We start from the raw sequence: 57,671 nt of genomic DNA on the forward strand, positions 1-57,671 counted from the left end.
CGTTCGGTGGTCTATATTGATGCCTCAGAGACCGTGCGGGTTGAACCCGACATCTTTGACGAGATGATGGGCGTTGAGCCGCAGGTGGAGCAGAGCCATTGGGAAGGTTCCGGGGTGATCATCACGCCGGATGGCTACATTTTGACCAATGAACATGTGGTAGGTCGTAGCGACAGCGGGCGCACAATTACGGTGACTTTGGCCGATGGAAGGCGATTCAAGGGGCATTTGGTAGGGGCGGACTATACCACCGATGTGGCGTTAGTAAAGATTGATGGGCATAACCTGCCGGCCGCCAAATTGGGAACGGTAAGGGGCTTGGTGCCAGGGCAGATCTGTGTGGCCATCGGAAATCCACTTGGCTTACGGTTCACCGTTACCAACGGGGTGATCAGCGCGCTCGATCGCCCTATCGCAACCGATGATGGACGCATCTACTCCCACCTCATTCAGCACAGTGCTGCCATTAACCCGGGCAATTCGGGCGGCCCCCTTGTGGATATCGAGGGGCGTGTTATCGGCATCAACACGCTAGTTCGCCAACATGCTGAGGGCATCGGCTTTGCCATCCCCATTGATACTGCCCTGCAAGTTGCCGAAGAGCTTAAGGCCTACGGCAAAGTTCCACGACCTTGGCTTGGTGTGGTAGTGCAGACCAATACGCCTTCTTTAGCAACACGTTTTGGGCTGCCACCGGTGAAAGGTGTTGTCGTTACCGGCGTGTACCGTGATGGGCCGGCGGCCCAAGCCGGCATCGAGCCGGGCGATGTTATTACCCGCATCAATGGCCGACCGATAACGGATAGCGACCAGTTCCGTGCGGTTACGCAGGGTTTGAAGGTGGGGAGCACGGTGACTCTGGAGGTGCATCGAGGCGACCAGTACGCCCAGGTTCAGGTTCAGGTGGCTCAACAGCCCTAACCCTGTAAAAGATTCGCGGTTCTGCCACAATTCTGGAATGGGAGGGCGGAGATTCTGAAGGGAGCGAGCATAAAAAATACAGAAAAGCACACATGTTCATTCAAGCGCGATTTAAGGGTACTATATCATCCGTACCGGTTCAAAAAGCATAGTGCACATTCGTGCCCGCGAGCAGGCAAATAAAAAACATCATCCATCAGGGGCGGTTTCCCTAACGGAGTATCGGTCATTGTCCGCGGGTTGCTGCCGTGCCTTCGGCAGCGGCTTCAGGAAGGGATAAGGAGTCACTCGCTATGGAGACAGGATTACAACGATGGAAGCGGTCGCTTTCGCTTACCAATGATCTAGCGACGGCCACCCCGGAGCAGCGCGAGGAGCTGTACTGGCTGCAGCGCTGTGCGGAGGGAGATGAGCGCGCCGTGCGCTGGATACTGCAAAAGTATCGTGATCGGGTTGTACGCTTGGCCGCTCAGGTATTGCGCAGTTCACGTGAAGCGGAGGATATAGCGCAGGAAGCGTTTGTAAAAGCGTTTCGCCAGATCGGACAGTTTCGTGGTGAGGTCAGTTTTTACGCATGGCTCTATCGCATCGTTGTGAACCTGTGTTTAGATAGGATGCGGCGTAAAAGCACCAAGCTTGAGACCTCTCTTGATGCGGAGGCTCTTTCAACGCTCGTTGCTCCGAGCGTTGATACCGATCAGCGGCTTGCTATCGAACAGATCATCAACTCGCTATCGCCGCCCATTCGTGCCGCACTCATTCTGCGAGAGGTGGAGGGTCTCGAGTATGCAGAGATAGCTGAAGTATTGGACATTCCTGTAGGCACGGTGCGCTCACGTTTAAGCGCCGCAAGAGAGCAGTTTCGCCAGAAGTGGCTCGCGTTGCAGGAGGAGATAGAGAATGTCTGATCCATGCCGGCGATGGCGCCGACTGCTTTCTTTGGAGATGGATGGGGCTTTGCCGTTTGCGAAGCGTCAGGAGTTGTTTGCGCATCTTCAGACATGTGCCTCTTGTCGCAACGCCTACGAGGCCTACCAGCAGATGCGGGCGTACCTGCAACAAGAGAATGGGTGTGGGGTTTCCCCCTCGTTAGATGACCGCGTTCTGCAGGCTCTAGCGCAACCGCAGCCTCTTACTTGGTGGGAACAGAGAAAGGCGGTGATCGTCTTTTTGGCTCAGGCTGCAGCTGGTGCAGTAGCCGCAGCAGCAGTTACCTGGATTTTGCTGCTATCTTCGCTTCATCTGTCGCGGCCCTCTCGGGGAGTGCCTGGAGATATACAGCTCACGAAGAGCCATCGTTTTGTGCCGGGCACCCTGGCGTTACCTTTAAACACCTCTTCACCGCGAGCAGCCCTCATGTGGCACTCGACTTCAGCGCCCGAAGTTCGTACGTATACCCCTCAATAGCCACGATGCCAGCTACGCATTCGCAGCCATGGGAGCCTCATCAGCCTAAGCCGCTTTTTACCGCTCCCAAAGGGTGGGGATCGGTAAAAGGCTGGTATTTCGGCATCGTTATCGGGGTTTTGGGCGGGCTGGCACTTCTGCCTTTCACTCGGAACATACTTGTCGCCCAGTGGGAGACTTCCTTAACCTCCGGATATAGCGGGTTGGTTGCGCCCATGCATCTATCGGCGAGTGACGCCGCCCGCCTAGAGTGGGTGGCGAATGCAGAGCCATCGGATGTTCTCGTGCAGATGGGGTTCATTTCGGCAAGCCTAGATCATCCTCTTTCTGCTTCCAACTTCTCAGCGAACACTCTCTCACGGCTTTTAGGGCTTATACAAAAACATCCGAATAGGGCGGGGTTGTACGCCCTTTTGGTGCGTGTAGCGCTTCAGCAAGAGAGCAGCGACGTGGTTGCTGCCGATCTTTCGATGAACCCTGTGCCCGCCTCCAGACCCAACACGCTTTCTCCTGTAGCACCACAAAGGGCAGCGATACTCGAAGCGGCCTTGAAGAGAGGCGAACAGCTAGAGCCGAACAACGCCTTTTGGCCGGCCATGCGCGCTTGGCTTTACTTTTCCGATCACCAGGAGTCACAAGGCGAGCGGGCGTTGGAACGTGTTATCTCTACTTCTCAGTGGGACTCGCATCTTTATGAACAGGTGTTAGGGGAATGGCGGCTCTATGCACAGGTTTTCGGCGATCAGGGGGCTTTACAGAAGCTTGAGCCGCTTACGCTACTCTCTTTCCCGCATTTGCAGGCCTTGCGGGCCATGGCTTTTCATGTGCATGATGAGGCCGAGCAGGATATAGCGGTGGGGCACCTATCTCAGGCGTTCCGGCTGCATCATGCGCTAGCTCGTTTGGGCGAGATACTGCGCGACACGGCCCCGTGGGCCTACGAGGCCCTTTTGGGAACCGATTTAGTGCTCATTGCGAGCACGGGAGATAAGACACCCTTGCAAGGAGAGGGGATGATCGACTCGTTAACTACATGGGAGCCTTACGGTCGGCGCTATCTAGCCCTGTTACGTCGTAGCGGAGAGGAGGCAGAGGCCCGTTGGCTAGAGCATGAGGTTATCAAAAGTTTGAAACTGCGTCAGACGCTGGGGCTTGCGCGTTCCGTGGCGCCCTATGATGGGGTACCGCCCGGTATTCCTCTTAAGGCTCTGCTGTCCGATTGGATGTTGGGAGTGCTTACACTGCAGCAGATGATGGGACTTTTGGGCAGCTTTTTTATTCTCGGTGCCGGGTCGCTGCTGATAAAACGGTTTCCGCGTGCACCACTTTTGCTCTTTCTGGCGCTTGCGATACTTTTTATAGGTTTGCTCTATCTCTTTTCCCTTCTACCCTCGATGGGGTGGGCATTAGGGGTTCTTGTCTGTGGGGTGCTGTTATGGCTGGTGGGTTTGTCCTGGCTATCTGGTCGTCTTTTTGACAAGGAGGAACCGAGAACGGAGCCTTCTTGGAAAACGAGCGCCCTTTGTATTATTTTAGCCTTCGGGGTAACGGCAGCTTTGTGGGGTGGGCTTCATGTGCAGATAGGGCAGATGCACCCTTTGGCGCGCGTGTTGTCGGGATTGGATAGTGTTGGGCCTCATGAAGACCAGGCGCAGATGCTTCTACGTTGGTTTCTTGGCCTGTCGTTTGCGTTTGTGGTCTGCATGTCGGGGGGAACGAGAAGTCTGTTGTTGAGGCACAGGCCTTTAGAGGGGGCTTTTCAAGTGGTTCGCAACCTGCTGTGGCCTGCGCTAGCCCTTATGGTGATTGTCTACCTCGCTCTGCTGCAGATTACCATTAGGCAGGATGCCCGCACCGCAGCGGCCATTCAACAGGCTGCAATTAATGATAGAGAGTGGGTATTAACGCATACATTGTCTGAATAGAGCACTTTTGCGGAAATATTGCGATTTTGCGGGTGAGAGTGCTATAATCTGCACTTGGTTTTCTAAATGGCGGTAGGCCACATGAGGAGAGTATGGAGCGTACTTTTATTATGGTAAAGCCGGACGGTGTGGAGCGACGGCTTGTGGGTGAGATCGTTCGGCGATTTGAGCAGAAGGGGCTACGACTGGTCGGCATGAAGCTGCTGTTGCCCAGTCGCGAGCTTGCCGAGAATCACTACGCCGTGCATCGTGAGCGACCCTTCTTTCAAGACCTTGTGAATTTCATTACCAGCGGGCCGGTAGTCGCGATGGTATGGGAAGGGCCTAATGCGGTACGCCTTGCCCGATCTCTTATCGGTGCCACAAACCCGCTTGATGCCGCTCCGGGAACCATACGGGGTGATTTTGCTACAGAGATCACCACGAATCTCGTACACGGTTCCGATTCGGTGGAGACTGCGGAAAAGGAGATAGCACTCTGGTTTCGACCGGAGGAGCTGTTACGCTAAGCGCTTCGAAAAATCTTGCAATCGGCGTAAAAAAGATTTCCCGTATTCGCGCGAAATGCGGTATAATCTGAGAGGTAGGGTAGAAGGAACCTTCCCTACTTTGAAGAGATTCTGTGCTTCCACAAGAAGTTGAAATAGGCTAGATAGAGAGGAACCATCATGGCAAAAACCATTGCCGAACGCTCCGCGAGGGGCGAGCTAACACGCGATGAGCTTATTGACCTCTATCGTCTTATGCTCCGTATCCGGCGGATGGAAGAGTCGGTCTACCAGAAATTCCACGAGGGCAAGATCGGGGGCTATCTTCATCGCTACGATGGTCAAGAGGCCCTTGTAGCCGGTGTCATTCCCCAACTGCGTCTTCCTGGGGATTATGTGCTCTGCACCTATCGCGATCATGCCCATGCGTTGGCCTGTGGCACCGAGATGCGCTCCATCATGGCGGAGCTTTTGGGGCGCGCCACCGGCTGTGCCGGTGGAAAAGGAGGCTCGATGCACCTGATCAATCCAGATCGCGGCTTCCTGGGCGGCGACGGCATTGTTGGAGGGCCGGTGCCGATCTCTCTGGGGGTTGGCTACGCGTTGAAATATAGAGGGGGCGACAACATCTGCGTCTGCTATTTCGGCGACGGGGCCATGAACCAGGGGGGAGTGCATGAGGCTTTGAATATGGTGGGTCTCTACAAGCTCCCCATTCTTTATGTGCTGGAAAATAACCAGTACGCCATGGGAACTTCGGTGCAGCGCTCCACCGGGCAGCCCGACTTCGTGTTGAAGGCGAAGGCGCACGGCATTGAGGGAGAGCGGGTAGATGGCATGAACGTGCTGACCATGCATGAGGTCGCTCGCCGAGCCATTGAACGCATCCGCCAAACGGGAGAGGCCTACTTTTTGCAGGCCGACTGCTATCGCTTCGTGGGGCACGGCATTGGAGATGATAACACCAAAGGTTGGATGTTCTACCGAACCGAAGAAGAGGTTCAAAAGTGGCGTGAGCGCGATCCGATCCTGCAGCTTCAGAAGTATCTCCAAGAGCACAGCCTTATCTCCGCGGAAGAGCTAGATCAGATCGAACAAGAGGCCCGCGCCGAGGTCGCCGACGCCATTGCTTTTGCTGAAAACAGCCCCGAACCTCCTCTCGATAGCCTCTACGATCATGTCTATGTGTAGATGCCAACACCAAAAGGGAGGAGTTCTTTTTTAGACCATGGCTCGTATGCGCTATAATCAGGCCCTGCGACTCGCCCTTGCGGAGGAGATGGAGCGCGACCCCAATGTGTTTATCTGCGGCGAGGACGTGGGGCAGTATCAGGGAACCTATCGGGTAACCGAAGGGTTGTTTCAACGGTTTGGCCCCCGCCGTGTGCTCGATACACCCATCAGCGAAATCGGTATTGCCGGCCTCGCTACCGGAGCAGCCATGGTGGGGCTGCGGCCGGTAGCCGAGTTCATGACTTGGTCGTTTGCTTTAGAAGCGATGGACCAGCTGGTGAATCATGCCGCGAAGATCACCTATATGTCTAGCGGTCGAATCCACTGCCCCGTCGTCTTTCGTGGGCCGGCCGGGGTAGGAACGCAACTGTCTGCTCAACATTCGCAAAGCCTTGAATCGTGGTATGCCCACACTCCCGGCTTCAAAGTGGTGGTTCCCTCCACACCGGCCGACGCGAAAGGCCTTCTGAAAGCCGCAATTCGAGACGATAACCCGGTGATTTTTATGGAGCATGCCAGCCTGTATGGGCTTGCCGGTGAGGTGCCGGAGGACCCCGATTTCACCATTCCTTTGGGGGTCGCTTCGGTTGTGCGCGAAGGCTCCGATGTAACTCTGATCTCCTATCTGCGATGCCTTCATCTGTGCCTCAAAGCAGCAGAGATATTAGAGAAAGACAACATCTCTTGTGAGGTCATTGACCTCCGTACGCTCGTGCCGTTAGACATGGATACCTTGTTGCGTTCCATTAAAAAGACCCATCGTGCCGTGGTGGTTCACGATGAGTGGCGCAATGTGTCTATCAGCGCGGAGATCGCGGCTCGGCTCTACGAGCAGGGCTATGACGAGCTGGATGCGCCCATCGAGCGCGTGGCCGGGGCCGACGTGCCCATGCCTTACGCGCGCAATTTGGAGCGGGCCGCCATTCCCAATGAGAACGAGATTGTAGCCGCGGTGAGGCGCACACTCGCCTAGGTCTCTAGACAAAGTATTTTTATCATTCCAGAAAGGTCGAAAAGAGGCTACGCTTCCAAAGGCATGGCCTCCTTTCTATCTGTTGAGGTGAACTCATGGCAGAAGTTCGCATGCCTAAAATGGGCGATGGCATGGAAGAGGGGACGATCATCGCTTGGCTGAAGAAAGAGGGCGAGCCTGTCGCCAAAGGGGAGGCCATCGCCGAGATCGAAACGGATAAAGCAAGAGTCCCTCTGGAGTCGTATGAGGAGGGGGTCTTGACAAAGATTTTGGTGCAGCCAGGCGAGACCGTCCCTATTGGAACGGTCGTTGCCATTGTCGGGGAGCCGGCCGCCCAGAAAACCGATTCGCAACGCTCGAACGGCGCAACGGTTACCTCGTCCACCGAGGAATCCAAAAATCTGCTTTCCTCTGCCCAGACGCCGATAAATACCTCTACTCCGCTCTCGCAAGCGACGAGAACAACAAGCGCTTCGTCGGAGGAGCGCGTGCGTGCCTCAGGCCTCGCGCGCTCCATTGCAAAGCAGTACGGCATAGACTTGCATCAGATCAAAGGCACCGGGCCAAATGGGCGCATCGTTGAGCGCGATGTACGTGCCTTTCTGCAAACCCAAACAAAACCAACGGCTCCGGCAACCGCTCCCACTGTGGAGCGAGCGCCAGAAACTGTGCCCACAACCGTTCCGGGACAAGAGATACAGCCATCCCGTATGCGCCGCGCCATTGCCGAACGCACGCGCAAGAGCAAGCAGAACATCCCCCATTTCTATGTCACTATGGTCATCGAGATGGATCGGGCGCGGACGCTTTTGCAGGAGCTTAACGCGGACGCAAGCGATGGAAATAAGATCACCATTAATGACCTCATCGTTAAGGCCTGCGCTATAGCCCTTACTCGTGTGCCCGAAGTTAACGCTTCATGGACGGATAATAATACCATCGTTCGCCATGAGGCCATTCATATCGGGATCGCCGTGGGCATCGAGGAGGGACTGATCGTGCCGGTGGTGCGCGATTGTCAGGCAAAGACGTTAAGGCAGATATCCGCCGAAGCCAAGCAGCTAATCGCCAAAGCCCGCAGCGGCCAGCTGAAGCCGGAGGAGTATAGCGGCAGCACATTCAGTATTTCCAACCTCGGCATGATGGGCGTGGATGAGTTTACCGCCATTATCAACCCGCCCGACGCTGCGATATTGGCGGTGGGCGGCATTTTCCGTGAGCCGGTGGTGGTTGGCGATTCCGACGAGATCGCCATACGTGCCCGCATGAAGGTGACCCTCTCCGCCGACCATCGGGTGCTCGATGGAGTGGTGGCCGCCCGATTTTTGCAGGAGCTGAAGCGGGTGTTGGAAGCGCCTCTATCGTTGCTCTCCTAAAGATTCGCCAGCTGAAACGCACATCGGTAAGAGAATGGGAACCTCTTTGCAAGCAAAATCCGGTAAAATGCACAGGCAGTACGGCTTCGGTGCCGTGTAAAGGAACAGGATGCCGTTATGAAACCGGCGCGCTTCTTCTTCTCTGAGAAGCTTCTCGAATACGATATGGGGCCGGGGCATCCTCTCAAGCCAATTCGGCTGGAAATGACCTACGCTCTTCTGGAGAGTTATGGTCTTTTTGAGGAGGCCTTGGAAAAGGTTGAGCCGGAACTTGCAAGCGATGAAGAGGTCTGTCTGTCTCATAGTGCGGAGTATCTTGATGTGCTACAGCGTTTGGAGAGGGGCGAACCGGTGCCCGATGTGTACCGGTATGGGCTAAATACACCCGATAACCCTCTGTTCCCCCGCATCTATACCGCCTCTATGCGCTATACGGGGGCCTCCATAGGGGCAGCACAGGCCGTGATCGAGGCAAAATCACAAGATGGCCAGCCGGTGGCCTTCAATTTGTCGGGCGGGCTGCATCATGCACACTACGGTCGTGCCTCTGGCTTTTGTGTGTTAAACGACTGTGCGGTAGGAATACGACGCCTGCTTCGTGGGTTTTCGCGGGTGGCGTATGTAGACATTGATGTCCATCATGGAGATGGGGTGCAGGAATCGTTTTATCGTGATCCGAACGTTCTGACCCTCTCGATCCATGAGAGTGGAAGAACGCTCTTTCCCGGCACCGGTTTTCCGGAGGAGATAGGAGAAGGGGCCGGATTGGGCACAAGCGTTAATATTCCGTTGGCACCAAACACGCCCGATGAGGTGTGGCTTTGGGCATGGCGCGAGGTGGCGATTCCTATCCTAGAAGCCTACCATCCCGAAGCCATCTTTCTGCAGATGGGAACCGACGCCCACGCCTACGACCCGCTCGCGCATGTCTGTTTAAGCGCGCAAGGGTGGTTGGAGGCCGTTAAGGATGTAAAAGCTTTGGGCAAACCCATTGTCGCCGTGGGGGGAGGCGGCTATAATTTAACCACCGTTCCGCGCATGTGGACGTTGGCGGTGGCCACGCTGATCGGCAAGGAGATAGCGGACACAACCCCGCAGAGCTATGCCTATCACGAAAGCATACCGCAGCTTACCGACCCCATCAAGCCGGCAGTCTCCGACGCAGAGCGCCAGGCCGCATGGGCATTTGCTAAAAGAACCGTTCAACAAGTCAAAAGCCTTCTCTTTCCTTACTATGGGCTAGGCAAATCCAGCATCAATTAACAATGCTTGCGAAGGAGCATCTCAAATCAACATGATCAAAGCAAAGTGGGTGCTATTCCCTGCACTGGGAATAGCTTTAACGATGATGTGGCAAGGCGCTATGGCGGCGCCTCAAGCGCAGCCGAATGCCGGGGCATCCCAACAGGCCAACAGTTCGGCCCCTAGTGGGGGCGCGCCGCAAATTGTGGGTAGCGTTTTTGGTGAGAACCTGACCTGGGACGACTTTATTTCCCAGTTTCGGAAGGACTTTCCCCAACAGTTTGAGAGTACCGTCGCCCAGGTGATCGGCCCGTCGGTGGCCGATCAGCTCTTTGGTGACAGCCCTAAAACGTCGGTTACGTTGACACAGGATGAGGTGCTACAACAGTTGAAACAAAACCCACCGGCTAGTCTCTACAATGCGGTAAATGCCATTTTGCAACTCATGATGGTGGAGCATGAGGCTGCTGCCGAGGGGGTAACCGTTACCCCTACCGAGGTCGATCAGGCGCTGGATCAGCAGCTCAAACAGTTGCGAACGCAGGGGATCATTCCGGCCAATCTCACAGACGATCAGTTTCTTGCCCAGCGCCATATCAGCCGCGATCAACTACGCGTGTCGGAGCGTTTTCGCTTGTTGCTCGAGGGGTTGATGAAAAAAGACCTTGAGAAGAAGCTTGGACACCCCATAGGGCCAGGCGATTTTGTGGATGCGCGTCATATCCTCATCAAAGCGCCCGACATTCAACCGAACTCCTCGGCCGCCGATAAAAAGGCTGATGCCGATGCAAAGGCGAAAGCCGAACAGATTCGCGCGCAGATTCTGGCTAAAAAGATCAGTTTTGAGGATGCGGCCAAGAAATATAGCGACGACACCAACTCCAAAATCCGAGGGGGTGATTTAGGCGTCTTCATGCGTGGGCAGATGGTGGCTCCCTTCGATGCAGCGGTTTTTAGCCTAAAACCGGGGCAGATCAGCCAGCCGGTACATACGCAGTATGGCTACCACCTTATCGAAGTGATAAAGACCGGAGATCAGATTCCGGCCGATCAGCGCCAACAGGTGCTTGATCAAGTGCTTAATCAACAGGCGAACGAGTATATCACGCAGCTATCTCAAAAGGCCGGTTTGAAAAACAACCTACAACCACCTCCGGCCCCTATGGGCTTGCCGCCGCAGGCCGGGCGTTAAGATGCTCTGCTAGAGAGGGACTCGGAAGATGCTAGGTCGTTCTTTAGGTTCGCTAATATCTGCATGGGTTCGCATCGCTTGGGTAGGCGGCCTTGGTTTAGGGCTTTGGGTGCTATCCCAAAGCCCTAACCTGCCCGTCTACGCACAAGGGAACGGCGATCAGAATCCGCCTTCGACTTCGGGTACCACCGTTACTCCAACGCCCCAAAAGCAAGAGGAGGATTTGAAAGCCCTTCAAAAACAGCAGCAAACACCTGTTGCACCGCCCGCTAATCCGCTGGTGCAGCCGACGGATAGCAGCGGCAAAAGCCTCAACGGCACGCCAAACAAGGCGGTGGAGCAGACCCTAGAGCAGAGCCTAAAGGATTTCGGAGATTTTAGCCCGAATCCGCCAGATGCCCGCACCTTTAAACGACCTGAAGACCTCCCTCTCTTCGGTTACGACTTTTTCGAGCCGGCACGAGAATACATTCTCGCCCGACGCGCCTTTTTGATGCAGTACTATCCCTATCTCAAAATGACTATTGGAGGGGCTGCAACATCTTCTTCTACGTCTCCGACCTCCTCAACACCGCCCACCAGCAATTCGAATACAACCGGCACGGTGCTGGGCAACCCAATGTCACAACCTCCCACCACTGCGCCCACTTTAACCCAGCCTACTCTGCCCATGGTACCACCTGCTGTGGGGGCGCCCTCCACCCAGCAACCGCCTTTAGGGCCTCTTGGCGCTGCAGCATTAGGAGCGGGCACAACAGGGCAAACCGCCGTACCCTCCGAGAACTCTCAGAACCCAACGCCCTCTTCGGGGATGGAGGGCCAATATCCCTATGCTGCCCCCTATAACTATCCCTATGGCGCCTACGCCAATATGCCTCCCCTGATGGGCTATCCCTATGGCAACCCTCTTTACCCACCATTGGGCAGCCCTTATGCGGTGCCTAGCGGCGTTTCTGGTAGTCCCACAACGCAACAGCCCGGAGAAAACGCGATCAATGCCTACAATGGAGTGGCCGACCCACTCGAGCAGATGGTGTTCAATATCATCTCATCCCCTCCCTTGAACTATCAGCTCTTTGGTGGAGATGTGGTGGTCGTTCGTTACTCTAATCCGGCTATGGAGCCGCGCGTTCTTACCTTGCAGGTAAGCCCGCAAGGGGAGTTGGATTTAGGTAAAGATGGGCGAGTGAATGTGGCAGGAATGACGTTGGCCCAGGCAGAGCAGGCCCTACGTGCTCATCTGAGCCGCTACTATCGCAATGTGGATGTCTCTATCAGCCTCTCACGATTGCGCACTATTTCGGTAACCGTGATGGGGCATGTGTTTGCGCCCGGCACCTACATTGTGCCGGCGGTGGCAACCGCTTTTAACGTGCTGTATGCTGCCGGCGGCCCCACAAAGGATGGCTCGTTTCGCGATATCGAGGTGCGGCGTGGCAATAAGGTTTTGCCTCTGGACCTCTATCAACTCATGGCCGATCTACCCGCCAAGGGAGGAACCTCTCGCTTCGATATTCCGCTTCAACCGGGCGATGTCATCTTCGTGCCCGGCACCGACGAACGAGTCTATGCTATGGGAGAGGTGCGCTCACCGGCTTGTTATGAGTTGAAGCAAGGGGAGACGTTGGCCGATCTCCTACACCTTGCCGGGGGGGTTCGCGCTGCCGGAGTTAGCCACGCGGTGCAGGTGATTACGGTGCAGCCAGGAAAGGCGAGGGTGATTCACACGGTGGACCTCGCAGATAGCTCTGCCGTTGCGCATTTTCGCCTTTATGATGGGGATATTGTGAATGTGCTGCAGTTGCGGCCTACCATTCAGAACGTGGTACGGATTGAGGGGGCTGTCGCTCAGCCAAGCGCCTATGCGCTCACCCCCGGAATGCGCGTGGCCGACCTGGTGCAGATGGCCGGTGGCCCTCTAAGTGAGGCCTACCTCCAACGCGCCGCTCTCTACCGATGGAACCCAAGCGGCATTCCAACCTACATTCCCATCAATTTGGCCGCCGCTCTAGAGGGCGATCCCACAGCCAATATTCCCTTGCAACGGTGGGATAAACTGGAAATTTATACCGTCCAACAAGCGGCCTTTATGGGGGAGCGTAAGGTAACCGTTCGCGGAGATGTACAGCGCCCAGGCGTGTATCAGTATAGCGAAGGGATGCATCTCAGCGATCTGCTGCTGAAGGCCGGTGGGCCTCTGCCTGATGCTGCCTTAGTGGTGGATGAGCGCCAAAATGGAGATGGAAGCAAGCGCTACTACTATGCCACCCTAGATGAGCTACAGGCGGGAGATAGTAAGAAGAACATTGCGGTGCACGATAACGATGTTGTTGCCGTCTACACCGAAGCGCAGGCGCAGTATATGCCGGCACATAAGGTGGTGATCTTAGGGTTAGTGAACGCTCCCGGTCAGTACGATAGGGGCGAGGATATGCATCTCAGCGATCTGCTGCGACTCGCCGGCGGGCTACTGCCAAACGCCAGCAACCAGATCGTGATAGCCCACGCGCGTCAATTCGTAAACGGCAACGAAAGCCCCACCCAAACCGTGATGGTTACGCGAGGCCCCCACGGAGAGTGCGTGCCCGATCAAGACCCCCTGTTGCGCGATGGGGATGTGGTGACCGTCCCTGGAGTGGGGCATTATCAGGAAAAGCCGATGGTGGCCTATATTCAAGGGCAGGTGGAGCATCCGGGCCCCTACATTATCACCAAAACGACCCGTATCAGCGATCTGGTTCGCATGGCAGGTGGGCTAACAAAAGAGGCATTTCCCGAAGGTGCCCAGTTCAACAGAAACCCAGATGAGATGGCCTCGCCGGAGCAGAAACAACTTGCTCGCGTCATTAGCGACCTTTCCGACCTCTATAACCAAAGTGACTACAAACGACAGCTAGCGCTTTCCGACTTAGAGCGCATTAAGGCTGCGGGCAATGCGGCCACAAGCAGCGTGCCGCTCACTACCAACGGGCAGGCCGCCACTAGCTCGGCCGCGGCCACATTGGCTTTGGAGCTTTCCAAGCGCGATCTGGTCTCGCCACCGCGGGAGCTTGGCCCAACCGACCTGCAGCCCAACGGCAACATCGCCATTAACCTGCCAGAAGCGCTGAAACATCCGGGGGGACCCGACGATCTGCTTTTGGCAGACGGCGATCAACTCACCATTCCAACCGTACCAACAACGGTACAGGTTATTGGCGCCGTTGTTCAACCGCGAGGGGTGATCTATCGTAAGGGAGAGGGAATTTCTTACTACGTCAATCAAGCAGGCGGTTATGCTCCGGATGCGGCTTTAGACCATATCGTGGTGATTCATGCAGGGGGTGGTCTCACGCCAGGCTATAAAGTGCGCTCTTTAGAGCCTGGCGATCTGATCTTTGTTCCTACGAAGGTGCTTGCCGCCAAACTTTCGGGGGGAGGAAACAACATTGAGGACTTCTTCCGCGCCCTTACCACCAGCGCCATCATTTTCCGCATCGCCACCGGGCTGGTGGGCTTGTAAGGCGGTCGCGCCGTTCCGTAAAAAGTGAGGCTAGGCTCCAGTTTGAAGGCGAAGATACCGAAGAATCTCTTGACAAGGAGCGAGCTGTCGTGCCAAAATAGTAGAGGCTTTTCGGAAAAGCTCTCTATTCCCCGCTAGCTCAATCGGCAGAGCATTCGGCTGTTAACCGAAGGGTTGATGGTTCGAGTCCATCGCGGGGAGTTCCAAAGGTGACAAGGTAGAACTTCAACTGAAGTTCTACCTTTTTGCTTTGTAGAGCAGACGCGGGGCCGGATATTACGCACTACAGGGGGCAAGTAGACCAACTAGACTGTAATCCAACAACACCATTTTGTGAGAGTCAAGGTGCAAGCATGAAAATATTAGGACTCGACGTTGGAGAAAAAACGATAGGGGTTGCCATAAGTGATGAGGAGGGGCGTTGGGCTTTTCCGCTGAAAACCATTGTTCGCCAGGAGGGATGGCGACGCGATATGGCAGCCCTTCGTGAGCTGATAGAGGCGGAGAAGATCGGGCGGATCGTGGTGGGAATGCCCCTACAGTTAGACGGGCAAAAAGGCGTTCAAGCCCAGAAAGTGGAGGCGTTTATTGCCATTTTGCGTAGAAATGTGCGTATTCCCATAGAGGTTTTTGATGAACGTCTCACCACGGTGGAGGCGGAGAAGGCTCTGCGTGCTTTGGAGACAGACCCACAACGCCGAAAAGAGGTCATAGATGCGAATGCAGCCAGTTTGATTTTGCAGACCTATCTAGACCGTCGGCAGAACAGAGAAAAAGAGCCGTTCAAGCCGGAATCACTGTGATTAAGAAGCATGCAACGAGCCGACCATATAGAGAATGCCCTGTTAACGCAGTTTTTGTCGAATCATGTTGGGGTTTAGCAACATGGTATTTAGGCACCTGTTGCGCACTCCCTTCGCCCTCTTGGTCGTCGGATCGTGTACAATAAGTGGTATGGGCATAGGGCATCTTGCTTGAGGCAAAGCAACGCGCCCCTCGTGATGAGTGTTTGAGATGGCACTATCTGGCGAGAGTAGAGAGCGTATGCAGCAAGAGGATGGGCGTTCCGAGGGAACCCCACGGAAGTCGTTGGATGCAAGTAGGAAGGGAGGGGAACGGAGAGGGATTTTACGATTTTGTCCCCATCGTTATGTGCGTTCCGTTCTCGATATCGCCCCTCAGGAGCTATGGGAGCGCGGGTTTAAAGGGGTTATTTTGGATTTAGATAATACGTTGGTTCGGTGGCAAAAAGAGGAGATCGAGGCCGAGATGGCGAATTGGATTGAGGGGCTAAAGCAACTCGGTATTCGCATCTGCCTGCTCTCCAACTCCTTGCGCACGGGGCGGTCGCAGCGTATTGCCCGCCGTTTTGGCATTGAGGCGGTGGGATGGGCAAGGAAGCCTTCGCGAAGCGGGTTCCGACGCGCTTTAGAGGCGCTTGGCACCTCGCCTGCGGAGACGGTGATCATCGGCGATCAGATGTTTACGGACATTTTCGGTGGCAATCGCATGGGGTTATACACTATAATGGTGCAACCGTTACATCCGCATGAGTTTCTCTACACGCGTTTTGTAAGTCGTCCGCCGGAGCGGCTCCTTTTATGGTACTTTCGGCGTAGGGGGCATTTAAAGGAGGCACGGCTTTAGGGCTTCATGCAGGAGATAAGTGGAAAAACACGCGTGGTAGGGGTGTTCGGTTGGCCGATAGAACACAGCTTGTCGCCGGCCATGCACAATGCCGCCTTTGCCGCTTTAGGGCTTTCGTGGGTCTACGTGCCGTTTCCAGTGCCTCCGGATGGGCTACGAAAGGCGCTTGAGGCGCTGCCCGCCTTAGGGATTGTGGGGGTAAACCTAACGATTCCCCATAAAGAGCGGGCTATGGAATATATGCACAAACTCACTCCGATAGCGGAGGCTATTGGGGCGATCAACACGGTGCACTGCTTGCCGGAGGGGCTTTTAGGGGATAACACCGACGGGGAGGGTTTTTTTCGCCCTTTGCAAGAGCGCCACTACGAGGTTAATGGCAAAAATGCGCTGTTGGTGGGGGCCGGAGGAGCAGCACGGGCGGTGGCCTACACGTTGGCTCGAAAAGGCGTTAAGAAATTGACAATTGCAAACCGCACGCCGGAGCGTGCCGAACAGCTTGGGGAATGGTTACGGGCGCGCTGCCCTTTGCTTTTTGAGGTAGAGGCCATAAGCTTAGACTGCCGGTCGCACCTGCATGCGGTGATGGAAGAGGCCCAACTTCTGGTAAACTCAACGAGTGTGGGGATGTATCCCCATCATGAGGCGGAGCCGCCGATACCGCCGGAGTGGCTTCAACCGAATTGTTTGGTGTACGATCTCGTCTATAATCCTATGGAGACGCGCCTTTTGAAGGCAGCGCGAGCGCGCGGTTGCGCAACCATAGACGGTGTGCAGATGTTGGTGTGGCAAGGCGCTGCGGCTTTTGAAAGATGGGTAGGGCAAAGCCCACCGGTGGCGACGATGGAAGCGGCCGTAAGAGGTAAACTACAGGGAGTCTAGAGACGTAGCCGAAAATAGAACCGATGTTCCGCGTAATGGGAGGGAACAAAAAAGACTACAAAGGTGTTCTATATAGTTAGCAAGGTCTGCGTGTCTTTTTGGCCTGTGTTAGCAAAAATGCGTGGTGGCGGAGGCGGTTATCCAAAAGCACTCATCATTCGTTTATCATGAGACCGTTTCTGCCGAAGGGGAGCCTTCGAGCAGCACAAAAAAAGTGCTTGCACTCACAGAAAGCTTGTGATATAATCGGTGCAGCGTTTGACAGCAGTAAACGCAAGCGCGGTTCTGTGGTGGCTGCGTTCGTCGCAGCAAGCTGAAGACAGAGAGAAACCAACACGAACTCGCATAGGGTGGAGATAACTACCATGGTAATGGCACGCAAAAGTATGGGCGACTATATGCTGGAAAAGGGCTACGCCTCCCAGAGCCAAATAGAAGAGGCTCGAAAAATCCAGCAAACAACCAAGCAAGACCTTGCACGCATTCTCATCGAGATGGGCATTAACCCCGTACACGTCTACGAGGCAAAAGCCCAGGAGATGGGAGTCGCTTTCGTTAACCTCACCACCTACAAGCCGGATCCGAGCGCAATTAACGTGGTGCCCGACCATGTGGCCAAGGCCCACAATGTTCTGCCGGTGAAAAAGGATGGTCAGGTGCTCTATGTGGCTATGGGCGACGTGAACAACCTCGAAGTGCAAGATACACTTCGTATGGTCTCACGGTGCCAGATACGGCCGGTTCTGGCCGTGCCCGACCAGATAGAGCAGGCGCTTACCACCTATTACGGAGGAGGTGTGTCGGCCAATGCCGGCTCGGATGGCGCCAAGCCGAGCACGGAGCTCGTCGATTCGGATGCGCGTTCCGCCATGGCGCAGGCGATGGCCGAATACGGCGCCCGTGGCGATGCCGCTAAAGAGGTGGATGAGGAATCGGACTTGCGGGAACTGGTGGATCAAGCACCTATTGTTCGCCTTGCGGCCACCATCTTGCAACAGGCCATCAAAGAGCGTGCCTCCGATATTCATATTGAGCCAGATCGCCGTGGAATTCGCGTGCGTTACCGCATTGATGGCGTGCTCCACGAGATCATGCAGATGCCCGCCTATCTCAAGCTTCCTCTCGTGGCCCGCTACAAGATTTTGGCTGAAATGAACATCGCCGAACGACGCGTGCCGCAGGACGGTCGTATCGCCACACGCTATCAGGGCAAAGAGTACGACCTGCGCGTCTCCTGCTTGCCCAACCTGCACGGGGAGAAGATCGTCATGCGCATCCTCGACAAAAACAGCGTGATGATCGGTCTCAACAAACTCGGCTTTCTGCCGGAGGTGCAGGCACAACTCGAGGAGCTTGCCTCGCAGCCTAACGGTATGATCCTCTCCACAGGACCTACCGGACACGGGAAAACCACCACCCAGTACTCCCTGCTGAACAAATTGAACACGGTGGAGAAGAACATCCTAACGATTGAAGACCCAGTAGAGTACGTGCTTAGCGGCGTTACGCAGGTGCAGGTTAACCGAAAGGCTGGGCTTACGTTTGCCACAGCCCTGCGCGCCTTCCTCCGCCAAGACCCCGACATCATCATGGTAGGAGAGATGCGCGACCTCGAAACCGCAGAGATCGCCATTGAGGCCGCTCTTACCGGTCACCTCGTTCTCTCCACGCTGCACACCAACGATGCGCCATCGGCCACCATCCGTCTTATTGACATGGGCGTGGAACCCTTCCTTATCTCGGCGACGGTGATAGGGGTTCTGGCACAGCGTCTCGCACGGCGCATCTGCAACGAGTGCAAAGAGTTCTATGAGGCGCCGGCATCCGACCTGAGGAAGTTTGGCTTTAAGGTAGAAGACCCGGCCCAAACCGTGCAGTTGGCGCGAGGGCGTGGGTGTGAGGCCTGCCGCCATACCGGCTATCGAGGGCGTATCGGCATCTACGAGTTGATGCGTGTCAATGCCGAGATCGCTGAAATGATCGTGCGCCGCGCCCCTTTGGCCGACCTAAAGGAGGCTGCAAAGGCCAACGGCATGATGGAGTTGCGTGAGGATGGGTTGGCGAAGGTGCTCCAGGGCATTACTACCCCTGAAGAGGTGATGCGTACGGTCTTCACGGCAGGTTATTGAGCCTTCTGGAAGATTTGGTGCGTATACTATTTAGAGAGCGCGCTATTCTGACAGCGCTCTCTGAAAAAGCACTCTTTTGAATTCTGAAAGGGTTTTACGGAAGTGTCAAACATGAATCCGCCTAATCGTCCACCCCAACAAGGGACGCCACCGGTGGCCAACCCACTGATGGGCGCTCCGCAAACCGGAGGAACGCCCCCGCCACCGGTAAGCCCTCCGCCTCAGGCGGTGCAGGTAACAAGCGCACGCCCTGCACCGCTCGATGACGCCCATATAGACGACCTTCTGCGAATCGTCGTGGAAAAGGGCGCCTCCGACCTGCATCTGGCTGTGGGCATTCCTCCGGTCGTGCGCATTGATGGCGCTCTGCAGCCGCTGCCCTTTGAAAAGGTGACTCCGCGCGACTCGCAGCGCCTCGTCTACGAAATCCTCACCGACGAGCAGATACAGCGCTTCGAGACCGACCTCGAACTCGACTTTTCGTATCAGATGGCGCGCTCTGCCCGTTTCCGCGTAAACGTGTTTCGAGATAAGGGGAATGTGGCGAGCGCCTTCCGCCAAATTCCGCAAAAAATCCCCACCATCGAACAGCTCGGACTTCCGTCCGTGCTTATCGAGCTAACCCGCCTGCCCCGCGGGCTGGTGCTGGTAACAGGGCCTACCGGTTCCGGAAAATCCACCACGCTTGCGGCCATGATTGACCGCATTAACTCGGAACAGAGCCGCCATATCATCACCATCGAAGACCCCATCGAGTACCTGCATACGCATAAGTTCAGCATTATCAACCAGCGCGAGGTGGGGCAGGACACACGTCAGTTCAGTAAGGCTCTGCGTGCCGCCCTGCGTGAAGACCCCGATGTAATCCTCGTCGGAGAGATGCGCGACCTAGAAACCATGCAGATGGCGGTCTCCGCTGCCGAAACGGGGCACCTGGTGTTTGCAACCTTGCACACGAACTCGGCAGCCACTTCGGTGGAGCGCATCGTCGACTCGTTCCCGCCAGGCCAGCAGGAGCAGGTGCGCCTGCAGCTCTCTAACAACCTTCAGGCCATTCTCTGTCAGCAGTTGCTTCCGCGGGCCGGCCAGCCCGGTCGTGTATGCGCCATGGAGATCATGCGGGCTAGCCCGGCCATTCGCAATCTCATCCGTGAAAACAAGGCCCACCAGATCACCTCGATGATCCAGACCAGTGGAAGCCTTGGTATGCAGACCATGGATCAAGCGTTGCGCGACCTCTATCTGCGCGGCATCATTACGCTCGAGGAGGCCATGTCGCGCGCAATGAACCCAACCGAACTCGAAAAGATGATCCGTACCGTCACCATGCCGCAAGGGGGCCAGCCCGGCGGCCAGGGCGGTATGAACCGATACTAGGAGGCTGTCCATGCCTATCTTTCAGTACACCGTAAGCGATGCCACAGGCAACGTGCGCACGGGGACGTCGGAAGCCGAAAGCGAAGAGATACTTACTCGACGCCTCCAAGAGCAGGGCTTCCGCGTCACCACCATAAAGAAGACCGGCAAGGCGCGAGGGACGACCTCCGGCACCGGCTTCGGTCGGGTAAAGCTGCGCGATGTTGCCATCTTCTGTCGGCAGTTCTCTACCATGATTGACGCGGGCGTCTCGCTGGTGCGTACGCTCGATGTGTTGGGGGAGCAGACCCAAAACCCCAAGCTTCGCCGCATCATCAAAGAGATTCAGGTAGAGGTGGAGGGCGGTTCCACGCTCTCAAAGGCCATGGCGAAGTACCCTGCCGTGTTCAATAACCTCTTCATCGGGCTTATCCGAGCTGGAGAGGTCGGCGGTGTCCTTGAAGAGTCGCTTCAACGTCTCGCTCACTTCCTCGAAAAGGATATGGAGCTGCGGCGCAAGGTGAAATCGGCTCTTACCTACCCAACCATCGTGGTGATCGTGGCGGTGCTCATTGTGTTGGGCTTAACCACCTTCATCGTGCCGAAGTTCATAGACCTGTTCAAAGACCTGGGCGTGAAAGAGCTGCCCTGGATGACACAGGTTCTGGTGGACTTCAGCAACTTCCTGAAGAGCGAATGCTACATCGGGCTGCTTATCATCTTCCTCGTGTGGTTTTCCATCAAGATGCTAGGCCGTACCCGCCCGGGCCGAAGGTTCATTGACCGCTTCAAAATCTCCTGGATACCCGTCTTCAGCAAGTTGATCCACAAGGTCACTTTGGCACGGTTTGCCCGCACGCTTTCCACGCTGCTCTCCGCCGGCGTGCCCATTCTGCAGGCGATGGAGACGGTGGCCGGTGCGGTGGGCAACGTCATTGTGAGCGATGCCATTATGGCAGCACGTGCCCGCATTCGTGAAGGCGAACGCATTAAAGACCCCCTGGAGAAGAGCCGGCTCTTCCCGCCAATGGTCGTCCACATGATCTCCATCGGTGAGGAATCGGGTTCACTCGATCATATGCTTACGAAGGTGGCCGATTTCTACGAGGGTGAAGTGGATGCACAGTTGCAATCGCTCACGGCGGCCATCGAGCCGATAATGATCGTGTTCCTGGGGTTCTGCGTAGGTTTCATCGTTATCGCGCTCTTCATGCCGCTGATTCAGGTGGTATCCAACCTGAGCGGCGGTGGTGGCGGCGGTGGCGCGGGTGCAGGAGAAGAATAAAGCCCGCCCAACTGCCTTGTTCACGCTCCGTTTGAACCGGCCAGGCCCCCCTAAGGGGAGCCTGGCTGTAGCCAACTTCTGAAGTAGAAAATACTATGATCCTTGTGCCCCGCTGGTTTCTGGGAGCTGTGGCCTTTCTTTTTGGCATCACGATAGGAAGTTTCCTAAACGCGGTTATCTATCGGCTTCCAAAAGGACTATCTCTTTTGGAACCTCGGTTTTCCATATGCCCGAATTGCGGGCATCGCTTAAACGCCATAGACCTCGTGCCGCTGCTAAGCTTTCTGTTGCTGCGTTGCCGATGTCGCTACTGTGGAAAACCCATCGCCTGGCGCTATTTCGGGGTGGAGCTGCTAACCGGTGTTCTCTTCGTCATCATCGTGCTGCGCTTTGTGGAGATCGGTGCGCTTTTCTGCCTCGCCTTGCTGGCGTATACGGCCGTGCTGATACCGGTTTTTTTTATAGACCTGGAAACCTTCACCATACCGGATACACTGAACATCCTTCTGTTCTGTATTCCGGTGGGGCTGGAGCTTATCGAATGGGGGCGCCATATTCCCATCCATCCGTTTGTAGGGGGATGGCTACCGGTTTCGATATGGGGGGCCGTTATCGGGGCGCTTATCTTCGGAATCATTCGCATTTTGGGCTGGCTGTGGAAAGGCATCGAGGCCATGGGATTGGGAGATGTGCTGTTAGCGCGCGGAATGGGCGCCATGCTGGCCCTGCAGGTGGCACGGGGCGAGAACCCGCTGCGTCTGCTGCCGGTGTGGGTAGTGCTGTCGTCCCTATCCGGACTGATTGTAGGGCCTGTTTTAATCTATCTTCGGAGGCGCCGATCGCCACAACCCTCTGTGACGCCCACTCCGCCTGAAGGAGACCAGGAGGGCGAACCTGTAAGCCCGGCAGAGTATCTGCTTCATGAAATTTGGGCTGTGGTTTGGTGCCTTCTTCTGGGGGATCTCTGGGCGTATCTGCGCGATCTCTGGAAACGATGGAGAGGCGAGAAAGTTCATTACGAACACATTGCAACCGGAGATTGGGTGCCTGCACCAACCGCCATTCCTTTCGGGCCTTTCCTGGTGATCGGTTTCTTCTTAGCGATTTTTTGGGGCAATGCGCTCACCGATGCCTATCTCGCCTATGCGTTTCCTCGATAAGGAACCAAAAAAAGGCAAGTGTCGTCAAACTTCAACAGAGACGTGCTATACTTCTGTAGAGGGAGTTTTTAGAGGAGCTTCGTGCCATGTTCGTGCCGTCTGTTCACAAAAATCGTTCGGCCTTCACGCTGATCGAGATGCTTGTAGTTATAGCAATTATCGCTATACTTGCAGCCATTCTGTTTCCTGTTATCAGCAGGGCGAGGGAGCAGGCGCGCGAGTCGACCTGCATGTCCAACCTGCACGATATCTATGTGGCCCTCAAACTTTATGAAACGGACAATCACTCCTATCCACCGGTATTATGGCAGTTTGCCGGTATATCCGGCTATAAACCTCTGTTCGGCGCCAAGCTCCTCAACAGTGACGCGACTTTCTCCTGTCCCGACAACCCCACCAACAACCAAACCCTTACCGTGAACCAAGTGGTATATCCTGCGACGGCCAGTTCGACACTGGCGAACCAGCCGGTTGTCTACACGCCACTTATGCAGCACAATGCCGGAAACGCCGTGACCCTGCCGGTAGGGCAGAATGCCTCCTACTATCCGTTCGATTCCTACGATATCGGCCCGCAGTTGGATAGTAACGGCAATCCTGTGCGTAACGCAGGTGGCTATGTTTACGAACTGCACTACAGTTTGGACTGGACGGGCGCATCGGGGCCTGGGGATGCCCCAAATCAACTCAAGTATGCCGAGACGGCGAACCCATCCCAAACCGTTATTACCTGGTGCACCTATCATGCCGCGGTTAACGGGGCCGATAAAACGCTTGTGATCCTGCTGAACGGTACGGCCAAGGCGGTAGATGCAAAAACTTTTGCTCAAAAAGGACCGCTCAAATTTGCCCAGTAACTACGTCATTATCATGGTGAGTCCAATAGAAACTACAAAAAGCCGCTATGAAGCGTTCCAACGCACATAGGCAGCTGAATGGGGGATGAAAAATGCCTGCAACGTCGCATAGAAACAGACGAGCGTTTACATTAGTAGAGCTTCTTACGGTGATAGCCATCATTGCCGTGCTTGCCGCTATTCTGCTTCCGGTATTTTCCATTGCTCGGGAGCAGGCACGTCAGGCGACCACAATGGGCAACATGCACGACGTGTATGAGGCCGTTCGGCTCTATCATGAGGATGAGGGCACCTATCCTCCGGCTCTTTTTGGTTATGCGGAGATAAAGATCTTTCTGAGCTCAGGCGGTTCAGGCAGTTCAAGTTGTACAACTCCTCCGGCCGGAATGCCGCAGGATGAACCCGCGTTTGAGGAGGAACTGAGTAAACCAGACAACCATGATCCCAGCAAAGGCACCTGTTTTGAACGTGTTCCGATGGGTCAGGCGACCGAGTATTTTCAGCCAACAGGTATTGGCGCCTACCTTTATCCTAACAAACTAAAAGAAATGAACGCTTTTCTGTGTCCCGATAACCCGTCAACCGATCAAAAGCAGGGAAGTATTGCCTACTGGCCACTCACCCTAACGAATGGCCAACTAGTTCCGGTTACTTGGGTACAAGGAAATAACAACACCAATCCACCGCCTGCCTGCCCTACCTACTCAGACATCGATCTACCTCCGCCACGCAGCTCAGATGATGTGAACTATCCGAACAGGTCTTATGTGCAACAAGCTAAAACGTTCTATGTGATGGATAGTATGGACATCGGTCCCATGCTGGATAGCAATGGGAACTGGATACACGATTCCAATGGGAACCCGCTGTACGAGTACCATTATGCTTTGGACTGGACCCATCAGCTCTATAACCAGAAAAATGGATGCGATACCACTGCGCAGGTACCGGTATATGGTTTACCATCCAACCCACCGGTGGTGTTGAGCAATCAGCTGAAATACAAAAACCCATCGCCGGAGACCACCGTCATCACATGGGACACCTATCATGCTGCCGTGGCGCATTCCGGAAACGTTATCGTGCTGTTGCTTTCCGGCACAGCACGAAAGATGAGCGTGCAGCAGGCGGTAAACGAACTGCCTCTCAACTACCACTAAACTGTTTTCGAGGCTCGCCACGCTGCTTTGAGTTTGTGTTAGGGGCGACCCAATGGGTCGCCCCTATCTCTGATAGGCGCAGGGCTGACAATTGTCCTGTCGAGCCGGAGACGAGATAAACAACTGTCATTTCGAGCCGAAAGACGCTTGTCATTTCGAGCCGAAGGCGAGAAATCTTAAGTTCCATTCCCACCAGTTCTGCGGGGTGGTGTGGGGCTGCAGAGACTGCCAATCTCGCGGTTCTAGAGGCAATCTGCACAGCAAGCCGGTTTTGTTCGCCCCCTATCCCATCCTTTCCCCCGATTCGGGAGAAAGGGGGCGGTTGTGGTTAGTTTCCGAAGGGAAGGTTATCATAGAAAACTGCCAATAAACTTACTGGTCTCCCCTCTCCCTGATAGGGGGAGGGGAGTGGGGGTGGGGGCTGTAGAACCGGTGATACGACTGTCATTTCGAGCTGAAAGACGCTTGTCATTTCGAGCCGAAGGCGAGAAATCTTAAGTTTCAATTCCTTCACGGCTCTAGAGCAAGTTCGCGGAGCAAGATTGCCTTGTCCGCCCCCTATCCCATCCTTTCCCCCGATTCGGGAGAAAGGGGGCGGTTATGTTGAGTTTCCGAAGGGAAGGTTATCATAGAAAACTGCCAATAAGCTTACTGGTCTCCCCTCTCCCTGATAGGGGGAGGGGGAGGGCGCCCTACCCCAGAAAATCTTTCGATTTTCTGGGGACCCCTGTATCGGCCTTGAGGGGAGTGGGGGTGGGGGCTGAGGAGCCAGCGATACAACAGTCATTTCGAGCCGAAAGACGCTTGTCATTTCGAGCCGAAGGCGAGAAATCTTAAGTTCCAGTCCCACCAGTTCTGAGGGGCGGGGGTGGGGCTGCAGAGACTGCCAATCTCGCGGTTCTAGAGGCAGTTTTGCAAAGCACGCCTATCTTGTCCGCCCCCTATCCCATCCTTTCCCCCTATTAGGGAGAAAGGGGGCGGTTATGTTGAGTTTCCGAAGGGAAGGTTATCGAAGGAAACTGAGAGTAAACTTACTGGTCTCCCCTCTCCCTGATAGGGGGAGGGGAGTGGGGGTGGGGGCTGAGGAGCCAGCGATACAACAGTCATTTCGAGCCGAAAGACGCTTGTCATTTCGAGCCGAAGGCGAGAAATCTTAAGTTCCAGTCCCACCAGTTCTGAGGGGCGGGGGTGGGGGCTAGAAAACATCGGTTTCGTGGAAAATCGGCGAGACGCAGCAACTTGTGGAACAATTTTTTCGGTGTGGTAGTCTCAAAAGAAGGAAAATCAGGAGCCTAGGCAGAACTGTGCTAGCGCCGCCGTAGCGGCGCCTGGGAGAAGGCAAATTGACCATGAGACCGTCTTATTCCAATAAGAAACCGACCCTAAAGCGGCTTATGCGGTGGTTTCCGCTAACCGCTCCAAAGGGGGCTTGCTCACAAAGACGCGGTTTTTCGCTCATCGAAACTCTGGTGGCGATGGTTATATTGGCCATCGGCATTCTCTCACTGGTCAGCCTTTTCCCCGGCGGTTTCGTGGTGCTGCAGCGCACCAGCGAAATGTCCACAGCGCAAATTCTGGCCAATGAGCAGCTCTCCGACCTGCGCCATATGGAAGGTCCTCCCATCGCCGTGCTCTCGGCGCTTCCGAAGGCCGATGGAACCATCCAGATTCTCAACGGCACGAACCCGGATGACCTCAGCCCGGCAACTCCGCAAGAGTTAGCTGCCCTGCAGGCGCAGTATAACTTCGCCTTACCCACCGGTTTTCTGCCCTACTTCTTCTCCGATGTGAACCGTATTCGCTATATTCAAGGGGAATCGTTTACCATCCCTGTGGAGGCTGCAGGTGTAGGAGGCTCCATCCATATTCTGCAATACGGCCCGGTCTACAATGTGTTTCATACCGATAGCAACGGGAACCCTGCGGATAGTCTCACGGTCCACGGCCCTCCTATGACCCGTGTGGTGGAGGACTCGCAGCCCAATATCAACAACCCGAATCCTATCCCCGTGCTCAACTCACCCGATGAGTACGCCATAGACTACGCGCACAATCAGATCGCTTTCTATCCACGCCCGGCCCCTAATGCCAACGAGAATCGGCCTAACCTCCGTAAGTTTGATCTGACATTTCTAACCTACCAAACGGATGCGAACGGCTATCCAATTCCTGGCTCTTATCAAACCCAAAAAGTTAACATTACAGTACCGGATATTCCCGCAGGTCAACCGCTGGTGCCGATTTGGCAGCCTATCTTCAGTTCAAACACGTCACCACAGCTAAATCCACAGACCAATATCGTCCCCTACAGCGATCAGGTAAGCCGCGCGTTCCGGCTTGTCTCCATAACGCCGGGGCCGAACCCTCCATTCACCGACGACCCTTACGAGTATGCTTGGCTTAGCCCCCAGGAGCCTAACAACGCCAACCGAGGAGTGCTTCTCTTCAATCCGCTAGGTCATGTCTCCTCGCCAACGCCTACTGCTAGTGGTACACTCACTCAGCCACAAAACCTCGTGGCCTATGTGGACTACTTGACGTATGATAACCACATTATTCGAGACGATTCGGTCATTCCAAGCCAAGCTCCCTACACCATTCGTCTCTCCTTGGGGCACATTCTGTCTCAGGGCGATACCCTACCTGACCAGACCACCTACAACGGCCTCTTTCATAACGATCCGGCGGATACCTCGCCGGATGATGCCGACCTGATCGTGCAGGATATGGATAACGGGCAGCAACTGTGCCGTATCGTGGCCGGGCAGAGCACGCAGGGCAGCCTAGTGGCGGCCACTTTGGATGCAAAAAATGGCATCCTTACCTTCAGTCAGCCCGGAATCGAGAACAACAATCTTCAGAATGCCCCTATTCGCATTTTCTATCGAGCCGATAGGCGTTGGGGGATGCAGATCCAAATGGCAACCCCCTATTATCAACTCGCAAGTAGCCCGACCCAAATCACCTCAACGTACTGCTGGGTGGGAGATGGCACTAACGGCTCTTCACCCACGCGCATCTACTTTGCGTTGAGTGAGGCCGGCAAAACGGTGACTATCGGCGAAGTGCACTACGCAACCGCCAATACCAATCCCAACGATCCCACAACATACGGGGTTGCCCATAACGTGACCCTGCAGATCAGCGACGTGAATCGGGTGGATGTGGTGAACGGGGCGCGCTACGTTTACGCCGATATTACAGATCAAATTCCGAATGCGACCGCCCTTTCGGCGGTGCCGACGGGGCGTGCAGTGGATTACGTATCTGGCATGTCGGTGCGTAGCCGCGTGGTGTGGAGTGACCCAGGCAATCCGAACTATATTCTGTGGCGACGTATTGACCGTGACACGGTGTTGACGCGGCAGAGCGCACCGTAGACCCCCTCTGTCGCGTGGTATGAAGGAGCTGGAAACAATGGTAGGGATTCAATCTTTAAAGAGGGTAAAAAGCGCTGCGAACCATGCGTTCTCGCTGATTGAGCTGCTTGTGGTGATCGCCATCACCTCTATCTTGTTGGTGATCATCACGAAACCGCTCATAGATGGTTTTAACCTTGTGAACCGAGCCAGCACGCAGATCGAGAGCCAGGATACAGCCCGTGATACCCTGCGGGAGTTGTCGGCTCAGCTCTCCAACGCGGTTTTTGTCTACGACAACAACACACCGCAAACCAAGATCAACCTTTGGCTCTACGACCAGAAAGGAAATCCCTACCTAACCTCTGTGCCCTATGGCCTCATCGAGTTTGTCTCCCCCGGCCTTCAGGGAGAGCAGGGCAACAACCCGAATCAGCCGATAGACCCGACCACCGGTCTGCCCATTGTGCCCGGCGCCCAGGTCGCGCTGCCTTTGGCGCCGGGGCGCACCATCACGCGTTTCTTCATCGGCCTGCACGATAATCGCTCCGGTGTGGATACCTCAGGCTACAAACAGAGCGGCATGCCGGTAGATGGCCAAGGAAACTACCACGGCTATGCCAACCGCTGGACCGACCCCCAGCTTGCTTCCAGAGACAACCGAATGACGCTCTATCGGGTGGAGTTCACTCCCTATATTCCCGACCCGGATAACCCAAGTACCTTCATCCCCAATCTCTCTTTACTGCATACAGGCACAAACCCAAGCGCGCCCACCGACTCGAAGACCGATCCGCTTATCTTGGATGATCCGAACTTTTTCTACGATGCCACCAAAGCAGGAGCCGGAGATACGGGTGACCCCAAATGGGGTGTGCCGGGATGGCAGAAGATTGCCGAACGCTATGGCATGCCCACAACGGTGGTCTATCGCTGGGAGAATTGGGCTGCCTTGGCGCAAAACTTGATTCAGGCCAATAAAGGCGATGCCATCTACCTCGATAGAGATAACAACGGCAACATCGTGTACGATGCCAACGCTCATCCAACGCCGCATCTCCTCATCAGCTTTGTGCCCTCCTCGGTGCAAAACGAGGCGGCAACGCCGATGAGTGCGAGTGCAGCCGGAGATGAGACGCCCTACTCGGCGCCTCCAGTTTATCAAGCTCGGTATGGGGCTTGGGCCACGCCCTATGGGGTTTCTGTCTATCGTTCGAGCACGCCTGGGGCCGACCCTCTTTCACAAAACCCACTTACCTACTTCCAGTACTACGTGGATGCTGCCGGCAACGGGCACGTCGTGGAGCAGACGGTGAATCAGGGCGCCGTGCCGCCTGACCCAGCCACGCTGCCCGATATTGGGCCCGATCCGAACCCGCTCGGCTTCTGGACGAACACCACCAACCTGCAGTTCGCTTTTACCGTGGACCCGGTGTCCGGCCTCGTCAATTTCGCTTTTCCGCAGTGGGTGCTGAACCTTCAGAGTGGCTATAAAGGGCCGCAAGTGTACTCCCCGGCCGACATCAATGCGGGCTATGGAGGGGCATATAACTCGCGCTACATTTTACTGTCCGATCGGTTCGATCCAGCACTGGATCTAGTTGCCCCGCCAGTTCCCCCGCCGGCTGAGCAAGCGAATACCACCTCACCGCTCGGATACTTCCTGGAACACTACGATCTCCAGAATCCGTTTAAGGTACTCCCGGAGATCGTTCCCGGCAGTGAGGTGGTCATCGGCCCCGATCAGCGTCCGGGCCCGCACTATGGCTACGCTATACAGTACACACGGGTTCCGTCGAGCCAGGATGTGATAGGCCCGAACCAGTATAAAATCAACTACATGGTGGTGCCAGGTTATGACCTTAACGACATTACAAAAGACGGTAAACATATAGACTGGCAATCTGTAGAATGGCGTTTGATGGTGGGGTATATCGCCTTCGATAACCAGCCGGAGACGTTACAGTCGTCTGGCGGGGATAACCCCCTCGCCGGCCTATTCTATCGGCATAACCTGCCCACACAGAAGGTCGTCAATGGTCAGGATGTACCTGCCGACCCGGTTCAAGTGACCTATCAGTTCCAACTCAACCAGCCTTCGGATGTGGTGAAGGTGAGCTATCGTACCCGTAGCCTTATAGATGTGGTGCTGAGCGCGCGCCTATTCGATCCCTCTTCGGCGACAGCTCAAGATACCAACCTTGTCTCTAAAGTGCGCGTGCGGAACCTTCAGCGCTAAAATGTCTTCTAAATGAGTGGCTGCTGGCCAATATCATCATGAATTTCGAACCGTTTAGGGTCGAATAAACGAAAAAACCATGTCCAATCCGCAGATATCGTTCGATCGGGTTTTTAGACGCCGCCCTGCCGAGCGCGGCCAAACCCTTGTCATCGCCTTAGCGGTGATGTTCTTCTTGTTGGTGATCGGAGGGCTTTTCGTGGCCCGCATCGCCCGCAATCTCGTTGTTGCCGGTAACAGCCGCGATTCGGCAGAGGCACGGCAGCTCGCTCAAGCCGGCTTGGACTACTGCAATACCATGCTCAATAGTAGCCTAGAAGGGGCGGATTGGCGCCCCGACCCCACTCCGCCCCTCAGCCCTACCGACCCCGATTACTTCTGGCTGGTGCGTGGGTTTTCTCGTATTCCCATGAAGGGCGGGCGCGCCCTGGTGCGTGTGGCCTACGATCCCAACCCGAACAATCCTCTTGGCCAAGCGCTCACCATCGAATCGGTGGGGCGCCCCGGAGAGCTACCCAATCCGCCCGGCAGTGACCCAACCGTTTTCGTTCCAAACGGCAACTCGCCAACCCTACGCAGCGAGTTGGTGGCTTATAAAGAGATCGGGCTGACGGACTACGGGCTTTACATCACCGGTAAAGACCGGCGTACCGTGCCCAACTACGTGGGAACGCCCGCCATTGGCGCCTACCCGGCCACCGTTTTGGGCAACCCCATGCTCGGCTTTGCTCCGTATGCCAATGGGGCGGCCCAGGTGGGCAACCAACGGTTTTCTATCTTCGGCTTTCCTATCTACTGCAACGGCGATCTCACTTTTGGAGGGGATACCTATCTCTATGAGAGCCATCGAGGGGGCAATGCCGGCGTGATTCAAGAAGGGGTGTTCGTGAACGGTAAAATTCGTGTGGAATCTAACCATCCACAGGCTTTTTACTCCACCATAGACGACACGGCGCTTCCTGCCTATCTTAACGAGCCGATCAATCTACCCCCCACGCTGTTATCCCCAAACAATAACGGTGGGGCGGTAATACCCTCCGATGGCATTACGGTTCAGCAGCAAAACCTGGCATTCAACACCTATGGCGGCATCCTTCGTGACGCAGCAGGTTCCAGTGATGCTAATGGGTTTACGCGGAGCGTTCCGCGCCTCGACCCACCTAGCCTCGATACCGATCTCTACAACAGTAACGATCTTCGCTATCGAGTGCTGACGAAAAACTCCGGATTTTGGGTGAAACTGCCGAACGGCAGCCAGTTCAATACAGGGCAATATGGGTTAGGCTCCAACATCTACATAGATAATCAAAGCGATCTGCAAAAAGAGACGAATGTGCCCGGAGTGAATGGTGGCTATTCGCTGAGAGCGAACTGGATAGACCCAGGAGCCGTACACAACTACTGGAACGGGCCCTTCTATATTCCGCCCGGAGTGGAGGTAACCCTGCTTGGCAACGCCATTCGGCTGACACGGCATGATGGGAAGGTGTTTTATAATCCGGATGGTTCTTCTGCCGGCAGCACCATCACCATCCCACTCTGGGACTACGCCCGAAAGCAGATGGGGTTGCCGCCTCTGCCGCATGATGGGGATGACCCTGCAGCGCGGCAAGCTGCCGGTTTGAAGAACACTACAATTAATGCTGGCAATGGAGAGAACTATGCTGTTGGTGGCGACCCGAATGCCTATGGGGTGAATCTCACCCTGTTTGCCGAGGGCAATATCATTGTTCATGGCGTCTATGGAGCCATCACGAACGTTAAGGATACGGCAGAGAGCGCTACGACGAGCAAGCTTGCGCGGGTTCATATCACTCTGGTTACTCGTGGTACCGCCTATATTGACGGCAGCGTGGTGGCCGGCGATGGCTATGTGGATAACAACGGCGGTATTCATATGGAGCATGCATCTACCTGCGCTATTCTTGCCGAGGACTACGTTTGTGTAAATACCACGCAGTTCATGCGCACCGTCTCGGCAAATGTTTTCAGTCGGGTAAACCCGGATTTGCCGATCTTCTCTACGCCGATCGGGGTAGGGAGCGAGTCGTTGCCTACCTTGGATATGGAGTTTAACTGGGGAGTGAATCCATCTACATATACCTCTAACGGGAACCCCGTGCCCATCTTTCTCATGGTGCGCCATGCGGCAACCGGCCCGTATCCTGCCCTATTCAACCTGCTGATAAACCCCGGCCTTGCCAGCGCCCCTAACGATCCTCTCTATATTTTCCCGTTCTTCTTAGGGTTTGGCAATAGTCCGTCATCAACGGGTGCCTTGGGCATTCTCCCACAGGTGCCTGGACTACCGTTAGATGATTCTTCTATCCTGCCGCGCTTCCAACAGATCGGGCTTCTCATCAACGGCCCACAGCCTAGCTATCCCGGCATCTTTGCAATAGGCAACCAACGTACCGGCCCATTTTTTGCCCAAAACTACCCGCCGATCAACGCTCCGGGATACGATAATCTCCTGCGCTTCCAGTTCGATCAAACGTTGCAACAGCTTTCCGATTCGCCGATCCCCCAGAGCGACTATCAGTTAAGCACGGCGATGATTACCCCGCTTGATGTGCGCATCGAGGCCCTGCTTTATGCCCAAAACCGCTCTTTCTTCGTGATCCCCGGCTACGCTTTCAACCCGGATGCCAACGATTCTCGCTCGGCCTATCTGGCGCGCAACAATGTGCGTGTCTCCTATAACGCGCAAGATATCGCGGATTTGGCCAATGCAACGCCCTCGGCCGAACGCGCCTCGAAGGATGTGTTTCCCTTCTACGATGAGCCGCCCGACGTGCGCATCACCATTTGGGGAGCGATAGCGGAGAACTATACGGCCTCGGAGGGCGATCAGGCTGCCTGGATGCATCGCTGGGGCTATATCCCGCAATATTACGGCTCGACGGCCTACTACCAGAACACGGCGGCACGCGTGCAGGTGCCCGACGACCACCTCTATAATAGAGATTTCGACGACCCGAACGCGCCCTTTGAAGGCTACGATCCGGGACAGGATAATACCATAGACTACCGTACCCCACTGGAACAACAGAACGCCAACTACCTGCAAAACGTCACCGCCAATCCGGCATTGGCCATTACCAACGGCCTGCGCTACGAGTACGCGCCGATCTTGGCCATGCCCTACTATCGTGCTACCGACCTTACTTTGGCCAACTCGGCGCTTCTGCGGCGACAGAGAGCCTTGCGGGTGAATATCATACAAACAACGGGAGCCGACGGCACGTCCTATACCTTCGTTCAGACATTGCCGCCGATACCCGATCTGCCTGTGTGCCCGAACTATCTTTACGCGGGTGAGAACTCGGCACGGATAGGCATCGATCCGACGGATAGCGATAACTTGACTTCCCTAACCGCTTTTGGAGGATAGGTGGTTGCCATGCGCACCGAAGAGGGCATTGTGTTCGATAAGGATAAACCGACTATGAGACACAAGATATCTCCGCTACAACACGTTTTATGGATGGGGCTGGCTCTGGGGATATTAGGCCTTATCTTGTCTTGTCCGAAGGCGTTCGCCGATGCGACACGCTACACCACACAGACCCGGCAGATCAAGGCGTGTGTGCTTGTCTCCAACGCGACTTCGCGGGTGGTGAACGGGCAGGTCGTCAAGAACGATCCGGTTCCTTATCTCTTCTATGCCCTCGATGCGCGTACCGACTATAAACCGGCGGGTTGGCAGTTCGTAAACCCCTTAGCCCCCTCCACAATTACTCAAGACATTTATAACCGCTGGTTGGCGCGGCAGATCAATTCCGACCCGGCCTTCCAAAACGGCACACCCCAGTCGCTTATCTTTCGTGTGGGAGCGCCGGTTAGCAAAAATATGGGCGCCTATTGGGAGGAAGACCTCGACACGATAAGCCAGCAGGCGCTCGACAGCTACGACATCGCGTTTCTCCCTCTGCAAGGTAGCCGATTGGGGGCGGGAACCATTCAATTCGATGAAAACGAGGTCGAGAAACTCCGCCAGTTCGTCGATTCGGGCGGCATCCTTTGGATAGAGAACGATGGAGCTGCCGGCATCACTTCGGACGGCGGCAACTTCCTGTTTCCGTTGCAACTGGCTTCTGCAACAGATAGCCCTGGATTTAATATCCTGCAGCCCCTATCCACCCTTTTCAACGATCCCTACCCGATCTCTTTGGCGGATACGGCGAACTTCGCACATACGTTTAGCGGCAACATTTTCGTTGCCTTGAGCGGAGGGCTTATTAACTCCACTTTTGTTGACCCCACTATAATGACCCCGATATTGGGCACCTCGGCTCCGTTTGTCTATGCGGGCAACTATGGGGCCGGCCATATTCTGCTTTCAAGTGTTGGCATCGCGGCGGCGATCAATGCCGCTCTGGGCGCCCCAAATCCGATCAATGTTACCGGCAGCGCCAATGATGGTGCCGTGAGCGGAGATACCGTGATCGCCGTTCCCACCACACCGCTTAAGTTTGCCTACAATGTGGCCGCATGGACAGGAGCGATGCCGGCAGCGAATGCCAACTCCCATCGCGATTCGTCCACTCAAGAGATCATCGGAGCGAACTTAGAAACGGCCTGGTCTACCGTGCCTCTGAACAATCCTCCCAACCCAGGCTCCGGTGTAGCCATTGACCAGAACGTTGCCGCCTATGTAGACGGAAATAACGGACTTCATGTTTATAACTTGCATCCGGGGCAGGCCTTAACAGGTTATTCCCTTTTTTCGGATAACGGAATTCCCGACTTCGTGTATGGCACCCCTTACGATGAGATATGGAATACCTTTTTAGGTGCCAATGGCCGCTACTCTACGCCCCTGTTGGCATCGGTAACGAATCCGGCCAATGGCCAAACGGTAGAAGTATGCGCCGTTACCAACTCTTTGGGGGTGACCGGGGTGTTTAACGCGCTGCCCGGTTTCCCCGGCCCTCTGCAATCCACATCGCCGTTGCTGTTTCAGGTAGGGCAGGCCGGGCAGGCCAATGCGGCTATTGACGACACGGCCTCGCTGCTCGATCCACTGCCGGTTCCCGGCCCTGCCTACGCCGGAGGAGTGCTATTTGCGCCGGTTTATGACAACGCCAACAACGATGCCGGCCATGCCTGGCATGTGGTGGCCGTAGACCTGCTCGGATCGATTGCAGCGGGGCAGACCGTCAACGCCTTTTCTAACAACGCCAATGGAGTGGCTCCGTCCGTGAATCCGAGCGCTTTGGCCAACGGATTGAGCGACCTTGTGGGGCCGCTGACGGTTGGGTGGGTGCCCGACCAACAGACGGGGGCGGAGGACGAGGTGGTCTATGCGGCGGCCCAAGCCGAGCCGAACGGAACGCCTGCGTCGCAAGGGCAATTGGTAGGGCTTTGGTTTGCAACCAAAAATGAGCCTTTGCAGCCGGTAGACCAACCTCAGAATGGGCTTAATTATAAATTTGAACCGCATGGAGCGCGCGCCTGGGTGCCATGGTACCTTACACCGCCGAGCGGTGCCAACACGCTCGACTTGACACCGGTAGTGCACGTTACCGAGACCGATACGAATACCGGTAATGTGATAGATGTGAAAACCTATCACCTAAGCGATGGGGTCTTTACGGTAAGCTACAATGGACCTCCGCCACCTGACGGAACCGGATCGCCAAGCGGGCACCAGATCGTGGTGACTTTCAATGCGAACAACGGGATTTTGCTAAACGATACCACGAACCATATCGTTCGCACGGTCAGCGTGGACTACACACTTGATTGGCCGGGAGATGCGATCAACGGGATAAGCCCAAGCCAACAAGATATGCAGCTCGTCGTGCAGCGAAGAACGTTTACGCTCTATCCGGAAAGCTCCGTCTCCTCTCCACACTATCTTATCGGAGGGGCTGTACTCGATGACCAAGGAGCGGCCCTCTTTGCTTCCTCACCGCAGGGCCTTACGGATAAAGTGATGCAGCCGGGCACGGTGCTGCCAGATCGTATTTATAGCGTTACCGGCCAATACTCGACGTTGAGCGGCCCCGCCTCCGGGCAGGTGGTTAACTGGATGTTCTCGCCTATGTATGGCGGCACTTTCGACGGCAACACCATTCGCCCGAGGCTGGTCTATACCGATCCAACCACCAATGCTCAGGTTCCTATGGTGCAGTTTCGTGTGGTGGGGCAGCCTGCACTTCTGAACGGCACGGTCTATGTGGTTGGAGTGGCCGCGGATGCCAATGGGGATAAGTTTACGGCTATCCTTGCGCTCAACAGCCAGATCAACCCCGTGGTGCCGTTGAACCCACCGATCCTGTACAAAACGTCGCCGACCGCCGCACCGGTTCAATTGGCCGTTCAACAGCCCGATTTTGTGAACTCCACCACCTCGCCCGCCTATATCACCTTGCCGGCCGGTACCGGCTACGCTCTGGATACGCAGACAGATGCCCAGACGGGGCAGGTTTTTGCCACGGCCATCCATATCCTGAATATGCGCCCGATCAACGGCATTGATGCCTTTAACACAGCACTGCCCATCTTCATCTCGTTGGGCAATACAGGGGTGCGTCAGGCGATTTATGGCAGTAACGGCTTCGGGCCGCTCGATAACTTGGCCTGGTACCTGCTTATTCCCAATTTCGGTGCTCAGGCCACTCCGCTCCCTGCCTCAGGGCCAACGGTTGCTGCGCAAACGCTCTACTATGGTACGGTAGATGGGCACATTGCTGCCGTAGATTTAAACGCCGCCCAGCAAGGCAAAATCAGCGTTCATGTAATAACTACTCTCACCAATCCAAACAATGGAAGCCCGCTTATCCAGGTTATGATCAATCCTCCGGCAGCAGCGCAGGGCATTGTGGCTGTGGGGTCGGGAGCCGGTATCGCCGCTTTAAACAATCAGTTGACGGTGATCGCCGATGCCAATCGCATTTTGGAAGTAGATGCCGGCGGGAGCGCCGTTTGGAGCCTAAATACTACCAAAGCGGTTTCCACAAACGGAAACACGGTCAGTGTTGTGAGGGTGCCTTTCCGGCAACCGTCCTCTATTAGTCTGTTCGGGCAAGGGAACTACGTAGTGGCCGATTCGGGCAACAATCGCGTCGTCGTATTCGACCCATCGGGCACCGTGCTGCAAGAGATAACGGCTTTTAACAACGATATACAGGCCCTCCGCCCTGGAGAACCCCTTGCCCTCAATCATCCCGCCGATGCCCAAATCTATACCGATAGCCAAACCAACGGCACCATTACTATCCTGAGCCGACTCACAGGGGTTACTTACACCTACACCGGCCCCTACTATGCCGTTCACTACGTGATCGCCGATGCCGGAAATTACCGTGCCATCGAGGTTGTGGATGTGTTCAATCCAAATACGGGGCAATACATCCAGCTAACACCGAACAACCCGAACTATCCGCCGGTTACCATGTACCATCAAGTGATCTTTACCACCCGCTCGTTAGGGGAACAAAACGGAAGTTTTCGCTATCGAACTATACAGCAGTTTGTAGACCCAACCAATCCGAACCAGATTGACATGGTGGCTGCGGTGAGCGATGTGAGCTTGTCAACGGTTTCCGGTGGACAGACGGTGGCGGATTCCTTGAGAAATCAAGAGGGGCTAGGAGGCGCCTTAATGATCTTGTCGCGCTACAACTATTTTGGTCCGAACGGGGATACCGATGGAAATGTGATCGCCTCCATCAGCCAGCTTAAACTCTATAACGCACAGGGGCAGTTCGTCGCCTATGTGCCGGTGAACAATCCGGTCTACTTCCATGCCTTCCCCTATACCGATCCGAAAACGGGTAATCGCACCATTCGCTATCTGTTAGCAGATAATGCCGGCTGCTACGAGTTGGCACCGGATGCCGATGGAAAAAATCTCGATATCGTTTGGCAGCTTACCGATGCGGATTACTACCACCTCACGGGGCGCCATCTCTATGCCGTAAGCATTCAGCGCCTTCCGCAAGCCGACTATAGCTCTGTGTTGGGGCAGTTCGTGCCGCATTATCTCATTACCAATGCTTACACCGGCCCGGACAACGTTGGAAACTACCCCAATGTGAGAGAAGGTGAGGTGCATGGAGAGGTCTTTGAGATACGTGGGATAGACTATTATACGACGGCAACAGGGCCAAACGGTACCTATAACGGATATCAAAATGCAGGAACGCTCTATGCTCCAGGCCCCGGACCGGCACCTTTCCAAAATCAAACGCTGTTGCTTGGCAACCCAAACAGCTGCATCGTGCGTATGGTGCCGCATGAGACCTTAATCCAGACGGATGCGGCAGGGAACCTGCTGCAACTGCCTATTTTGCGCAGTATAAGCTTTACAGGCAGCGATGCTTCAAGCTTTACGTTACAAGATCCAAAAGCAAGTCTTCAGCCTTAGGAAAAAGATGAGGGAACGAGAGATGAGGCACAAGAGTGCGCTCTCCTTTGGGATAATATCGCTGTGTGGATTGCTCCTCGCTTTCGCGGCGATGGGGGCACAAGCTCAGTTCGCCTTTACCAACGACGACTGGACGCTAGACCGTGGCGCGCTAACGCTGGATGCAAATAGCAATGGGCTTGCGCTGCGTCAAGGCTACAACAACTTCACCGATCCGGGTAATCAACCCGGTGAGGGACTGCCTCGGTGGGTATGGCCGACCGCCGCAGACCTGCTCGGCGCACAGAATGGGAGTTCAAACCAGACCTCAAGCGTCTCCGCTCTTAATCCCATCATCGTGGATAACCCCCCTGGATTTCAGGGAAATAAAGAGATTTTTGATCCTAACGTCACCCAGAACGCCCTCTCGGTGTGGAATACGAACGTTTTTACCGTTCCACCCATAGCGCAACGAGTGCCACAGGCCGGCTTCTCTTTTGGAACCGACCCCACCGATCCCAACAACTTCGACTACGGCATCGCCACGACGCAGCCGGTTACGATTACCTACACCGACTCGAACGGCAACCCGGTGACGGCAACAACCGACCAGCTGACCCAACTGCCGTATGTGCCTCCTCAGCTCTATGCTGCGGTGAACAACGTACTCAACAATGCCCAGCCGGTAGCCCAATGGACGATGGGAAACCCCATACTGCCCACTTCCCTACAGGGGGTTACCCTTAACTATACCGTGTCCATCTGGTCTCCAGGAGATGGTACCTTAGATGCCAATGGCGTCCCTCATCCCGATCTAAAACATGCTTTTGTGCGGGTAAGTTGGTTTCACACGGTTAACGGAAATACGATCAACAACACCGGCACTCCTGGCGGAGGCGGTGTTTACGATGTGGTCAACAGCCGTATCTACATGGTAGACCTCTCTGGCGGGCCGGGCTGGCGCGTTATCGGCCCTTATGCGGCTTCTAGCACCACATCGGCGACGCCGGCCGTCTTTCCTTATAACAGCAACGACCCCACCAGCCAGATCGTGGTGACCCTTTACGTGCTCACCCCAGATAATCCCAACGATACCTCTCTCTATCTTCATCCGCCCTACATCACCGCCGACGCCGTGGAGTTTGTGCCGCTTGGCATCGCCAACACGGGGAATAATGGCGGCGCCATCGCGCAGTCTCCTCTAGGCCCCATCAGCGCTCAAGGACGTGTTCTTGCTCCGGTGGTTGGTAGCAACAGAGTGGTTACCAACCCTAACGACCCGGAGTTTGGAAAAACCGTTTACTACGTGGCACGTGAAGAGACGATTGCGAACACACCACCCACGACGCCGGTAGACCCAACGCAGACACCCCTAACACCCGGCAACGATGCTTACACCACCTTCACCGTGCCGGTATTCTACTGCCTGAACAATGAAGACGGCATTCAGATTGTAAACGGCCAGCCTCAAGAGCTGCCCTCCAAAACCCGTGTGCGCTGGCGCTATGTGGCGCTGCCAGATGCGGGGACGGGTACCTGCACGGCCTCTCCTTTGCTTGCCAACGTGCGCTGCCGTGACGGCAAGGTTCGCCCAATGGTCTACTTTGTGACCACCGCAGCCGGTGGAACTTTAGGGCATATCTATGCGCTGGACCCGGTTGGAAATAACCCCTTCGGCCCAGACCCCGGCGATCTGTCCACCCGCACCACAACGGCCTATTGGGTCTATCCGTCGGTGCGACCCCTGTTGGGAACGGCCAATGAGCCACCGAATGCCCCGGCTCAGTGGGAGGACCCCAACTTTAGCCTTCCGGCAAATACGGGTACTTTTAGCCGTACCGGCTATCCAACCTTTAGCTTCGGGCCGGATCAACCTACCGATTCGGGCGGCCACCTCATCTACGACGGAGATATTATTCCCAATCCCAATACGGCTGCGGCAGCCACGACTCCCTATATTGTGCGAAACGACACGCTGCTCACCATGACGGGAATGACATGGACGCCTACGCTGGTGGACGACCCTGATAACCCGAATGGGCCCCAACTGTTGATCGTAACCGCACAAGGCTCGGACAGTGGACATGGGCGTGTTTATGCTTTCGATGCCGGAGGGCGCGGAGATTTCGGCACCATTAATGTGAATAATCAGCAGTTGGCTGTTGCGGGGACGACCCAACGAATCTGGACATGGCCGCGCTTCGGCGCCGATACCTTCCATAGGGTGAACACACCGAGCGCCACCGGTGGCTTCAATATGGCCGACAACTTTAGCGACGAGCCGCAGATCGGGTTCCTTGCCGGGTCCCCTATGTACGACCCGAACTATGCCGGAGGAACTGCCGAGAAGCCTTTGATCGTGGGCACTTCGGATGGCTATGTCTACGCCATCCTCGCCCATCACGACGTCATCACCAACGTAAACGGCAACCAAGTAACCTACGATAATACGAAGCGGCTCTACTGGACCTATCCTTCTACGGCTGGCCCTGGGTTGGGGGCGGCACCCAGCACCGTTGCCTTCTACCAACCCACAGGCTCCAATAATCGCTATCTGGTTTTCACCTGCGACACTCCCGATGGAGGCGGACGGGTCTACACGCTTCCTGAAGCGACACCCAATGGGCAGACCGTGCCCTTTACAAATCAATTAACGTGGGTCTTTCCTCCTACGCCCAATCCACCCTATCCGAACCCTAATAATCCCAATGGAACGGCGCCATTTGTGCCCGGTTTTGGGGGCAATGCGCCCGTTCCGGTAAACAGCGGTCTGCTTCCACAGGGAACTTTGCCTTCCGACGTGATCTACGTGGTGCAGAGCGACGGCACGGTAGATGGCATACAGGTAGACGCCAACGGCTTGAATCCACAGCTCTATGCCACAAACATTCCTCAATCGGGTTTCGTCTTTTCCTCGCCGATCATAGCCCAACTTCAGGCCGATCCTACGCAGGGGCTGCTAGACGGCACTACCTTAAGCTACAACGTGGCGTATCCTTGTCTCGTCTATCCAGACGATACGGGCAACTTCTATGGCGTAGGCCTCCAAGTCTACAATGCTGGCAACGGGAATAGCTATTTGCCGTTGATATGGAATCCACCGGCCACAACATTGAACGCTCGTACGGCAGGTGCCGCTTTAGTGAACGGATATATTGTAGAGGGAGACCTTGGGGGACAGGTAACGGCCTATAATGGCAACACGATAGTCGTCCCACCTTCAGAGCTTGTGGGAGGAGGTCAAAACCAACGCAATCCAAATCTGTTGGTGGATATTCGCGGTGTTGACTACTATGCACAGAACGTTTGGAGCACCTTCTGGCCGCATGGAACCACAGGAACGCCCTTCAGTGCGAACCCCATACCAGGCCAAGTGCCCGATGGTACCAATGCCATTGCACTAGACTGGGGTGACCATCTCTATGTGGCGGCGTGGGGCGTGTACCATGCCGACCCAACGGGGCAGACGCCGAGAATCTCCGTCACTTTCCAGATCGTGTTGCCGCGTAACAATAAGACTATCACTATTCAGGTGCCTGCGACAATGGCCAACGGTCAGCCGGCTGGTTGGCCCGGAGATCCGGGATCACAGAATCAACAGTTTACAATCGGCAACTTTACTGGGAGTGCGCAATATGTTTTTCCATGGGTCGCTACAGCCGATATCCCTATGATTCCCGATGCTAACAATCCTATGCCGCCTGGACTATCGGGCTATCGTGTACGGGCAAGCGCCCGCATAGTGGAGACAATCTCTAACAATGGGCAGCCCCAAAACTATGCTTTCAATACGCCTTCGTTGTATGCGGGACAGCGCAGCCAGGGAATTTTGCCTAACAATACACGCCAAAGCCCGCCCACCGGTACTCCTCGAAATATCTACATTGCCAATCCGTTGGCGCTTACTGTTGCCGGTACAAACCCATCTGGTTCTGGAAGTGCCGACCAAACCGGCAACAACATCTTCAACATCATCGGGTGGGCACCGCCCATCAATAACCCCTCGGGTACTCCGATTAACGATATTGGGGAGCTATTGGGGAATGGCGCTCAGACGGGCTGGCTAGGCCACTATGGCGTGAAGTCGCTCTTTGCTCCGCTCGATATGGCCGTAGATGGCAACAGCGTGCAGTATCGCGGCATAGACACAAATGGCAACCGGGTACCGGCGTTCTATGTGGAAGACAGAAGCCACTATACGAATGCAACTGGTAATACATTACAAGTCGTTATACGTGTCCCTTCTCTGACTTGGTGGGGAGGCCCTAGTTCGGTGATGAACCCGCTGCCTTGGGAGCAGCTTCCCGGCGATGGCACAAGCACGCCGGACTATCCGGCCATTGCTGCCAATAACGTTTCCATTGTAGGGCAAGATGGTGGAGATGCGACCCGTGCCCCAATAACACTACTTAACACACCGGAGCAGTTGAACCTTACGGTGAACGTGCCGAAGTACCAGCCGGCCAATGTGAACCGCGGCATCGTTCAGACCGCCTTCGGGAATTTCGGCGACTCGTTTACGAATGAGGCGGGGCAGGTGCTCGGAGCGCTCGGTTCGCCGGTGCTCGGTCCTATACAGACAGCCAATCGCGGACTTCCTCCTTCCGTTCCCGCCCCGAGTACCTACCCCGCCTTGGGATATGTTGCACCGCAAATACGCATTTATGTGGAGCTTCCTGGCCAGCGGACGCCGGATGTTCCTTATACCGGCTACAATAGGTTGGATGAACAGACGGCTTATCGCCAGTTCAACCTTGGCATGTGCGTGGCGCCTTCGTTCCGCCTCCACGTGGAGGGCGCTGCCCTCGATTTCGGCAACGTGCCGGCAGGCACGGGCTACTCGCCGGTCAACAATAACGGTGTGCATAGCGTTCCGTTTGCCCCAACGGGGACGGCACCCTACGATCCCAATAAGCCCAATAACTCCCTACCTAAGGTCTCACCGTGGGACGATCCGAAGCAATACGGCGAGTTTTTCCAACCTTTCACCTTGATGAGCGACAGCAACGTGAACCTGGTGGATTTGCGCATCGCCACGCTGATCGGGCAGCCCGGCTCTACGTTTAACGCCTCCTCTCTAACACCTGGCCTTGCCCCTTCCACAGGGGCTGCCGTGGCACAAGGGCTGCAGAGTGATCAGGTGGACCAACTGTTCTCCTCTTGGCTGCTTGCGCCTCCCTTCGGCTCTGCGAACAGCCCCATTCCTACGCCGGGAACGGGCAACATTGGGATCGTCTCCTCCTTCGACCATCCTTACAACAACGGCCAGGCAAACCTGAGCGATATTGTGTTCTATCCGATCTACAATCCGTTCTGGACGCCTACCAACGCCCTGCAGCCCTATCCCACGCTGCACAAACCTCTGCCCGGAGATGCGCAGGGCACGGTAGCTACCATCCCCGACGTGCCGCATGGCTATGTGCCAAGCGGTAACGGTTTGAAACCTCAGCCGCCGAAGCTCGGCATCGCCGTCCCTCTCGGCACACCGGTGGGAACCTACGTGGGAACGGTTGTGCCCTATGAGGATGAGATGCCGCTGCAGTGGCGAGAATGGCTGGCCGCATCGGGGAGTAACTATGGCAGTAGCGCTTTGGCCGGCAACGATGACGATATTCTCAATACCAATGCGGTCGGGCAGGCGCTGGAGGCCTATGCGAATCCGGGCATTCAGGTAAAGGTAACTGTGGTGCCGAACCGCCTTACAGGGGGAACCACGCAGGGCAGCTTGAGCCAAATAGATACGGTGGACCTTTTAGCGCCGAACAATTTGGAGAAATCCAGCCCGCGCGCTACTTTGCCCAACGGTTTCAACATGCTGCCGGCTGCCATTCTCTATCCTGCTGCCGATAATACCAGCAGCCTGTACCTCTACTGGGCCTCTAACTCATTGCGAGGCAATACGGCTCCTGGCCCCACAAGTCCATCCGATATTCTCTACAGCTGGCTTACCATGCCCTACCTTAATCTAGGCTCGTTGGGTGGGGTAGGCTACATGAGTTTTGCGCAGTTCGGCCAACCGACTCAGCAGCAGTGGTGGAACCCCCTGGCGCCTCTGCTCGATGTAACCAACGCCGGCTTGCTACTCGCCAGCCCCGCCATAGCGACAGCAAACGATGTGGATGCCAACGGCAACATTACCGTAGGGCCGCCTAGTGACAACGAAGCCTATCTCTTCTTTGCAGGCCAAGGACAAGAACAGATGCGGTTCTTCTGGCAGCCCTTGAGCGCAACCTATCCCTATGTGCCACAGGGAACTCCGAACTTTGTGCCCGGAAATCCCTATGTGCCAAAATACGACCCTGCCCCACTTCTGGTAAAGCTGGCTGCCGATAGCGGACGGAACGTTCCTGCTCAGAAGTTCCTCTACCTGTTCTACTCGCTTGGGCGCCAAGACCGTACACAAATCTACTACAACTTTAACCTAAGCACCAGTCTGAACGGCCAAATCGTGCAATCGGGTTGGCAACCGGATGGGATTCTGCTGCCAACTCCCATCACCTTAGAGCAACAGAGCCATCCGACGGCTATCTATCGGCGAGTCTATGCGCAAAATCCGTTCAATACAAGTTCGGATGTGCGCGTCTTCGACGCCATAGACCTCTACTTTACCGGTGTGTTACCGGGCCGTGGCGATCATGCCGAGACCCTCATGATCCGGTACGGAATATATCGTGGGGAGAACTTAGGCCCGAATGCTCCGGCTATGATGCCCGGCCAGCTCTTCGTTTTGCCGCTGCCTCCGGTAACGGATGAAACGCTGACCCGAGCGGGAGCTACAAACCATTTCGTTTCACGCGATGTGGGGTGGTATATCGGCTACAACAATCAACAGCTGTTTAGCAGCGTCCAGCCCTACATTTCACTGGAACGGATTGATCAAAACGGCAATGTGCTTCAGTTATTGGCGGGCCCCGGCACCTTTGATCCCGCGTCGCAAACAATTACCTATAACTCTGCTCTTGGTGGACGTATCGTTATTGATCCACAATCGGGTATTGTACGCTTCCCGGATGTTCCTCCGAAGAGCACCGATACTCTTCGGGTAAGCTACATTCCACAGGTCATGCGGCTGAACACCAGCCGAGACGATAGCAACCTGGTTGTTGCCGGCGGTTATGGGAATATCCCAACGAACCCGCTGCCACCGGCCTTCCAAGCGCATCCTGCGGTGGATGCGGTGGGCATCAACACTACGCCGGAGGTGCTGCTGGATCGCAGCCCCAACCCACGCCAACTGCTTACTAATCCAACCGTTGTGTTCGGCCCGGATGGGAAACCGCTAGGAGCCAATGGGGCGGCCATGCTTACGGATAGGCTTTGGCTGTTCTATCATAAAACGGACGTTACAGGAAAAACGAAATCGGCCGTCTACTTCAAGACGATGCGTCTGATGATCAAGCTGCCCTACCCGGTAGCGGTAGCCAAAAACAACAATGGAGTTACCCAGATAGTAGGTCTTACGGTAACTGGGGCTAGAGGCCCTTATGAGGTAGACTGGCAGCGTGGACGCATCTACTTCACCGAGGCGGATGAGGGCAACCAGGTGCAGGTATCCTATACCTACTACAATCCGGCTACCAACACCACGGCGAATTCCGGCACTCTAACCTATCAGGTCGCCTGGGGAGATGAGATGAGCGACACCCTCGGAAACGATGTTTACGAAGCGCCGTTGCCCGTTAACGGAGCTATTAACGAGGGGCAGATCGCCGTGTTAAAAGACCCGCTGGTGAACCGACTTTGGGTGTTCTGGGCAAGCACCCGCGCCGGCACAACCGATCTCTACATGGCCGCGTTCGCGCCAAAACTCTATCTGGACCTTGTGGGGCAGTAAACCTTCCGGTGTAGGGGTAGGCACAGGGCCTACCCCTACAAGCCCCCACCCCCCCGCCCCTCCCCCACTTTGGGAGAGGGGAGATTAGCAAAAGGGGCACGGTCACCGTGCCCCTACAGGCGGTTTCCTTTGATTAGCTTCCCTTTTGGAAACTCAACACAACCGCCCCCTTTCTCCCTGATAGGGGGAAAGGATGGGATAGGGGGCGAACAAGACAGGCTTACTCCATGAATTGGCTCTAGAAACGCTAGCCTCAACTGCCTCACCCCTTCCCCTCAGAACGGGTGGGAATGGAAACCCAAGATTTCTCGCCTTCGGCTCGAAATGACAAGCGTCTTTCGGCTCGAAAGAACAGTTGTATCGCTGGCTCTTCATGGCCGACCCTCTCCTCCCACAGGGGGAGGGGGGACATGCAAGTTAAATAAATAGAGGTTTACTCGGAGAGGTGAGCGTTATCGGGTGCTAGCCGGCTGCACTCCAGCATTTTAAGCCGCAGGTTTCGTTGCTAAAATAAGGGGCGAGGGCGCAGGGACTTCCAAAGGCCGCACGTGCTCAAAGCCGACCTCTTCTAGCCAACGCCTGATCTCGTTAAAAGAATAGGCGTCGCCTTGTTCGGTATGCACAAGCATATTGACGGCAAAAATGAGGGAGTGGGGAGGGCCGGTGCGCTCTTCATTCACGAGAAATTCAGCGATAGCGACCGTTCCTCCTGGCGCCAGCGCTTGATAAGTTTTTGCAATCAGTTCGCGATTGCGTATCTCACCCTCACTATGCAAAATATGTCCAAGGATAGCCACCTGGTAATCTTTGCCAAAATCGGCTGTGTGCATATCTCCTGCCACCAGTCGAAAGCGATCGGTAAGCCCAAAGCGAGAAAGCATTCGCCGTGTCACGCTCAAAACCGCCGGCAGGTCTACTACCGTCACGTGTACATGGGGCGATTGCATGGCCAAGCTAATGCCCCAAACGCCCGACCCGGCGGCAATATCGAGTACAGAATAGGGAGCATTGACTTGCGAGAGGCATAGCGACTCGGCGAGCGCATTCGCGGCGCCATGGTTGAGCGGAAAGAGCGCTTCAACAAACCTTTCAAAAAAGGCAGCTCCCTCATCGGCGTGGTCAACACGCGCTACAGGTTTTCCGCTCCGTACAATCTCGGCCAAACCCAGCCAGTTGGGAATAAGCTGCTCGCAGATATGGCAAAAAAGCTCTCCGTAGTAGTGCGGGCTTTTACGTACAAGAAAGGTAGTACTTTCTGGAGTTAATAGATAATGGCCTTCTGTGTCTTTGACCAACAGGCCCAAGCCGACTAGCGCGTTTAAAAGGGCTTTCAGTCCGCGAAATGAAGCCCCTGTTTTAGCGTGGAGCTGGTCAATGGTCAGCGGACCGGATGCCAACTCCTCAAATATATTATTATGAATTCCTGCATGAATAATTACGGGAGCTGCATGTCCCCACATAAGTTGAAGGATTCGTTCGGGGTTGACAGGTTGTTGTGTTTCAGAAACCATAGCTTGCAAACCCTCATTTGCTGATAAAAAATTTCGTTTCGAGAGTTTACCTGCACCATACTCCGACGGTCAAGGGAGGCATGACGGAATCGGGGTAAACTAGGCATATGCTCTCGCAATAGAAGGAGTGCAACAGGAATTGTAGATGAAATACAGGTATCTGCTACTTTTACTTATCTGCTTGCCTATGATCGCTATGGGAAAGGGAACACCGCAAACTTCCGCTTCCATAGCCTCTGTTTCCAAATGGCAGCGCGAGGCCTTGATCGCCGCCCTGATGCCTATGGCAAAGGCCATTATGGCACAACAGCGATCAGATGGCGCCATTGTTATGGGCAATAAGCCCCCCTATCGCCTGTCACCTTATGTAGCGAACTATGCGGCCCTGGGGTTGCTCGACGCCTACCAGGTAACCCATGATCCTAGCTTACTTCAGGCCGTAAAGCAATGGCAAAAGTGGTATTTAGCTCATCTGAATGCGGATGGCACCATCTACGATTATTCAGGCGATGTGGGCGCTTGGCACTCCACCAACGACTACGACTCGACCGATGCCTATGCGGCCACCTTCATGCTGCTAGCCTGGAGGTATGCCCAAGTCGCTAAAGACCCTATGTGGGTTCGGCGCCTGGTGACCGCATTGCCACAACTCGCCAATGCTGTTCGTCTCACTCTGCGCGGCGACGGGCTAACCATGGCTAAACCGAACTATCTTGCTATGTATACTATGGATAACGTTGAGGTTTATCGAGGATGGGTTGCAGCGGCGCAACTCGCGCAAAGAATGCATCGTGCCGATCTCGCCCACAGCTATAGGAAATTGGCAGAAGCAACCCTCCATGCTATTGATACACTGCTATGGGCACACGATACCCGAGGAGGTGGCCATTTTCTTATTGGCATTCAGCCCAACGGGGCAAAATTTGAGGTCAAACAGCCCATGGTTTGGTATCCCGATCAGATGGCTCAACTTATGGCGATCGCGTGGCTGCCTAAATCGGGTAGAACATGTGGCCTCTACTCTGCGTTGTGTAGGGAGGAGTTGAAGCTGCCCTCCATCATCATAACGGAAGATGAGCTAGGCTATGTGGTATGGTGGGCTTTAGCGGCAGAGACCGTAGGCGATAGGCCAACTCTATCGCGTATCTTGCAGTTGCTGATCGCCGTCCCGAAAACTTTGCCTGTGGTGATGGATGTGGGGTTAGAGGGGCATGTTTGCACCATTCTTGCCCACGCACTCACGCAAGGAAACCGCCAGTAGGGGGGGGCGGTAGAGACTGCCAATCTCGCGGCTCTAGAGCCAGCTCTGCAGAACAAGCTTATCTCATTCGCCCCCTATCCCATTCTTTCCGTCCTCGCGGACAGCAATGCAGCGGCCAGACAGATAAGCGATTAAGACAACCTTCCAGGCCGCTGAGGGGAAGGGCGTCGGAGCTGCAGAGATTGCCAATCTCACGGTTCTAGAGCCAGTTAGTACAGCAAGCCCACCTTGTTCGCCCCCTATCCCGTCCTTTCCCCCGATTCGGGAGAAAGGGGGCTATAGCGTTTAGTTTCCACAGGGAAGCTTATCAAAGGAAACCGCAAGTTAGCTTGTTGGTCTCCCCTCTCCCAAAGTGGGGGAGGGGAGTGGGGGTGGGGGCATGAAGAGCCGGGGATACGCCTGTCCTTTTGAGCCGGCGACGAGATAAACACCTGTCATTTCGAGCCGAAGGCGGCTGTCATTTCGAGCCGAAGGCGAGAAATCTTAAGTCAATTGCTTCACGGTTCTAGAGTCGGTTTGCAGAGCAAGCCCACCTTGTTCGCCCCCTATCCCGACCTTTCCCCCTATTAGGGAGAAAGGGGGCGGTTATGGTTAGTTTCCAAATGACAGCCTACCAAAGGAATCCGCTAGTGAGCTTACTGGTCTCCCTGAGAGGAGTCGGGTGCGCTGGCACGAACTAAAGTGTTCGCCTCGGTCTCCGCCACGGATTGTAACTTGATGAGACGAATGCCCGCCGTGGGCACCAGGAGATGCTCGCCGGACGTTTTTATCAACTCCACCCAATGGGAATCCAGATAGGTAAGTGTCCCGCTATCGGAATAGTTGGTATGGTAGTAGATGGTTACCATGTTATTTAGATACCGCTGTAGAGGGTGCGATAGGTTAGGGGTTTGCATGGGTGTTCCTTTCATTTTTTTGACTTACACTTATAGATGTAAGTTGCTGTGCGTAGGTTTCAAATTATTGGGGGGCTAGTGAAGGCCATGCTGCAAATTCGCGTAGAAAGCGGATCACCTGTTCGGCTGCGGCCTGAAAAAGCGCCTCGCCCTTTTCGGCGGTGGCGAGTTCTGGGTGACCGAAGGCGCCGCTCTGACTTAGTTGGTCAAAAGCACGCGGCACATCCACTCGACTAGGCCTGGAGAAGTCAGGGCAATAGAAGGCCGATTCAAAAGGGATATTCGCGCCGCTGGCGAGGTCGCGACGTACGAGTTCGGGACGGAGGCAGAGGATCATGCTGGTCTCTTGTTCGCAGGCATGGCTAACGACGGGTTGCTGAAGCCCAGGCACGGCCGCAACAGCGTCGGCAGCGAGCGTCCACCAGGTGCCTAGCGCAATCCACAGGTCGGGGAGGTGCTTATGTTGCATCTGAGCACGGTAGATAGCCATACGCCCGGGTGTGATGTTGCCTCCGTGGGCGTTGAGAAGGAAGATGCGTCGGAAGCCCGAGCCGATAAGGCTTTCGAGCATATCGCATAAGAGAGCGACATATGGCTCATTGCCCACGCTAACGGTGCCCGGATAGGCCCGATGATGATCGGAGGCTCCCACCCAGAGCACCGGTAGAAAAAGGGCGGCATCACCGAGGGCGGCTTCGGCACGGCGAGCAATTTCGGTACAGATAAGCGTGTCGGTGAGCAGGGGAAGGTGATGGCCGTGTTGCTCGAAAGAGCCGAGGGGCAGCACAACAACCCTATTCACCAGAGCGCGGGCTTCTGGCCAACTCTGTTCTCCAAGCTGCATTGAGAGGCACGCTCCTAGTTCGTATGCTTTTCTTCCCTAAATTGTACCGATTTCCAGGCGGCAAACAAGGGCTTTAGCTTGTTTCTTTGATATTTGCCGGTAGAGGTAACCGGAAAAGTCTCGCCGAAGACCACCACTTTGGGGCATTTTTCAAAGGGCAGGCGCTTTCTACAGGCGGCTAGGATGGCCTCTTCGGTAAGATCGCTGCCCTCTTCACGCTGCACATAGGCCCCAATCTCTTCCCCATAATAGTCGTTCTCGAAGCCTACGGCCATGGCAGCACGCACCCCCGGAATCGCGTTAAGAACCTCATCTATGTCGAAGGGAGAGTAGTTCACCCCACCACGGATGATCAGCTCTTTGATACGGCCGGTGATAAAGAAGTAGGGATTACCATCTTGACCCACAAGATAAAACCCTTCATCGCCCGAGCGGAACCACCCATGTGCAAAGGTATCGCGATTGGCCTCTGGGCGGGCATAATAGCAGCGCATCACGTTATGCCCACGAATGACGATCTCTCCCCGCTCACCGGGCGGCAGAGGGTTGCCGTTGGCGTCGTGAATGGCCATCTCATTTACCGGAAGCGGGCAGCCAATGGAAGGGAAGCCACATTCGCTGAGCCAGTAACGACGTGTGGGTTCGTCCAGAGAGATGGGTAAAAAGCAGGAGTAGCAGGTCGTTTCGGAAAGGCCGTAACCATGAATGAGCGGGATGCGAAACTGGCTTTCAAAGCGACGCGCCAGTTCGGTGGTGAGAGGGCCGGCCCCACAAAGGATGTGGCGGAAGCGAGACAGATCGTATTGGCTCATATCGTCGTTACGCTCACAGAGAAAGGCCAGTACGGTAGGCACCACGCTGCTCCAGGTACATCCCTCTGTTTCGACCGTTTTCCAGAAGGACTGCGCGTAAAACCGGCGGTTTAACACGACGCTGCCGCCGGAATAGAGTGGCGTGAGAAGGGTCACTACGGTTCCGTTTACATGATGGATAGGAAGGACGTTGATGGCCCGATCGTTAGGGCCGAAGCGGTTCCACTCGGCGATGCTGCAGGCATCCGCAAGAAGATTGGCGTGGTCGAGAATAACGCCCTTTGGGGGGCCGGTGGTGCCTGAAGTGTAGACGATCAGCGCCTCCGTATCGGGGCATAGGCTGGGTAGAGAGGGAGATGTTGCATAGTTGTTGAGAAGTTGTTCAAAGTACGGTATGCCATTACGGCCGTGGCTGCTGCCGGTTGCGATGAGGGCATGAGAGACGGCATTCGATGGCAACAACTGTTGTGCCCGAGAGAGTTGATCGTCAAAGGCGAAGACCGCTTTCACTTTGGCATTTGAGAGGATATAGCCAAGTTGTTCGTCCTCTGAACCTATGTTGAGCGGAACGACTGTAGCTCCGAGAAGCCAAGCGCCGAAATAGAGGAACACGGTACGGGGATCGTTGGCCATAAGGGTTGCGACGCGATGTCCCTCGGTAACACCTAGGCTCTGTAAAAGGGAAGCGACCTGCGATGCGCGTTGCAGGAACTCGGCATAGGTATAGGAGACAACCGGTCCGCTCTCATCATAGAAGGTCAAGTAGCGCTCGGCTGCATGCTCGTGTGCCCGCGTCTGAAGGAGCTGGCCGACGCTATCAAAAGGCGTGTAGCGCTGCTCCCAAGGTCGATTTGATAGGCAGCGGGCGTGATAGATAAGGGGTCGCGTTTCGGGAAAGACGCTTTCTTCCTCTAGCTGCATAACCCATTCTCCTCGCTTTCGTTTGCCTCGTTGCACCCGAAAGCTGTTATAAGTATCTTCATCTTTAGAAACGCGATTCCTGCTCGATTTGTTATCTTTTTAATAGCGGCAAGGAAAGGGTATGTGATTTCTAGCCATTATTCCCCGAAAACGGGTGTTTCTTATAAAGTAAGGATAGCAGTTCTCCGTCAGAGGGGGTTTCGTAGGAAGTAGCACGGTCGTCGTGCTTTGCTGGTTGGCTCTGGAGCCGTGAAGGAATTGACTTAAGATTTCTCGCCTTCGGCTCGAAATGACAGCCGCCTTCGGCTCGAAAGAACAGGCGTATCCCCGGCTCTTCAAGCCCCCACCCCCACTCCCCTCACCCAATTTGGGAGAGGGGAGACCAGTAAGTTCATTGGCAGTCCCTTATGATAACCTTCCCTGCGGAAACCAACCTTGACCGCCCCCTTTCTCCCGAATCGGGGGAAAGGCCGGGATAGGGGGCGAGTGAGATAGGCTTGCTTTGCAGAACTGCCTCTAGAGCCGTGAAGGAATTGACTTAAGATTTCTCGCCTACGGCTCGAAATGACAACCGCCTACGGCTCGAAATGACAAGCGTCTATCTCACGAGAAATGACAGGTGACTTCATCTCTGCAAGACCGACACCCTCCCCTACAGGGGGAGGGGCACCTCGCGGTGGGCGTCCTAGCGGACGGCGCCTTTGCTGCCTGTTTTATTCCCTTCATCGGCTATCTCTCTGGCCGATGCTTCGCCGTCTGCAAGACGGAAAGGTCGGGATAGGGGGCGAACAAGACAAGCACGCTTTGCAGAACTGTTTCTAGAGCCGCGAGATTGGCAGCCCTTATCCCTCGCCTTTTTAGAAAGCGGAGTTAACCCGAATCTACTTGCTTTCTAGGGGCACGCACGGTTGCACACCAAGGCGCCGCAAGAGCCAAACCATAGGGCACCAGTTTGTAAAGGCCGATTGGAACAGATTAAGCCCCACAAAAGCCGTGAAGGCGTAAAACCAGGGACTTACCCAGTAGCCCAACGCAACACTCAGCGTTACGAAGGCACCTGCGATGAGGCGAAGCCAGCGTTCAACGGTCATCTTAACGTTCCTCCTTCTGTGTTAGAGTGAGTGGACTTCGGTAGCGGGAGCGGTTACCACCGTCCCCCCTGCAGAATCGAGATCGGGCCGACCGAAGGGAGCAAATCGGTCTAAATCCCGACTGCGGCGGCGCACCAGGTAATAGAGCACAGGCACCGCCAAGCGCGAGAGAAGTGTCGAGGCGATCTCACCGGCCATGAGAGAGATGGCCAGCCCTTGAAAGATCGGATCGAAGAGAATGACAAACGAGCCGACAATTACCGCCGCTGCGGTGAGAAGCATCGGGCGAAAACGTGTGGCGCCGGCCTCAATGACAGCCTCTTCTAAGGGAAAGCCCTGACGTAGGCGCAACTCGATGAAGTCCACCAGAATAATCGAGTTGCGCACGATGATGCCGGCACCCGCGATGAAACCGATCATGGAGGTGGCCGTGAAGAACGCCCCGAGCAATGCGTGGGCCGGCAAGATGCCTACAAGCGTAAGGGGGATCGGCGCCATGATGACAAAAGGCGTGATGAAAGACCGGAACCACCCCACGATCAGAATGTAGATGAGAATCAGAACGACGGCAAATGCAAGTCCCAGATCGCGAAAGACCTCATAGGTTATCTGCCACTCACCGTCCCACTTCATAGAAAGACGGTTCGTGTTGTTCGGCTGTCGAATGCTGAGTATGTTGAGATGCGTACCATCCGGCATTCGCAATTGCGATAACTTTTTGTTCATCGCCAAAATGGCATAGACCGGGCTTTCCAGCCGTCCGGTGACATCGCCTGTTACGTAGACCACCGGCAGTAAGTTTTTATGGTAGATCGACTCGTCTGGGGGTACCTCTATCGTTCGCACCAACTCGCTCAGCGGCACGCTGCGCCCATCCTGGGTGGGGACATAGAGATTTTGTAGGCGGTTCAGACCGCTGCGATCCCCACGAGGTAGTTGTAGCCAAATGGGCACATCCTCGCGTGCTTCTGGATCGTGGGCCAACCCTATCGCCTCTCCGTGTAAGGCCATCGTCAGTTCGTTGACGGCCGTCTGCACGTCCACATGGGCTAACGCGGCCTTCTGTCGGTCTACCATCATCTGATAGGTTGGTTGTGCGTCGTCGTGGTACCAGTCTACGTCGGTAACATCCGGAGTCTGTTCAAAGACCCGTTTCACCTCTCGCGCCACAGCTGTCCGCTCGGCATCGGTGGGGCCGTAGACCTCGGCGACCAAGGTTTCGAGTACCGGCGGGCCGGGCGGAACTTCGGCGACCTTCAGCCGCACTCCCCAGGCTTTTGCAATGCGGGCTAATTCGGGGCGAATGGGCTTTACAATATCGTGGCTTTGTAGCTTTCGGTGCTGTTTATCCACGAGGTTCACCTGGATGTCGGCCTGATAGGCCGCGTTTCTCAGATAGTAATGCCGTACAAGGCCGTTGAAGTTGTAGGGGCTGGCGGTGCCCACATACAGTTCGTAGTTGGCCACCTCCGGCACGGTGGCGATATAGTCGGCTAATGCCTTGGTGGCCGCCGTTGTCTGCTCCAAAGTGGTGCCGTTCGGCATATCTACGATCAATTGAAATTCGTTCTTGTTGTCGAAAGGCAACATCTTTACCACCACCAACTTCAGAGCGATAAGCGACATCGCGCCGAGTAACAGGAAGACCACGCCCCCGAAGAAGAGCCGACGGGCTTTTGGCGAATGGATTAGCGGCTTCATCACGCGCCGATAAAGCCGAGTTGTCCAATCGTCCGGCGACTTTTTCTGGTGGTCGCTTGGTGGGGTGGTGGGTTGGGTGCGCTGATGGTGTCTGCCGAGAATGATATTGGTAGCCCATGGCGTAACGATAAAGGCCACAGCAAGAGAGAATAACATGGCGGCAGAGGCCCCTACCGGAATGGGGCGCATATAGGGGCCCATCAGCCCGCGAACAAAAGCCATCGGCAAAATAGCTGCGATAACGGCGAACGTAGCGAGAATGGTGGGGTTACCAACCTCGTCTACCGCGCGAATCGCCACATCTCTTAGGGAGAAGGGCTTTCCCTGCTCCATGCGAAAGTGCCGAACCATGTTTTCGACAACCACAATGGCATCATCCACAAGAATCCCGATTGAGAAGATCAGGGCAAACAGGGTGATGCGGTTTAGGGTATAGCCGTAGAGATAGAAAATGAACAGGGTGAGGGCGAGCGTTACCGGAATGGCAACACCCACGATCAGCGACTCGCGCCACCCCAAAGCCAACGCTATCAACAGCATAACCGAAACCACGGCGATCAGCATGTGAAAAAGCAGTTCCATCGCCTTCTCGTTGGCCGTAGCGCCGTAGTCGCGCGTAACCGTGATGTGCACGTCGGATGGCAGGATGACCCCTTTCAGGGTGTCTACTTTATTCATGACCCGCCGTACCACATCTACCGCGTTGGTGCCCGGCAGCTTCGATATGGCCAGTGTAACGGCCTCTTGAAGCGATGTGGTTTTCTTACCGGTCGCCGGCCCATAGCCGAAAAAGACATAGTTTTGTGGCTCCGAAGGCCCTTCGACCACTTGAGCCACATCGCGCACAAAGATGGGGTGCCCGCCAACACTACGCACTACCACGTTCTGCACATCTTCGGCATTGCGAAGAAAGTCGCCCGTTCGCAACAGTATTTGGGTGTTATTCTTATCAAACGACCCTGATTGCTGTTGGGCGTTAGCTCCCTCAAGTGCATTGGCTACATCGAGAGGAGTCAGGCCGTAGGCCGCCAATCGCGCGGGCTTCAGAATAACCCTTACCTGACGCGGCTCTCCACCGATGATATCTACATTAGAGACGTCGGGCACCTGTTTAATGGCATCCCGAAGCCGCTCGGCGAGCTGGCGAAGCGTGTAGTAGTTGTAGTTTGCACCGTGAAGCGTCAGCGCTAAAATGGGCACGTCATCAATGGAGCGCATCTTCAGAATGGGCTTTGACGCACCCGGAGGCAGCCTATCGTAATATGGCTGCAATTTTTCCTCCAAGCGCACGAGGCTCTGCTCTGGGTCTTCTCCCACATAGAAACGCACAATGATCAAGGACTGCCCTGGGCTTGAGGTGGAGTAGATATATTCGACGCCCGGCACATCGTGAATCACCCGTTCCAGGGGGTTTGTTATCCGTTGCTCCACCTCTTTCGCCGTGGCTCCGGGCATCTGAACCATGACATCTATCATGGGAACATGAATTTGCGGTTCCTCCTCTCTGGGCGTGCGAACCACAGCGAGGAGGCCTAAAAGCAACGATGCCAGAATAATGAGTGGAGTTAGTTTGGAAGAGACGAAAGCCGCGGCTAACCTGCCGGCAAACCCTAGGCGCGAATGAGCCGATCCGTCTGGATGATGCGGCATATGTCCCCCTTTTGGCTCGCCCGAAACCTCGTGGATATGTTCGGTATGATGGTCGGCCATTTGGTCTATCTACCCTCCTCTGCAGGTCTTATCTGCAAACCATCCTGTAGCTTTGGGGATGAAGCATCGGCGACGATGCGCTCTCCCGGATTAAGCCCCGAAAGCACCTCGAGGCTCTTTCCGTAAGACTGCCCTAGCGTCACCAACCGCAGATGGAGCACGTTCTGGGGGTCAACAACATAGACGTAGTGAAGTCCTTCTCGCTCCATAACGGCTTCGGCCGGTACAAGCATACGCCGTTCCGTGCCGACAGGGAGTTTCACACGGCCAAACATTCCCGAACGAACACTCCTATCTGCAGGCAGCAGCACCTTCACGGTAAAGGTATGGCTGTTCGGGTCACCCTGCGGCGCGATCTCGGTCACAATGCCCATGAGGTGCCTGTTTCCTAAGGCATCTAT

Annotated in this window: 33 protein-coding genes and 1 tRNA gene (1 of these 34 running past the window's edge); 27 read left to right on the forward strand and 7 right to left on the reverse strand. The window is 55.4% G+C overall.

Annotated features, from left to right (window positions below; all coding sequences use genetic code 11):
- The 26 genes from VKV18_RS11035 to VKV18_RS11160 form a co-directional block, all read left to right on the forward strand.
- Positions 1-921, forward strand: a 921-nt coding sequence (locus tag VKV18_RS11035) for a S1C family serine protease (protein ID WP_324204258.1), incomplete at its 5' end; no start/stop codon positions are given.
- A gap of 293 nt (positions 922-1,214) precedes the next feature.
- Positions 1,215-1,829: an RNA polymerase sigma factor gene (locus VKV18_RS11040; protein WP_324204259.1), complete on the forward strand. Its 615-nt coding sequence runs from the start codon at positions 1,215-1,217 to the stop codon at positions 1,827-1,829.
- Positions 1,822-2,328, forward strand: coding sequence for an anti-sigma factor (locus VKV18_RS11045; RefSeq protein ID WP_324204260.1), 507 nt, complete (start codon positions 1,822-1,824; stop codon positions 2,326-2,328). Before VKV18_RS11040 ends, VKV18_RS11045 begins: the two co-directional genes overlap by 8 nt.
- A 5-nt stretch (positions 2,329-2,333) precedes the next feature.
- A complete protein-coding gene (locus VKV18_RS11050) occupies positions 2,334-4,253 on the forward strand; it encodes a hypothetical protein (protein WP_324204261.1) in 1,920 nt (639 codons plus the stop codon).
- A gap of 92 nt (positions 4,254-4,345) precedes the next feature.
- Positions 4,346-4,762, forward strand: coding sequence for a nucleoside-diphosphate kinase (gene ndk, locus VKV18_RS11055; RefSeq protein WP_324204262.1), 417 nt, complete (start codon positions 4,346-4,348; stop codon positions 4,760-4,762).
- 159 nt (positions 4,763-4,921) lie between these two features.
- A complete protein-coding gene (gene pdhA, locus VKV18_RS11060; protein WP_324204263.1) occupies positions 4,922-5,932 on the forward strand; it encodes a pyruvate dehydrogenase (acetyl-transferring) E1 component subunit alpha in 1,011 nt (336 codons plus the stop codon).
- A 37-nt stretch (positions 5,933-5,969) separates the two neighbouring features.
- The gene (locus VKV18_RS11065) at positions 5,970-6,947 is read left to right on the forward strand and encodes a pyruvate dehydrogenase complex E1 component subunit beta (RefSeq protein ID WP_324204264.1); all 978 of its coding nucleotides are present in this window, start codon (positions 5,970-5,972) and stop codon (positions 6,945-6,947) included.
- Between the two features lie 95 nt (positions 6,948-7,042).
- A complete protein-coding gene (locus tag VKV18_RS11070; RefSeq protein WP_324204265.1) occupies positions 7,043-8,323 on the forward strand; it encodes a dihydrolipoamide acetyltransferase family protein in 1,281 nt (426 codons plus the stop codon).
- A 117-nt stretch (positions 8,324-8,440) separates the two neighbouring features.
- A complete protein-coding gene (locus tag VKV18_RS11075; RefSeq protein ID WP_324204266.1) occupies positions 8,441-9,586 on the forward strand; it encodes an acetoin utilization protein AcuC in 1,146 nt (381 codons plus the stop codon).
- Between the two features lie 31 nt (positions 9,587-9,617).
- A complete protein-coding gene (locus tag VKV18_RS11080; protein WP_324204267.1) occupies positions 9,618-10,757 on the forward strand; it encodes a peptidylprolyl isomerase in 1,140 nt (379 codons plus the stop codon).
- A 28-nt stretch (positions 10,758-10,785) separates the two neighbouring features.
- Entirely contained in the window at positions 10,786-14,259 is a 3,474-nt protein-coding gene (locus tag VKV18_RS11085; protein WP_324204268.1) for an SLBB domain-containing protein, read from the forward strand.
- A 128-nt stretch (positions 14,260-14,387) separates the two neighbouring features.
- A tRNA-Asn gene (locus VKV18_RS11090) sits at positions 14,388-14,460 on the forward strand.
- Positions 14,461-14,612: 152 nt separating this feature from the next.
- Positions 14,613-15,062 carry a Holliday junction resolvase RuvX gene (gene ruvX, locus VKV18_RS11095; RefSeq protein ID WP_324204269.1) on the forward strand — a complete coding sequence of 150 codons (450 nt, stop codon included), beginning with the start codon at positions 14,613-14,615 and terminating at the stop codon, positions 15,060-15,062.
- A 211-nt stretch (positions 15,063-15,273) separates the two neighbouring features.
- The gene (locus VKV18_RS11100) at positions 15,274-15,906 is read left to right on the forward strand and encodes a YqeG family HAD IIIA-type phosphatase (RefSeq protein ID WP_324204270.1); all 633 of its coding nucleotides are present in this window, start codon (positions 15,274-15,276) and stop codon (positions 15,904-15,906) included.
- A gap of 6 nt (positions 15,907-15,912) precedes the next feature.
- A complete protein-coding gene (locus VKV18_RS11105; protein WP_324204271.1) occupies positions 15,913-16,788 on the forward strand; it encodes a shikimate dehydrogenase in 876 nt (291 codons plus the stop codon).
- 365 nt (positions 16,789-17,153) lie between these two features.
- Entirely contained in the window at positions 17,154-18,917 is a 1,764-nt protein-coding gene (locus tag VKV18_RS11110; RefSeq protein ID WP_324204272.1) for a GspE/PulE family protein, read from the forward strand.
- A gap of 111 nt (positions 18,918-19,028) precedes the next feature.
- Entirely contained in the window at positions 19,029-20,294 is a 1,266-nt protein-coding gene (locus VKV18_RS11115) for a type IV pilus twitching motility protein PilT (protein ID WP_324204273.1), read from the forward strand.
- Between the two features lie 10 nt (positions 20,295-20,304).
- Positions 20,305-21,558: a type II secretion system F family protein gene (locus VKV18_RS11120; RefSeq protein WP_324204274.1), complete on the forward strand. Its 1,254-nt coding sequence runs from the start codon at positions 20,305-20,307 to the stop codon at positions 21,556-21,558.
- Positions 21,559-21,653: 95 nt separating this feature from the next.
- Positions 21,654-22,718: a prepilin peptidase gene (locus tag VKV18_RS11125; RefSeq protein WP_324204275.1), complete on the forward strand. Its 1,065-nt coding sequence runs from the start codon at positions 21,654-21,656 to the stop codon at positions 22,716-22,718.
- A gap of 86 nt (positions 22,719-22,804) precedes the next feature.
- Positions 22,805-23,575 (forward strand): type II secretion system protein, encoded by a 771-nt coding sequence (locus tag VKV18_RS11130; protein WP_324204276.1) that lies wholly within the window; start codon positions 22,805-22,807, stop codon positions 23,573-23,575.
- Positions 23,576-23,667: 92 nt separating this feature from the next.
- Positions 23,668-24,735, forward strand: coding sequence for a type II secretion system protein (locus VKV18_RS11135; RefSeq protein ID WP_324204277.1), 1,068 nt, complete (start codon positions 23,668-23,670; stop codon positions 24,733-24,735).
- Between the two features lie 1,349 nt (positions 24,736-26,084).
- A complete protein-coding gene (locus tag VKV18_RS11140; RefSeq protein ID WP_324204278.1) occupies positions 26,085-28,115 on the forward strand; it encodes a prepilin-type N-terminal cleavage/methylation domain-containing protein in 2,031 nt (676 codons plus the stop codon).
- Between the two features lie 37 nt (positions 28,116-28,152).
- A complete protein-coding gene (locus VKV18_RS11145) occupies positions 28,153-30,333 on the forward strand; it encodes a type II secretion system protein (protein WP_324204279.1) in 2,181 nt (726 codons plus the stop codon).
- 79 nt (positions 30,334-30,412) lie between these two features.
- Positions 30,413-33,727: a hypothetical protein gene (locus tag VKV18_RS11150; protein WP_324204280.1), complete on the forward strand. Its 3,315-nt coding sequence runs from the start codon at positions 30,413-30,415 to the stop codon at positions 33,725-33,727.
- A gap of 9 nt (positions 33,728-33,736) precedes the next feature.
- Complete coding sequence (locus tag VKV18_RS11155; RefSeq protein WP_324204281.1) at positions 33,737-38,710, forward strand: hypothetical protein; 4,974 nt, start codon at positions 33,737-33,739, stop codon at positions 38,708-38,710.
- A 22-nt stretch (positions 38,711-38,732) separates the two neighbouring features.
- A complete protein-coding gene (locus VKV18_RS11160) occupies positions 38,733-46,523 on the forward strand; it encodes a hypothetical protein (RefSeq protein WP_324204282.1) in 7,791 nt (2,596 codons plus the stop codon).
- A 485-nt stretch (positions 46,524-47,008) separates the two neighbouring features.
- Here the strand turns inward: VKV18_RS11160 and VKV18_RS11165 are convergent, their stop codons facing one another.
- The gene (locus tag VKV18_RS11165; protein ID WP_324204283.1) at positions 47,009-48,034 is read right to left on the reverse strand and encodes a methyltransferase; all 1,026 of its coding nucleotides are present in this window, start codon (positions 48,032-48,034) and stop codon (positions 47,009-47,011) included.
- Positions 48,035-48,179: 145 nt separating this feature from the next.
- Between VKV18_RS11165 and VKV18_RS11170 the strand changes: the two genes are divergently transcribed.
- Positions 48,180-49,295 (forward strand): hypothetical protein, encoded by a 1,116-nt coding sequence (locus VKV18_RS11170; RefSeq protein ID WP_324204284.1) that lies wholly within the window; start codon positions 48,180-48,182, stop codon positions 49,293-49,295.
- A gap of 635 nt (positions 49,296-49,930) precedes the next feature.
- On the opposite strand, the gene VKV18_RS11175 is transcribed toward VKV18_RS11170, so the two are convergent.
- The 6 genes from VKV18_RS11175 to VKV18_RS11200 form a co-directional block, all read right to left on the reverse strand.
- The gene (locus VKV18_RS11175) at positions 49,931-50,191 is read right to left on the reverse strand and encodes a hypothetical protein (RefSeq protein ID WP_324204285.1); all 261 of its coding nucleotides are present in this window, start codon (positions 50,189-50,191) and stop codon (positions 49,931-49,933) included.
- 64 nt (positions 50,192-50,255) lie between these two features.
- Entirely contained in the window at positions 50,256-51,035 is a 780-nt protein-coding gene (locus tag VKV18_RS11180) for a creatininase family protein (RefSeq protein WP_324204286.1), read from the reverse strand.
- A 14-nt stretch (positions 51,036-51,049) separates the two neighbouring features.
- A complete protein-coding gene (locus tag VKV18_RS11185; protein WP_324204287.1) occupies positions 51,050-52,768 on the reverse strand; it encodes a class I adenylate-forming enzyme family protein in 1,719 nt (572 codons plus the stop codon).
- 881 nt (positions 52,769-53,649) lie between these two features.
- Positions 53,650-53,859: a DUF2892 domain-containing protein gene (locus tag VKV18_RS11190; protein WP_324204288.1), complete on the reverse strand. Its 210-nt coding sequence runs from the start codon at positions 53,857-53,859 to the stop codon at positions 53,650-53,652.
- 21 nt (positions 53,860-53,880) lie between these two features.
- Entirely contained in the window at positions 53,881-57,270 is a 3,390-nt protein-coding gene (locus VKV18_RS11195; RefSeq protein WP_324204289.1) for an efflux RND transporter permease subunit, read from the reverse strand.
- A 5-nt stretch (positions 57,271-57,275) separates the two neighbouring features.
- On the reverse strand, positions 57,276-57,671 hold the final stretch of the coding sequence (locus VKV18_RS11200; protein WP_324204290.1) for an efflux RND transporter periplasmic adaptor subunit. It continues 1,185 nt past the right edge of the window; only the last 396 of its 1,581 coding nucleotides appear in the window; the start codon falls outside the window, past its right edge; it ends in the stop codon at positions 57,276-57,278.

Source organism: Chthonomonas sp. (genome assembly GCF_035294505.1).
Taxonomy (GTDB): domain Bacteria; phylum Armatimonadota; class Chthonomonadetes; order Chthonomonadales; family Chthonomonadaceae; genus Chthonomonas.

Bases quoted from the DNA above. Each gene is read 5' to 3' on its own strand.
- VKV18_RS11040 (WP_324204259.1), top strand. From the start codon at position 1,215: ATGGAGACAGGATTACAACGATGGAAGCGGTCGCTTTCGCTTACCAAT.
- VKV18_RS11045 (WP_324204260.1), top strand. From the start codon at position 1,822: ATGTCTGATCCATGCCGGCGATGGCGCCGACTGCTTTCTTTGGAGATG.
- VKV18_RS11050 (WP_324204261.1), top strand. From the start codon at position 2,334: ATGCCAGCTACGCATTCGCAGCCATGGGAGCCTCATCAGCCTAAGCCG.
- ndk (WP_324204262.1), top strand. From the start codon at position 4,346: ATGGAGCGTACTTTTATTATGGTAAAGCCGGACGGTGTGGAGCGACGG.
- pdhA (WP_324204263.1), top strand. From the start codon at position 4,922: ATGGCAAAAACCATTGCCGAACGCTCCGCGAGGGGCGAGCTAACACGC.
- VKV18_RS11065 (WP_324204264.1), top strand. From the start codon at position 5,970: ATGGCTCGTATGCGCTATAATCAGGCCCTGCGACTCGCCCTTGCGGAG.
- VKV18_RS11070 (WP_324204265.1), top strand. From the start codon at position 7,043: ATGGCAGAAGTTCGCATGCCTAAAATGGGCGATGGCATGGAAGAGGGG.
- VKV18_RS11075 (WP_324204266.1), top strand. From the start codon at position 8,441: ATGAAACCGGCGCGCTTCTTCTTCTCTGAGAAGCTTCTCGAATACGAT.
- VKV18_RS11080 (WP_324204267.1), top strand. From the start codon at position 9,618: ATGATCAAAGCAAAGTGGGTGCTATTCCCTGCACTGGGAATAGCTTTA.
- VKV18_RS11085 (WP_324204268.1), top strand. From the start codon at position 10,786: ATGCTAGGTCGTTCTTTAGGTTCGCTAATATCTGCATGGGTTCGCATC.
- ruvX (WP_324204269.1), top strand. From the start codon at position 14,613: ATGAAAATATTAGGACTCGACGTTGGAGAAAAAACGATAGGGGTTGCC.
- VKV18_RS11100 (WP_324204270.1), top strand. From the start codon at position 15,274: ATGGCACTATCTGGCGAGAGTAGAGAGCGTATGCAGCAAGAGGATGGG.
- VKV18_RS11105 (WP_324204271.1), top strand. From the start codon at position 15,913: ATGCAGGAGATAAGTGGAAAAACACGCGTGGTAGGGGTGTTCGGTTGG.
- VKV18_RS11110 (WP_324204272.1), top strand. From the start codon at position 17,154: ATGGTAATGGCACGCAAAAGTATGGGCGACTATATGCTGGAAAAGGGC.
- VKV18_RS11115 (WP_324204273.1), top strand. From the start codon at position 19,029: ATGAATCCGCCTAATCGTCCACCCCAACAAGGGACGCCACCGGTGGCC.
- VKV18_RS11120 (WP_324204274.1), top strand. From the start codon at position 20,305: ATGCCTATCTTTCAGTACACCGTAAGCGATGCCACAGGCAACGTGCGC.
- VKV18_RS11125 (WP_324204275.1), top strand. From the start codon at position 21,654: ATGATCCTTGTGCCCCGCTGGTTTCTGGGAGCTGTGGCCTTTCTTTTT.
- VKV18_RS11130 (WP_324204276.1), top strand. From the start codon at position 22,805: ATGTTCGTGCCGTCTGTTCACAAAAATCGTTCGGCCTTCACGCTGATC.
- VKV18_RS11135 (WP_324204277.1), top strand. From the start codon at position 23,668: ATGCCTGCAACGTCGCATAGAAACAGACGAGCGTTTACATTAGTAGAG.
- VKV18_RS11140 (WP_324204278.1), top strand. From the start codon at position 26,085: ATGAGACCGTCTTATTCCAATAAGAAACCGACCCTAAAGCGGCTTATG.
- VKV18_RS11145 (WP_324204279.1), top strand. From the start codon at position 28,153: ATGGTAGGGATTCAATCTTTAAAGAGGGTAAAAAGCGCTGCGAACCAT.
- VKV18_RS11150 (WP_324204280.1), top strand. From the start codon at position 30,413: ATGTCCAATCCGCAGATATCGTTCGATCGGGTTTTTAGACGCCGCCCT.
- VKV18_RS11155 (WP_324204281.1), top strand. From the start codon at position 33,737: ATGCGCACCGAAGAGGGCATTGTGTTCGATAAGGATAAACCGACTATG.
- VKV18_RS11160 (WP_324204282.1), top strand. From the start codon at position 38,733: ATGAGGCACAAGAGTGCGCTCTCCTTTGGGATAATATCGCTGTGTGGA.
- VKV18_RS11165 (WP_324204283.1), bottom strand. From the start codon at position 48,034: ATGGTTTCTGAAACACAACAACCTGTCAACCCCGAACGAATCCTTCAA.
- VKV18_RS11170 (WP_324204284.1), top strand. From the start codon at position 48,180: ATGAAATACAGGTATCTGCTACTTTTACTTATCTGCTTGCCTATGATC.
- VKV18_RS11175 (WP_324204285.1), bottom strand. From the start codon at position 50,191: ATGCAAACCCCTAACCTATCGCACCCTCTACAGCGGTATCTAAATAAC.
- VKV18_RS11180 (WP_324204286.1), bottom strand. From the start codon at position 51,035: ATGCAGCTTGGAGAACAGAGTTGGCCAGAAGCCCGCGCTCTGGTGAAT.
- VKV18_RS11185 (WP_324204287.1), bottom strand. From the start codon at position 52,768: ATGCAGCTAGAGGAAGAAAGCGTCTTTCCCGAAACGCGACCCCTTATC.
- VKV18_RS11190 (WP_324204288.1), bottom strand. From the start codon at position 53,859: ATGACCGTTGAACGCTGGCTTCGCCTCATCGCAGGTGCCTTCGTAACG.
- VKV18_RS11195 (WP_324204289.1), bottom strand. From the start codon at position 57,270: ATGGCCGACCATCATACCGAACATATCCACGAGGTTTCGGGCGAGCCA.